Here is a 57,671-nt window from a genome sequence, read left to right on the forward strand (position 1 = left end):
AACCTCAGAACCTCAGAACCTCAGAACCTCAGAACCTCAGAACCTCAGAACCTCAGAACCTCAGAACCTCAGAACCTCAGAACCTCAGAACCTCAACTAATATAATTCCAAATATTTTTCTTCTTTGTCAATTCTATAAAAACAGCTTTAAGGATTGCATGTTCGGGTTTTTGGAGGGCTGGATCTTCTTTCAGAATTTTCATGGCATAATTTCTTCCTAAGGATAAAATATCCCGATCTCTTACAATATCAGCAATTTGTAGATTTAGAACCCCGCTTTGCTGTGTTCCCATCAAATCTCCCGGGCCACGAAGTTTTAGGTCAACTTCTGCAATTTCAAAACCATCATTAGTTTGCACCATTGTTTCCATACGGGTTTTACTGTCGGCGCTCAATTTATGACTGGTCATCAGGATACAATAACTTTGTTCAGCACCACGGCCAACGCGCCCGCGTAACTGATGCAGCTGCGATAATCCAAAACGTTCTGCGCTTTCTATAATCATTACGCTGGCATTCGGTACATTTACACCCACCTCAATTACCGTTGTGGCCACCATAATATTGGTTTTACCTTCAGAAAAGCGTTTCATTTCGGCATCTTTATCTGCAGGTTTCATTTTTCCATGTAAAATCGAAATTGAATACTGAGGCAACGGAAAATCTCTCGAAATACTTTCATAACCGTCCATCAAATCCTTGTAATCCATTTTTTCAGATTCCTGAATCAAGGGATAAACAATATAGATTTGTCTGCCTTTTGCGATTTCATCCCGAAGAAATTTCCAGACTTTCAATCTATTGGTATCATAACGATGCACCGTTTGAATTGGCTTTCTTCCCGGTGGCAGTTCGTCAATTACAGAAATATCCAGATCTCCGTACAGACTCATTGCCAAAGTTCGCGGAATAGGTGTGGCGGTCATTACCAAAACGTGCGGCGGAATATCATTTTTCTTCCATAATTTAGAACGCTGTTCCACGCCAAAACGATGTTGCTCATCAATAACAGATAATCCCAGGTTCTTAAATTTTACTTTATCTTCTAATAAGGCATGCGTGCCAATCAGAATATGCAGACTACCATTTTCGAGCTCTTCATGAATAACTTTTCTTGCTGCAGTTTTGGTCGAGCCTGTTAGTATTTTGATGTTAATATTTAATGTTGCAGCCAATTCAGACAGTCCGATAAAATGCTGGTTTGCCAGAATTTCTGTTGGTGCCATTAAACATGCCTGAAAACCATTATCAATTGCCAGAAGCATACTCATAAAAGCTACAATTGTTTTCCCGGACCCCACATCTCCCTGCAATAACCGGTTCATCTGGGCATTGCTTCCCATGTCTGAACGAATTTCTTTTATTACTCTTTTCTGCGCATTCGTCAGATTAAATGGCAGATGATTTTCATAAAATTCATTAAAAAGTTCTCCCACTTTCGTGAAAGGATGTCCTTTTATTTTATGTTTTCGAATAAGATTTTTTGTAATTAATTGTAATTGGATAAAAAACAATTCTTCAAACTTTAAACGGAATTGTGCTTTTGCCAAAGCATCAGTACTTTTTGGAAAATGAATATTGAACAGAGCAGCTTTTTTAGAAATCAGCTTTAATTCATCAATCAGATACTGCGGAAAAGTTTCTGTAAACAAAGCCTGCGTTTCAATAAACAATTGCTGCATTAATTTATTGATTGTCCGGTTTGAAATACCACGATTTGTCAGCGTTTCTGTCGAAGGATAAACGGGCTGCATTGCAGAACTCAAACTTTTTTCATGTTCGCTTAGCAGTTCAATTTCCGGATGTGCCATACTAAACTGGCTTCCGTACAAAGAACATTTTCCAAAAACCACACAAACTTCATTTAATTTTAAACTCTCGCGAATCCACTTATGTCCCTGAAACCAGTTTAAATCAATCTGCCCTGTATCATCTACAAAAGTGGCTACCAAACGTTTTTTGTTTTTGGCAAACTCAACTGTTTTAATGTTAATTATTTTTCCGATAATCTGGACCTCAGAACCTGTATTCTGAAGCTCGTTTATTTTATAATAACGTGTTCTGTCAATATACCTGTTCGGAAAAAAATTAATCAGATCTCCATATTTATGAATTCCCAATTCCTTACGAAGAAGCTGGCCGCGACTGGGCCCAACACCTTTTAAGTATTCGATTGGAGTTTCCAGGAGATTATTAGACATTAACTTATTTTAGATTTAAAATTGTTGATTTTTAGATTTTAGAAAATAGAACATAGAATAAAGAGATTAGATTTACTCTTTTGTCTTTGGAAAGCGAAGATAGATTTTAATTGGGAAATTTGAAAACGAATTATAATTTAAAAAAGTAGGAAAAATATTTCTTTTTTGTCTTTTTAATTGTATTATTGTGGAATTAATTATTAAAAAAAAACTAACCCACAAACCAGTTACAAAATGAAATTTAAAATTATTTATTTGTTTTTTTTGCTATGTTCTTTGTTGAAAATTTCAAATTTATCAGCACAAAACCAAAACGTCTCTATTTTATCAATTGAAAACTCAGACAAGAGTATTGATTTATTATATGAAAAGAAGAATCCGGGAAGTTATACCTTAACCCTGGAATTTTCAAATGTAAAAAATTGTAATGTAGAAATGTATCAAAAAGTAATAAGCGAAAGTTCAGGATTTATAATGAAACTTGAGCCATTAAGCAAAGATAATAATATTACATACTCGATGCAGTATTATGCAGCTTTAGGCGCAATAAACACTAACATTGATAATCAATTTCGCTACACCCTTCCTTTCAAAAATGGAAAAAAAATACAAATATTTGAAGCAGATTATGCTGGTAAAAAATATTTTGATTTGGAAAAGCCTGCTGATTGGAAATCTTATTCAGTATTTACAAATAAACCGGATACTATCTGTAGTATGAGAAGAGGTATTGTGGTCTTTATAGATAATCAATATGACGACAACTCAATTTTAAATGCACAATATACATCCAGAAGAAATAAAGTTGTGATTGAACATGAAGATGGAACTTTTGCGATGTACAGAGGTTTCAAAAAGGATGGAATCTTTGTCAAATCAGGAGAGGCAGTTAATCCACAAACTGAATTAGGAATAATTGAAAAATATAATAAGGACTCTTATAGACTGGATTTTGATGTGTATTATTTGTATCATAGTGTTTTTAATCCGAAAGAAAAACAATCTTCACTCAGGATTAAAAATACATACCGATATTTGACACCTGTTTTTTACACTCATGAAGGTGAAATGAACCTACAATCTGGTAAACAATATACTGTTTCCTCAAACGTAAATATAGTAGCTCAGTGATTTACTTAACTAATTACTTTAGAAAAGAAAATTTATGATAAAAAAGTGTGTTGTAGAGTGAAACCGTTTGTTTAATTTTTGCCAGAGCTTCAAAAAGAATATCTTTGAATTCTAAATTAATAAAAATGGCAACACATTTAGCACTTTTACGCGGTATCAATGTTTCTGGGCATAATATGATAAAAATGGAAGCATTAAAAACAATGCTCGAAAGTTTAGGTTTTCAGAATATCAGAACCTATTTGCAATCCGGAAATGTTTTTGTTGACACAGAAGAAGAAAGTGCCTCAAAAGTTGGTTTCATGATCAAACAGGAAATTTTTAAAGTTTTTGGTCATGAAGTTCCCGTAATTGTGATTTCTCAAAAAGATTTAGAATTAGCTCTTTCAAACAATCCTTTTCTGAAAGAGAAAGATGTAGACCCTAAAATGCTATATATAGTTTTTGTTGCCAGTATACTGAAAAAAGAAAATATTCATGATCTGAAAATCAGTCAGTTTAAACCAGATGAAGCAGTAATTGACGAAAACAGGATTTTTATTAAATATGCCGTTGGCGCAGGAAAAACAAGACTTGAACTTAAATATATCGAGAAAAAACTAAATGTATTAGGAACAATGCGAAATCTAAATACGGTTACAAATCTGCTTAAAATGTATGAAGAATAACGATTTACAATAAAAATTTATTGCAGAGTCCTGATAATGTCATCTGCTGCAGGAGTATTCATTTTCCTGAGTTCAGCAATCATCAATAATTTTTGTTCTTCACTCATTACTGTTTTTGGTTTATGAAATTGGGTTTCAGAAGCTTCTTTATAAAATAAATCATCTGTCCAATCATTTCGAATTCCGTCAATAACCAGATGAATACGATCTTGCTTTCCTCTGTTGGCAACGGAATGTTCAAAATTGGCATCAATATACCAGCATTCACCTTCATTCATTACCAGTCTTTTGCCATCGAGAATAAACTCAACATCAGGATTGGTAATGATGGGGATATGTAATCGAAAAGAACCATCCTCATAACCCAGACAATGGTCAGAATGTGGTTTGATTTCTGCGCCAACCGCCAGTTGAAGTAATCGTACTGCCGTTTTTTCGAAAAGAAAACCATCTAAAATTTCTTTAAAATAGGTACAGGAATCTAAAATTTCGGTATTAACAATTTTATCATTATCGCTGGATAATGCATAAATCGTATCCGATTTACCATCTTTGGACATTAAGGCAACCGAAGTCCATTTTCCAGTATAATCATTTGTGTTGTAATGGTCTGTCCATTTTTTATTTATGATTTTTGAGAGATCATTTTTAAGTTTTTCGGTGTCAAAAACAATCGGAAATTTGATTGAGCGTATTAGTGTATCCATAATTTAATCTCTTAACCATTTTAACATTGCAGGAAATGTTTCCTTGTTTTCTTTTTCTGCACTTTCTTTACTCAAAGTCAGTATTTAAAATTCCTGAATTCGTGGTTAATCATTTATTTAGGAACCAAATCACAATACCAAAACCCATAATCAAAAGCATCAGAAGCACTGGTATCACAGGCAGTTTCTGATAAATCCTCGTTTTTTGGTTTTTCGTATTTTCGGTAAACGATTTCACCAACTTCAAAATTTATTGGTTCGGAAAAAATCGGACCGTCAAATGTAAAAGTGTGAAATTCACCGTTTTCACCACACAAATCTACATTTTCAGGCAAATCCTTTATAAAATTCTGATCTATAATTCGGCCGACAAAACTTTTATCCAGATAGCGTTCATTTACACAAACCACAATAGTCTTAAACCCTAATTGAAGAAATTCGTCAATTAATTCTTTTGATGGAATTTTCCAGATTGGAAACACACCTTGAAAACCAATTTTTGCCAATTGATCTTCGCGGTACTTTCGCAGATCTTCTAAAAAAATATCTCCAAAAACAGAATGTGTAATTCCTTCTTTTTTAAGCGCTGTTAAGGTCTGCATCATTACAGTTTCATAAACTTCCATTGTTGGCATTTCAGGAACCTGCATAATTTTTAATGGTAAACCAATACTTTTGGCTTGTGCCTTAAGCAATTCGACACGAACGCCGTGCATTGAGATTCGCTGAAACTGTTCATTGACACTTGTCAGTAAATATTCGATTTTGTAATCAGGGTTTTGTAAAATTTTGTACAGTGAAAGAGCAGAATCTTTTCCGCTGCTCCAGTTAAACATGGCTTTGAATGGTTTTGGCACGATTTTTAAATTTGTACAGTAAACATACAAATTTCATTCGATTTGTTTATCAAACCTTTGTAACTTTGGAATTTTGCTGCTAATTTTTTTTCAATGAAATATATTCTTTTTTTTATAACGTGCTTTTCCTTTGCACAACAAACTCAATTTGTTGATTTTAAATCTGTCTCGGGTCAATTAAAATTGAATGCTGCAGAAAAATCGTTGTCCGGTTCCGTAGATTATGCTTTTGAAGTTTTGCAACCCATTGATACAATTAAAATTGATGCCAAAAACATGGAATTCACGCAAGTGAAAGTTGATGGAAAAGAAGTGTTTTTTGTAAATAGCGGCAAGGAATTAAAAATTGTTAATCATTTTCTAAAAGGTAATAACCATTTAACTTTTAATTATTCAGCTAAACCAAAACAAGCTTTATATTTTGTTTCTATTGAAAATTCTGAAGTACAGATCTGGACGCAGGGGCAGGGCAGGTATACCAGCAACTGGTTTCCGAGTTTTGATGATGTAAACGAAAAAATAATTTTTAATATCGGAATTACTTATGATAAAGATTATCAGGTTGTTTCGAATGGAGTTTTGCAAAATAAAACGGAAAAGAATAATGAGATTCACTGGCAATACGGAATGAAAAACCCAATGAGTTCGTATTTATTAATGCTTGCAATTGGCAAATTTGAAAAGAAAGAATTGCAATCAAAGTCTAAGATTCCGTTAGAGTATTACCTGGAGCATAAAGATGCTGATCGTTTTGAACCAACTTATCGCTATTCAAAACGTATTTTTGATTTTCTCGAAAAAGAGATTGGAGTCAAATATCCCTGGGAAATATATAGAGAAATTCCGGTTCGTGATTTTCTTTATGGCGGGATGGAAAACACTACTTCAACACTTTTTACAACCCGTTATGTTGTTGATTCAACCGGTTTTGTAGATAGAAATTACACCAATGTTGATGCGCATGAACTGGCACATCATTGGTTTGGAGATTTAATTACCGCCCAAAGCAGTACACATCACTGGCTTCAGGAAGGTTTTGCTACTTATTATGCTTTGCTTGCCGAAAAAGAGATTTTTGGAGAAGACTATTTTTATTCAAAATTATACGAAACGGCGCAACAGATTAAATTTGCGTCAAGAACAGATTCGATTCCGGTTTTGAATGCAAAAGCGAGTTCGTTAACTTTTTATGAAAAAGGGGCGTGGGCATTGTTTGTTTTGCATGAATCTATTGGAGATAAAGCATTTAAAAAAGCGATAAAAAGTTATCTCAAAAAATATGCGTACCAGACTGTCACTACAGCTAATTTCTTTGATGAAATTAAAAAAGTTTCAAATTTTGATCTGGTTCAGTTTCAGAAAACCTGGTTAGAATCTGCCGTTTTTGATACAGCTGCAGCAAATGCTTTATTGAGTAAAAATAAGGCCATTCAGATTAGACTGGAAGTCGATAAATTAAAAAAAACAGCTTTGTCTGAGAAAAAGGATTTTTTGGTAAAAACTTTGAATTCGAATGTATATTATACTGTGAAAGAAGCTATTGTGAATCAAATTCAAACTGAAAAATACGAATCTAAAAAAGAACTGTTACTGATTGCCTTACATACAAATAATCTGCAGGTTCGTCAGGCAGCATCAGGCACTCTTGACCAGATTCCGGAAGATTTCAGAACGGAATATGAGACTTTATTGAATGATAAATCATATCAGACTCAGGAAATTGCTTTGTATTATTTATGGAAAAGCTTTCCTGATCGAAGAACAGAATATTTAAATAAGTCAAAAAACTGGATTGGTTTCAATGACTATAATCTTCGCACTTTATGGCTCTCATTGGCATTATCTACACCAGATTATACTGATAAACCTGAAGCTCTCATTTCTGAATTAATTACTTTTTCGTCAACAAGATATGAAGCTTCTACGCGACAAAATGCACTGGAGAAACTAATTGCTTTTAAATTAACTAATGATCAGGTTATGAGTAATTTAGTAAATTCTACTACACATCATATGTGGCAGTTTTCAAAATTTGGACGAGATACAATTAGAATTTTATTAAAAAATTCGGAAATGCGTGTGTCGTTTGAAAGAATTTTGCCTAATTTGACCCCCGATGAACAGTTCCAGTTAAATCGCTTATTGAAAGAGTGATTATGAGAATAATCATCATCCCAAAAACAAAAACATACCTACATTAATTTATGAGAGCATTGGTTATTTCCGGCGGTGGCAGCAAAGGGGCATTTGCCGGCGGTGTCGCACAGTATTTAATAGAAGAAAAAAGGCATGAATACGATATGTATTTAGGAACTTCAACAGGAAGTTTATTAATTCCGCATTTAGCTCTTGGCCATATTAAAAAGATTCATTGGGTCTATACAAATGTGACTATGAATAAAATTTTTAATATTTGCCCTTTTGTGGTAAAAGTCAAGGACGGTATTGATATTGTTACCATAAACCACTTCAATGTTATACGTCAGTTTTTTAAAGGAAAAAGGACTTTTGGCGAAAGTAAAGGTTTGCAGAAATATATTAAAAACAATTTTTCGTTATCTGATTTTAATAAACTCAAAAAACTAAAATCGGATGTTATTGTAACGGTTACCAACTTAACAAAAAATGAAGCAGAATATAAGTCTGTAAAAGATTGTACTTATGAAGAGTTCTGCGACTGGACCTGGATTTCCAGTAATTACATTCCGTTTATGAGTTTGGTGACCAAGAATAATTACGAATATGGAGATGGAGGGTTTTCCAGTTTGGTGCCAATTCGTGAAGCCATAAATCGTGGTGCAACCGAAATTGACGTCATTATTCTGGAGACAGAAGTAAACACAAGCAAAATGGTTATTGGTAAAAACCCGTTTTCACTAATGATTGATTTGTTTAGAATTGCCTTAGATCAGGTCGAAAAACATGATATTGCTATAGGAAAACTTATGGCAAACAACAAAAACGTGAAACTTAACTTATATTACACACCCACCAAATTAACTGATAATGCGTTGATTTTTAATAAAGAAGTCATGAAAGAGTGGTGGGAGCAAGGCTATGAATATGCTCAGAACAAATCTGAAGTTATGAGTGACAATAAATAATTTAGTTGTTTAAAAAGATATATTTAAAGGTCGTAAAATATTTATTTTTACGACCTTTTATGATTAAATTATGAAAGCCCCAGTTGTGGTAGTAACAGACTTTTGTGTTTATTTTTATCAAACAGGCGGAGATAAAAATAACCTGTGCCTGCCAGTCCCATCATAAGGCCTGGGGTGTAATGCCCTGTACTTAATCCTGTTGACCATTGGATATTATTATCCTTGTATTTGCTAATGCCTGCATTGCCTACAGCTTCTGCAAGTTGTTGGTATTCGGTACCTCCACAATCAAGAATAATATCAGCATTTCCCGCTATACCATGGCAGATAGAGTAATTGGTATTTGCGAGATTTTCAATCAGATTTTGATAAATAGATTTGGAAGTAGTAGTAAGGGCTGTTTTCAGCTCGTTTGTAAAGACTGTGTTTGGGTGAAGCTCATTGGCCTTTAATCGGGATATTGTAATACCAGGCGCCCCATGGCACCATGCTACGCTGCATATATTTCCTGTTGAGATTGAGGCGACATCATCCCGAAAATCTGGCCAGTTTTGCTGAGAAACATCAAAAGACTGACGTTCATAATTAAAGCCGCCTTCTGCACCTTCTAAAAATGCAGGATTTCCCGTTACCCGATACAATTGCAATAATGCCAGAGCTATTCCTGAAGAACCATGCGAAAAACCGGTCAGATTTTTTTTGGACGGAACTGTTGCCCATGACCAGACGTTATTATTTTTTTCGGCCATATTACATAATAAATGCCCTAAAGCGATGGCTTTGTCAAGAAAGGCTTGTTGCCTGAAAGTTGCGTAACTATCCAAAAGAACGGGGATTGTTCCGGCTGCTCCACTGATAATATCGATTTCATACGACTGAAGAGATCCTGAAGGTATAGAGTCAAGTAAATCAATACCGTCTTTTACCCAATCTTCTCTGTTAATCTCTGTTCCTACTTTTATCAGAGTTACTGCTATTCCTGGTTTTCCTGCATAGAAACCATGATTGGTAGCATTATACATGGTTGATTTAATTTGTTCAATGCTGCCTTCTATCGTTTTTAGTAAAACAGAATCTTTTCTTTCGGTGTACAAAGCTGTCAAAAATAAGGCAATACCAGAAGTTCCGGAATAAACATCCGGACCAAAAGTCTTGATGACAGGTTGATAACTACCATCCAAAGGCTCAAATGAATAGCCTTGCCAGGTACAGGATTTATTATGCCAAATACTGTTTTTCATTAAATGACAGCCAATATCCCAGGCGGTTTCAAGAAAATTATTTTTGTTGGTCTGGTTCATGGTGTTTTTTTAATTGAATAATATTTTTGATCCTTTATTTAGATATGTTGCTTTTGGGTTTATCCCTTTTTGAATAAATGCAGCTGTAATTTCATTAAGAACCGCATTTGGGTCTAATTTTTTTGATGCTGTTTTTATCAAAGTTTCAGCAATAATTGTCGCTCTGTTCATTCCGAAACTTTCATGCTCATTGGGACTTTCGGCTATACCGACACCATTTGCATATGTGTAGGTAAAAAGTGGAACATCTTTCTGAAGATAGATTTTCATTTCTTCACAAATTTCGGGTAAAATCATATTTAGTATAGAAAGCATAGAATCTTCTATGTATAAAACAGAGGCGTCGCGACGAAAATAAAGATTAGGATGATTAAGGCATTTAAAAAGAAAAGGAATATTATAATAATTTAGTTTTGTTGTAACAGCATTAATAAGGGCCGGAGCGCCTTCGCTAATACAATTCCAGTAAACTCTTGTTAGTTTTTGAGGTAAGTTGAAATATTGATTGCTAAAAACATAATAAAATGTAGGCTGTCTGTTTTTGTCTTCCTTTGGAAATAATACAGTAATAGTTTGTCCTATTTCTGGTATTGAACCTGTGGAAATATCTAATAAGGCAGATGCGGGAACGATTCTGTTTTCAGTTTCTTTTGTTATTTCAAAATACCCGTTGGGATAAATACTTTTTATAATCCAGTTTTGCTCTTTTTTATTTTTACTATGATTGTTTTGAGAAAGCAATTCTGTAAAAGTATCATCCGGAGTAAAATCAAATTGTCTGTTGTCAGTTCCAGATTGATAACTTTCCTTTAAGGCGTAACATTCAGAATATAATATGCCTGTAAGATAAGATAATTTATTTTCAGAAGTAACCGCATACTGTTTGTTTCTAAACGTTATAAAGGTGTCTGAAATGTCTAACTGGCCAATAAGCCGCGTAAGTTCCTTAATGATGATTTTATCCTGGAACATAATCATAAACTTTTATATTAAACAATTCATTTAATGCAACAATCGGATCAGTCATAATATTAAAAGCAAGCTGAATACAGCGCATATTATTTGCTTCAATTTTTGAATTATACGTAATTCCTTCGATGCTGGTCTGAATAATTCTTGCCGCAGTAAATTGCATAACCTTAATCAAAAACTCATTATATTCTATTTCCGGATATTTCTGAATAGACATATATTCATACAGAAAAGTTCGGGCAGAGGTTTGGGTATTTTTAATATCAAATGGCTGCATATAATGTGGCAGATTGTAGTTGGCAGGATCATTATTGTCAAATCCAAGCAGCCATACCGTTATGTACGACTGAAGTAAGCCCGCCACATCCCAGGCAGGATCTCCAATGTCTGCCAGTTCCCAGTCGATAAGTTTCTGTTTAATTCCATAATTATCCTGAGTAATCAAAAAATTAACCCATTTAATGTCACCATGAATAAAATGAGTTGACTTCCAGGTTATTGAAAGATCGATGAGTGTATTTTGTAATACCTGATTTTCTTTTATGAGACGAATAATATTTGTACTCGCTTCATTATTTAAAAAAAACTCCTGCGCTTCATATTTATTAAGTTGAAATATCCACGGCAATAGTTTTGGAAATGCTGAAGTATTAGTTTGGCTATCTGGAACTATATGAAATCCCGATAGTATAGAAGCTTGCTGAAGAGCAAGGTTTAAGTCAAAATTTTTGGATTGCATGTAATGCTCATGCAGATTTGCTGAATTGTGCAGAAGTTCAGTTACAATTATATTGTTCTCATCATCGTAATCTAAAAGTTCCGGAACATAATTTTTAAAGGAAACAAAAGAAGAATCATTTTTGAATAAGTTATACGCGCTTATTTCACGCTGAAATAAAGTGTTGGCTATACTATTATTTTCAGTTTGTTTTATAAATAAAGAGTTGTCAGGCTCAATTAATACTTTCATGATATTGTTTCTGGTTTTGACCGGATGTATCATAAAATGGCCTTTTACAACCGCTTCTTCGTTGATAAGCTGTCTCTTATGCAGATATTGGTATACGGTTTCTGGAGCTAATTGCATGATATTACATTTTAAAAAGTTAAAAATATAATCGCAGGATTTTTTATCATCCTGCGATTATTACAATACAATATTATCTGCAGATATAAGGTATACCAGTTGTTGGTAAACACGAAATTCCGGTTGGGAAACATTGTGGGAATGCTATTGTAGGTAAAGTTGCCGGCTGATTTACAGAAGTATTTCCAGCTGCCGCCTGATAAGCACAAACAATCGGTATTCCTGTAATACAAGAAGTTATCGGAATTGTTGGGAAATTAGCTGTGTTAGCCTGCAAATTTGCTGTATTTCCTCCAGCTGCCGCAGCCGCCTGATAAGCACAAACAATCGGTATTCCTGTAATACAAGAAGTTATCGGAATCGTTGGGAAATTGGCTGTATTTGCCTGCAAGTTAGCTGCATTTCCTCCGGCTGCCTGAGCTTGCAATGCACAGACAATTGGTACTCCTGTAATGCAAGAAAACACAGGAATCGTTGGGAAATTAGCTGTATTTGCCTGCAGATTTGCTGCAGTTCCTCCGGCTGCCTGAGCCTGCAATGCACAGACAATAGGCACTCCTGTAATACATGAAAACACAGGAATTGTCGGGAAATTAGCTGTATTGGCCTGCAAATTTGCTGCATTTCCTCCAGCCGCCTGAGCCTGTAATGCACAGACAATTGGTACTCCTGTAATACAAGAGAATACAGGTATTGTCGGGAAATTAGCTGCATCTGCCTGTACGTTTGCCGTATTTCCTGCAGCTGCCTGAAGTGCACAAACAATCGGTACTCCTGTAATACAAGAGAATACAGGTATTGTTGGGAAATTGGCTGCATCTCCTTGTAAATTTGCTGTATTGCCTCCAGCTGCTGCTGCCTGATAGGCGCAAACAATTGGGATTCCTGTAAAACAAGAAGTTAACGGTATTGTTGGAAAATTAGCAGCTCCGGCCTGATTGTTTAAGTAATTGCTGTAAATATCTCCTTTTAATAAAGAAGAGCCAGAATGATCATCGCATTGGCAAGGCGCATTTAACGATCCACTTGCGTGAAGTGTTAACAGGCTTACAAATTGACTATCATCAATATCACTTTCAATACCAGCAAGCAATAGAGGAACTGTAAAGGTGTGGCTATAGTTAAAACATTTCCATCCAAGGAATGGAACATCAATGCATGGATTCAGGCCCAGGTCAAAACTAAAAACACCACTGGCTTCATTGAAGTTAGTGATGCTCACCGCAATTTTGAATTTGCTAAATGGCTGCCATGTAAAGCTGGTATTGGTATTAAAGCTAAAGCTTTTATTTACGCTTCCAAAAGGAGTTTTTAATCCTATTGTTATTGTAACCTGACCTTTTACAGCACTGGCAGAGATACATGCACTACAACCCAGGAATGAGGGTGTACACCACTCTGAAGCAGCAAGGCTATCGTACCCTTCGTACACAGCCCCGTTTTCTACGTTTGAAATTTTAGACATAATTTAATGGTTGATTAGATACCTACTCTTTTTCAGGGTTTTTCGGTTTTCTTCCCTATGTTTTGGTGGGGTTGCTTATCGTTATAATGTTGATTGACAATGTTTTTTAGCGATGTCATGTAAGCACATGTTGGTTTTTATTGCCGTAAATCATTTTATTTGATAAGCTGAATAATTAATAATGCTAGCTTTTATTGATTATCCGGAAATAAAATTACCTGACTAATAAGCCTTTTGAGGAAGAAATGACATGAGCAGGAGTTTATATGTCATGAAAGAAGAAAAATAAGACATAAAAAAAAATACTCTTCCAAATAATGGAAGAGTATAATGTTGTTTTTAATTTAACTAATTGTTAATTAGTTATTTATGTCTTAATGAGAGGTGTTGTTATCAGAGAATAAATTTCCTACCACAATTCAGCCACCTCATTTTTAATATAGCCTAAAGCAGCATTGCTTGGAGATTGTTTTTCTAACAAATCGTTTAAAATTACTTCTCGTAATTTGTCCGCACTGTCGACCTTTTCACTCATAGCGGCTTTACGAATCATTTGAATCGTTGAGTTTTTGGCAGTTGTAATGATTGTCCAGCATTCATCAGACATATATATTTGCTGCGTAAGATTATGTTCAAATTCCTGTTCGATTTGATCAATTACAAAATTCTCATAATCATGTTTTTCAGTAGAAATAGGGGTAATCCTAATTAGTAGTTTCGTAAGATTAATACGTTCCAAAAATAAAGTCATACGCTCGTAAGCCTGTAAACGTATTGGAAGAGATTCTTTATGAGCTTGTTTATTTAATAAAAAAGCCCTTTTTCTGTCATTGTTTTTGATATGTAATTCAAAAAAACTATAAGCCACAAATCCGGTAACAATGGCTGGTAAAGTATAACTTGCTAATTCTATAATTCTTGTAAAATCCATTTTGTAATTTTTCAACAAAAATATACTTTTTGATGAGAATTCCACTTTAAATTTATTGTAATAATAAAAGGGAAGTTTACTTTTGTACGCAATATATAAAACGGCCGAAAGCAAGAATAAATGGATTCATATATTATAATTTTACTTTGTCTGGCGGCTTTTGCTGCAGGATTTATTGATGCTATTGTTGGCGGTGGCGGATTGATACAAACGCCAATGGGTTTAATTCTTTTGCCAAATCTTCCGGTTTCGACCGTAATTGGAACTTTAAAAATTCCGGCTTTTAGCGGTACAGCATTTGCTGCTTTTCAGTATCTCAAAAAAGTGGTTATTGAGTGGAAATTACTTTTGATCATGATGTGCCTGGCAGTTCCTTCTGCATTTTTAGGTTCAACCATTCTGACTTTGGTTAGTAACGATTTTATGAAACCGCTTTTACTGGTTGTTTTGTCCCTGTTGTTTGTTTATACATATGCAAAGAAAAACTTCGGACAGCATGTTGCCAAAAACCATTCGGCAACAACACAAATTATATATGCGGTTGTGATAAGTATCATTGTCGGTTTTTATGATGGATTCATAGGTCCGGGAACAGGAAGTTTTTTTGTGGTTGCTTTTATTGCGCTTTTGGGTTTTGATTTTCTTCACGCTTCCGCGAATGCTAAAATGGTAAACTTAGCAACCAATTTCGGTTCGATTTGTTTGTTTATGATCAAAGGAAAAATCATTTGGACAATTGCAATTCCTATGGCCGTTAGTAATGGACTTGGTGGATGGCTTGGCGCGAAATTAGCGATTAATAAAGGAAATGGTTTTATTAGGATTTTCTTTTTGGTTGTAGTTATCGGAACTTTGATCAGGTTTGCCTATGATGTGTTTTTTAAGAGGTTCTAAGATTCTATCCCGAAGCTTCGGGACTGAGTTTTTTATTTGAATTTATAGTCTTAACAGTTTGGATCTTAGCAACTTTCTTTAAAAGAAGCCAATTGTTTCAGACTAGCCCCGATAGAGGCGGTATCCTCGAAGTGAAACGGAGAGATATAGCCGAAAGCGGGAATTTTGTTTGATAAAATGCCTATTGTTTGGCTTCAAAAAAACTCAGTCCCGAAGCTTCGGGATAGAATCTTAGCATCTTAGAACCTTTCTTTTACACCTTAGGAACTTTCTTTTTTAATTGCTATTTTTGCATAAAAGGAGAAAACTTCATGCATAAATATATTGACCAGCTCAACGAAGCGCAAAGAGAACCTGTTTTACAAAAAGACGGGCCAATGATTATTATTGCTGGTGCAGGTTCTGGAAAAACCCGTGTATTAACTATTAGGATTGCTTATTTGATGCATCAGGGTGTTGATGCGTTTAATATTTTGTCGCTGACTTTTACCAACAAGGCGGCAAGGGAAATGAAACACAGGATTTCTGATATTGTTGGACCAACAGAAGCAAAAAATCTCTGGATGGGAACTTTTCACTCGATTTTTGCTCGAATTCTTCGTTCAGAATCTGAGCATTTGGGTTATCCGTCCAACTTTACAATTTACGATTCTCAGGATTCTGCAAGATTGATTTCTTCAATCATAAAAGAAATGCAATTGGATCGTGATATCTATAAACCAAAGCAGGTTTTGGGCAGAATTTCGAGTTACAAGAACAGTTTAATAACAGTAAAAGCATATTTTAATAACCCGGAACTGGTTGAAGCCGATGCGATGGCAAAAAAGCCAAGATTGGGAGATATTTATCAGCAATATGTTGAGAGATGTTTTAAGGCAGGTGCAATGGATTTTGATGATTTATTGTTGAAAACTAATGAGTTACTGACCCGTTTTCCTGAAGTATTAGCCAAATACCAAAACCGTTTTCGCTATATTCTGGTAGATGAGTACCAGGATACAAATCACTCTCAGTATTTAATTGTCAGGGCTTTATCAGATAAATTTCAAAATATTTGCGTGGTAGGAGATGATGCGCAGAGTATTTATGCTTTCCGCGGGGCGAACATTAATAATATTCTGAATTTTCAAAAAGATTATGAAGGTGTAAAAACATTTCGATTAGAACAAAATTACCGTTCAACCCGAAATATTGTTGAAGCCGCAAATACGATTATTGACAAGAATAAAACCAAGCTGGATAAAATTGTCTGGACGGCCAATGATTTTGGTCCGAAGATCAAAATTCACCGAAGTCTGACCGATGCAGAAGAAGGTCGTTTTGTGGCCAGTACCATTTTTGAGCAAAAAATGCAAAATCAGCTTCACAATGGTTCTTTTGCGATTTTATACCGTACAAATGCACAATCACGTGCCATGGAGGATGCGTTGAGAAAACGTGACATTCCATACAGGATTTATGGCGGATTATCTTTTTATCAGCGTAAAGAAATTAAGGATGTGTTATGCTATCTGCGTTTGGTAATTAATCCAAAGGATGAGGAAGCATTAATTCGTGTAATCAATTATCCTGCACGCGGTATTGGAGATACAACGGTTGAAAAACTGACAATTGCAGCCAATCATTACAAACGCTCGATTTGGGAAGTAATGGTGAATATTGACAAGATCGACTTAAAATTAAACTCAGGAACCAAACAAAAACTGAATGATTTTGTAACCATGATTCAGAGTTTTCAGGTTATTGAGCAAAATCAGGATGCTTTTTACATTACAGATTACGTAGCTAAAAAAACCGGATTGGTTCAGGAATTAAAGAAAGATGCAACTCCGGAAGGAATGGCAAAAATTCAGAATATAGAAGAACTTTTAAACGGTATAAAAGATTTTACCGAAGGTCAGAGAGAAATAGACGGAGCAAGAGGTGCTTTGTCTGAATTTATGGAGGATGTCGCGCTGGCAACAGATTTGGATAAAGATACAGCAGACGAAGATCGTGTCGCATTAATGACAATTCACTTAGCAAAAGGACTTGAATTTCCTCATGTTTTTGTTGTTGGTATGGAAGAAGATCTGTTTCCAAGTGCCATGAGTATGAGTACCAGAAGCGAGTTAGAAGAAGAAAGACGTTTGTTTTACGTAGCTTTGACCCGTGCTGAACATCAGGCGTATCTAACGTATGCGCAATCAAGATATCGATGGGGGAAACTAACAGATAGTGAACCATCGAGATTTATTGAAGAAATCGATCCGCAGTATTTAGAATACTTAACGCCTGCTGAAAGTAATTATCGCTATAAACCAATGATTGATAGTGACATTTTTGGCGATATTGATAAATCTAAGTTGCGATTGGCAAAACCGGTAGGAGGAACTCCGCCAAAGCACATTACAGATAATGAGCCAAAACCTGATTTGAATATTCGTAAATTAAAACCAGTTGCAGGAACTAATCCAAATGCAAGTGCACCAAATTTATTTGACAGTAAACTAACTATCGGAAATGTGGTTATGCACGAACGTTTTGGAAAAGGTGAAGTCATTAATTTAGAAGGCGTTGGCGCAGATAAAAAAGCAGAAATAAAATTTGAAGTAGGCGGAATTAAAAAACTTCTGCTAAGATTTGCTAAATTAGATGTAATCGGTTAAAATTATTAGTTTCAAAGTTTCAGGTTCAAGTTTCCTGCTTTGAACATAATTTAACCACAAAGTATTTTTTTTGGTGGTTTTTAATTGTCTTTATTAAGTTCGCAATGCTTTTGTAGCGAACTTTGCGTAAACCCTTTGCGAACCTTGCGGTTAAGAAAGATTACACAAAATTTATACTTGTTACGTGAAACAAAATTAAACTTTAAAACAAAACTTTAAATGGCTGAATTTATAAAAATATATCCCGACAAACCCAGTGAAGCTGCAATTGCAAAAGTGGTGAAAGTACTTCAAAATGGCGGATTGGTCATTTATCCAACAGATACTGTTTACGGGTTGGGTTGTGATATTACCAATTCCAGGGCTTTAGAAAAAATTGCAAAAATTAAGGGTGTTAAATTAGAGAAAGCTAATTTCTCGTTTATTTGTCATGATTTAAGTAATCTGTCAGATTATGTAAGACAAATTGATACTGCTACTTTTAAAATTTTAAAAAGGGCTTTACCAGGACCTTACACCTTTATTTTACCAGGCAATAATAATTTGCCGAAAGAGTTTAAAAAGAAAACAACTGTTGGTATCCGTGTTCCGGATAATAATATTATTCTCGAAATTGTACGTCAGTTAGGGAATCCGGTTGTATCTACTTCCATTCGTGATGAAGATGATGTAATTGAATATACAACAGATCCTGAATTGATTTTTGAAAAATGGCAAAATCTTGTAGATCTGGTAATTGATGGTGGTTATGGAGACAATGTTGGTTCAACAATTATTGATTTATCAGAACATGAACCTATTATTGTGAGAGAAGGAAAGGGCGATATTGAAATTTTGTAAAAAAAAACTGAAATCGTGTAAAAAGCTAGAAAAAAATAATTAACTTTAGATTAGTTAAAATTTAGTTAGTTAATTGAAAATAATCTATTCTTGATTTTGCATTTAATTGGTTATTAAAAAAAGTCAAGAATACATAAAAGCAGGTCATTAGACCTGCTTTTTCTGTTTTATAAAGTTATTTTAACCTTAAATTATTTTTGTTGTTTTTTCATTTCTTTTTCAATCATATCATAAAATTGATCGATTTTTGGCATAACAACAATACGGGTTCTTCTGTTACGAGCTTTGTTTTCTGCAGAATCGTTTGCAACTAACGGAACATATGAGCTTCTACCAGCTGCGATTAATTTTGCAGGGTTAACACCAAGATCATTTGTCAATACACGTACAATAGAAGTAGAACGTTTAACACTCAAATCCCAATTGTCTAATATTACACCATTGCTTTTGTATGGTACGTCATCAGTATGACCTTCAACCATACACTCGAAATCTGGTTTGTCGTTTACTACTTTTGCAACTTTTGCTAAAACAGATTTTGCTTTGTCACTTACTTCATAGCTACCGCTTTTGAATAATAATTTATCTGCGATTGAAATAAATACAACTCCTTTTTCAACATTGATTTCGATATCCGGATCGTTGATTCCAACTGCACCTTTTAAACTTGTAACTAAAGCTAATGTTACACTGTCTTTTTTAGTTAAGGCATCTTGAAGTCTGGAGATTTTTAAATCTTTTTCTTTTAAGCTTTCTAAAGATTTCTCAAGGTTTTCTGCTCCTTTTGTAGTTAATACAGTTAAATCTTTAGAACTGTTTATTAAGTCTTGATTGTGTGCTTTATAACTTTCAGCTGTAGCTGCTAATCCTGCTTTCTCTTCTAAGCAAGAATTTAATTTAACTGTGCAAGAATTTAATAAGTCCTGAATCTCTTTGTTTTTAGCTTCCAAGGCAGCATATTCCTTTTTAGAAACACACGAAGTCAAAGCCATTAATACTGATAGTGCAATTACTATTTTTCTCATAATTTAAATTTAATTTTAGACGTTATTTACAAATTTAGTTTTTAATATTTTGAATACTGTTAAAGATTTCTTTAAATAAAGTCAATTTCTTTATGTAATACAAGTAAACGATACTTTTTACGGTATAGTATTGCTGAATTTGAAAATCTTTTCTTTTTTTTAAATACTTTAAAGATATGCAATAAAACGAAAAATGGGCTTTTAAAATGGCAAAAGTATGCCTGAATTTCCCTTGTGTCAGAAAACGGATACCGGCAATTCCGTCTAAAACCATACGAAAGAAAATGGTGAAAAAAAGACCTTTTTTTGGTACGTTTTTTACAAGCATTAATAAAGAATTCCTAAAATTTAGATATGTTTTTTTAGGGTTGCCCTGATTCAAGGTTGCTCCTCCAACATGATAAACAGTTGATTGTGAGTTGTATTTTATAATATAGCCTTCATTGAGCGCGCGCCAGCATAAATCAATCTCTTCCTGATGGGCAAAAAATGTTTCATCAAAACCTCCCAGTTCATGATACACTTCTTTTCTAATAAAAAAACAAGCCCCTGATGCCCAGGATAGTTCACAATTATCATTATATTGTCCATTATCTTTTTCGACAGTATCAAAAATTCGTCCACGACAATACGGATACCCATATTTATCTATAAATCCCCCGGCAGCACCAGCGTATTCAAAATATTCCTTGTTTTTAAAATCAAGAATTTTTGGCTGAATGATAGCAGTTTGTTTCTCATTATTAAATGTTTCAATTATAGGTTTTAGCCAATCTTCTGTCACTTCGATGTCAGAATTTACTAAAGCATAAATTTCTGCATCTACATGCTGTAAGGCATCATTATAGCCTTTTGCAAAACCATGATTGCCATTATTTCTGATAATCTTCACTGAGGGAAAATTATTCTCGACGAAAAGAACAGAATCGTCTGTTGATGCATTATCTGCAACATAAATAGTGGCTTCTGCAGAAAATTGAATTACAGAAGGCAAAAATTGTTCTAACAATTTTACTCCGTTCCAATTTAAAATGACGACTGCTATTTTATCCAAGAGTATTTTTTTATTTATTTATAATTCCATTTTATAATCCGGTAAGGATTGTAAAAACTCGTATTTTTCATTTTCAAAATCCATCTGACAATAGTAATGACTCAGACCATTGGTAACATTCAAAAACCGTGCCTTCATTGTCATATTATAACGTGCAATCTGATCAAAAGTCGCCTGCGAAATTTTAACCTCAGGGGCCTTACATTCAACTAATATATGTATAGAACCATCAGGGTTAAAGACAACAATATCGTATCTTTTTCGTAATTTATTGATGGTTAGTACTTTCTCTACATTTATTAGAGATTTTGGATATTTTTTTTCATTTATTAAATAATGAACAACATGTTGACGAACCCATTCTTCGGGAGTCAGGATGATAAATTTTTTCCGTATTTCATCAAAAATAGACACTTTATTTTCGCTATTTTTGAATCGGAAAGGATATGTCGGAAAATTTAATTTTAGCATAAAACAAAAATAGAAAATAGTTTTAGGTTTCTCCCGAAGTCTCGGGATAAAGTTTCAAGTTATTGAAATGTGAATCTGAAATAGTAAACTTGAAACAAAAAAACAGATGGATGAAGTTGTAAAGATTGTAAATGATATAAAAGCCGGAAATATAAAACCGATTTACTTTTTAATGGGAGAAGAGCCTTATTATATAGATAAATTATCAGAATATATTGAGCAGAATGTACTTAGTGAAGAAGAAAAAGGATTCAACCAGACAGTTTTGTACGGAAGAGATGTTACTGTTGAAGATATTGTTTCAACGGCCAAGCGCTATCCTATGATGGCTGACCGTCAGGTTGTTATCGTAAAAGAAGCACAAGATTTGTCCAGAACGATAGATAAAATTGAATCTTATGTTAATAATCCGATGGACACAACGGTTTTGGTTTTTTGTTATAAATATAAGACACTGGATAAACGTAAAAAAGTTACTAAATTATTAGCTCAGAACGGAATTGTTTATGAAAGCAAAAAACTATATGAGAATCAGGTTGGTGACTGGATAAAGCGGGTTCTTGCAGGTAAAAAATATACTATAGACCCAAAAGCAAATGCAATGCTAGTTGAATTTTTGGGAACAGATTTGAGTAAAATCAACAATGAACTCGAAAAGCTACAGATTATTTTACCTCAGGGAACTATGATTACACCCCAGCATATCGAGGAAAATATTGGTTTCAGTAAAGACTATAATGTTTTTGAATTAAGAAAAGCAATTGGAGAACGCAATCAGTTAAAAGCTTATAAAATCGCAGAAAATTTTGCTCATAATCCTAAAGAATATCCGCTTGTTATGACAACCGGATTAGTTTTTGGATTTTTTGTCCAACTCTTAAAATACCACGGACTAAAAGATAAGAACCCCAAAAACGTTGCCGCAGCGATTGGCGTAAATCCTTATTTTTTAAAGGAATATGATTTGGCTGTAAAAAATTATCCAATGCGAAAAGTAAGTCAGATTGTTGGTGCATTACGAGATATCGATGTAAAAAGTAAAGGTGTTGGAGCCAATGCTTTGCCTCAGTCAGACTTGTTAAAAGAAATGCTGTACAAAATATTTAATTAAGCCGTTATAATTCACGATATTTGCGTTTCAAAAAAAATAAATCACAGTAAAAAATAATTATTACAATTATGGGAATGAATAAAAATACCGTTTTAGGATGGGCAACTTTTATAATGGTACTGATGGGATTGTTGCTAATTGGTCTTGGTGCTTTTAGATACAGAGATGTTTCTGGTTGGGGATTTGCTGCGGCAGGTGTTGGTTTTTTTGCCAATGCGTGGGTTTTTAATGCTTTGAAAGGAAGAGTTTAATCTGTTTAATTAATAACAATTGCAGAATTCAATTTCGATTTATAATTTTATAAAAATAAATTAATACAATACTAAAAAATGTCAGACGATAAGAAAGTAATTTTCTCAATGCAGAAATTGAGCAAAACCTATCAGGGAGCAGACAAACCTGTCCTTAAGAATATTTATCTAAGTTTCTTTTACGGAGCTAAAATTGGTATTTTGGGACTTAACGGTTCAGGAAAATCTTCACTTTTAAAGATTATAGCAGGAGTTGATAAAAACTATCAGGGAGATGTTGTTTTTCAGCCGGGATATACTGTTGGATATTTAGAGCAGGAGCCAATTCTTGATGATTCTAAAACAGTTATAGAAATTGTTCGTGAAGGAGCTGCAGAAACTATGGCGGTTCTGGAAGAATACAACCAGATTAATGACTTATTTGGTCTTCCGGAGAACTATGAAGATCAGGATAAGATGGATAAATTGATGGATCGTCAGGCAGCTTTGCAAGATAAAATTGATGCTCTTGGTGCCTGGGAAATCGATACTAAGTTAGAAATTGCAATGGATGCTCTACGTACTCCAGAAGGAGATACGCCAATTAAAAACCTTTCAGGAGGTGAGCGTCGTCGTGTAGCTTTATGCCGATTACTATTACAACAGCCAGATGTATTGCTTCTGGATGAGCCAACTAACCACCTTGATGCTGAGTCAGTTCTATGGTTAGAGCAGCATTTAGCACAATATGCAGGAACTGTAATTGCGGTAACGCACGATAGATATTTCCTTGATAATGTAGCAGGATGGATTTTAGAGTTGGATAGAGGAGAAGGTATTCCATGGAAAGGGAATTATTCTTCCTGGTTAGACCAAAAATCAACCCGTATGGCTCAGGAGGAAAAAGTAGCTTCTAAACGCAGAAAAACTTTAGAACGTGAGTTAGAATGGGTTCGTCAGGGAGCAAAAGGCCGTCAGACCAAACAAAAAGCCCGTTTACAGAATTATGACAAATTATTAAACGAAGATCAAAAACAACTGGATGAAAATCTGGAAATCTATATCCCGAACGGTCCACGTTTAGGAACAAATGTCATCGAAGCTAAAAATGTTGCCAAAGCTTTTGGAGACAAATTATTATATGATAATTTGAATTTCACTTTGCCACAAGCGGGAATTGTTGGAATTATCGGGCCTAACGGTGCTGGTAAATCTACTATTTTTAAAATGATTATGGGTGAACAAGCTACTGACAGTGGAGAATTTTCAGTTGGTGAAACAGTGAAAATTGCGTATGTAGATCAGTCACACTCTAATATTGATCCAAACAAATCTATTTGGGAAAACTTTGCAGATGGTCAGGAATTGATTATGATGGGAGGAAAACAAGTAAACTCCAGAGCTTACCTTTCACGTTTTAACTTTGGAGGTGGTGAGCAAAATAAAAAAGTATCAATGTTGTCAGGTGGTGAGCGTAACCGTTTGCACTTAGCAATGACTTTAAAAGAAGAAGGAAACGTACTTTTACTGGATGAGCCTACGAATGACCTTGACGTTAACACACTTCGTGCACTTGAGGAAGGTTTAGAGAATTTTGCAGGTTGTGCCGTAATTATTTCGCACGACAGATGGTTCTTAGACAGAATCTGTACACACATTTTAGCTTTTGAAGGAGATTCTGAAGTTTATTTCTTCGAAGGAAGTTTCTCTGATTATGAAGAAAACAAAAAGAAACGCCTTGGTGGTGATTTAACTCCAAAACGTTTGAAATACAGAAAGTTGATTAGATAAATCTAAGTAAATTTTCAAAATTAAAAAATCTCAGATTCCAATTGTAATAAATTTGAATTTGGGATTTTTTTTATGTTCAATCTTGTCATCCCGAGGAACGAGGGATCACATTAGAAACTCGACAAAGATTGCCGATTTAGATTGCAGAATCCGAGTGTGATCCCTCGTTCTTCGGGATGACAAAAGCGATAATTGGAATTTGAATTTTGTAAATTGGAATTTAAAGAAACTTCGCCTTCAACTCCGGAGTAGGAATCATGCAGCTTTCTTTTTTGCCATACCATTTATAACGGTTTTTAGCAATATAATCGTAAATATAATTTCGAAGTTTTTCGGGAAAAATTCTACAAACAGAAACTAAGCTGTAAATTCCGCCTAGATCTTCAGCAACCTCAATGACTGCAGAAGATTTGTAATAATAAGCAACACCAGGATTATACAAAATAATACTGTCGATTTTAGTTTGATCAACAGCAATAAAATTACAAATTTCTTTTCCTAAATCTGATTGCAGAGCAGCAAAACGAAAAATATCTTTTTTATCATGTTTTATAATAAATTGCACTGCGCCATTGCATAAATTGCAGACACCATCGAAAAGGATTATTTTTTTGTTTTTGGGAAGGTTTTGCACTTTAGATTATTTTGAGTCAAAGCTTTGTCAAAGTTTTAAACTTTGACAAAGCTAATCCTAGTTTTAAAAATGAAATCAAATGAAATGTTTTTTTAGCTTTCTTGAGTATTAATTTATTCTATTGGAATGGGTTTTTCAATAAATTTTTCAGATTAAAAATGGCGCTCATAAATCATTTTTAAATAATTTTTTTAAAAAATCTACCTTCCTAATACTATTTTATAAAATAATTTCTTAAATCGCCTTATTTTAATTTTCAATCAAAATTTGACATTAAAAATACGACAAAAAATGAAATTTTACTTTTTTACCGCTTCAACCAATTCCAATTCATCTAAACTTACCTTCGAAGTAAAAATGCCATAATTTACTGTGGCTTTATTTTTTTCGATAGTATCAATACTTCCAACAGATTTTCCGTCCAGCATTCGTACTCTGTCACCAACTTTCAAAATTGGTTTTGGTTTTTCAACAACCGGTTTGAGTTTTTTCTCTTTTTTCTCTTTTCGAATTTCTTCTACTTTTACAGAAACTTCAGCAATAACTTCTTTTTTCTTTTCAATTATAGCTTTGGTTTCTTTTGGAGTTGCTTTTTTACGCTTAGAATTTTCGATTTCTATGATTTTCAAAAATTCGCCAATCAATTCTTTCTTGTTTTTATTATTGAAATATTTCTCCGAAATGTCTTCAATTTTTTGTCCAATGTAAATTGTCTTTTGGTTGCTGTCATACAATTCCTGATAGCTTTCCAGTTTTTGCTTAATTTTTACATTGATGTTTTCCATTTTTTTACTTTCCTCACGCGCTCTGGTTTCTTCCTCCTTTAGATTGATGGAAGTTTTTTCTAATTTTGAGCGTTCTTTCTGGAGAGTTGCAATCGTTTTGTCAAAACGAACTTTTCCTACTTCAATTTTCTTTTTCGCACGATTTATTAATCCAAAAGGAATTCCGTTTTTCAGCGCCACTTCAAAAGTAAATGAACTTCCGGCCTGACCCAGAGCCAATTTGTACATGGGTTCCAATGACTTTTCGTCAAACATCATATTCGCATTTGTTGCAAAAGGCAATTCGTTTGCCAGAATTTTTAAGTTTGAATAATGTGTGGTGATAATCCCGAAAGCTTCACGATGGTAAAATTCTTCAAGAAAAATTTCTGCCAGGGCACCACCCAATTCAGGATCAGAACCTGTACCAAATTCGTCAATCAAAAACATGGTTTTCTTGTTACATTTCTTCAGGAAATAATTCATGTTTTTTAATCGGTAACTATAAGTACTTAAGTGATTTTCAATAGATTGATTGTCTCCAATATCCGTTAAAATTCTGTCAAACAAGAAAGTTTCGCTTCGTTCATGCACCGGAATTAACATCCCGGACTGAAGCATTAATTGCAGTAAACCAACTGTTTTAAGCGAAATTGTTTTTCCTCCCGCATTTGGTCCTGAAATTACAATAATTCTGTTATCTTGTTTTAATTCAATAGTTTGCGGATGCGTTACTTCGTTTTTTTGTTTGTTATTTAAATATAAAATAGGATGATAGGCTTCTCTAAAGAATAATCTTCTTTCTTCTGTAATCGTTGGCAGGATTCCATTAATTCTATTAGCATATTTTGCTTTTCCGGCGACAACATCAATATCACTTAAAAAATCCTGATACTCAATTAATAATGGTAAAAAAGGACGTATTGCATTTGACAATTGTTTTAGAATACGGGTAATTTCTTCTTTTTCTTCATATTCAAGATTGGCTAATTCTCTGGAATATTGTAATGTCGCCTCAGGTTCGATATAAGCGATACTTCCGGTTTTGGAACTTCCTAAAATTGAGCCTTTTACCTTTCGGCGATACATCGCTAAAACGGCTAAAACTCTACGATTTTGAACAAAACTTTCTTTAATATCATCTAAATATCCAAGGCTGTTATTGTGGGAAAGCGCTACTCCAAAGCTTTGGTTCATTTTACCACGAACAATATTCATGTTTTGACGAATGCTCAAAAGAGCAGGAGAGGCATTGTCTTTTATTTCGCCATATTTGTCAACGATAGCGTCAATAAGTGTGACAATATCTTTAGTATATTCAACTCGTGAAGCCCGGGCATTTAAGTTCGGATAATAATCATCAAATTTTTTCAGGAAATTCAAAAGAAAATTTGAAGTTGACGAAAGTGTAGCAATTTTTCTAAAACTACCCACTTCAAGAAAACTGTCTTCGATTGCTAAGAATTTGATTTCATTCGTAATAGCGTCAAAACCGTGATTCGGGATTGCATTATTATTCTGGAATGAAGAAACATACTCTGATGTCTGCATCAAAGCCTGCATCAAAGTTTCTTTATCTTTAAAAGGAGTTATATTTAAGGCTTTTTCTTTTCCAATATCAGTATTACATCCTGCTGAAATGGTTTCAAGAACCGTTGGAAATTGTAAATCCTGTAATGTTTTTTCTGTAATGCTAATCATTTATTTTTTATAACAAAGTATACACAAAAGTACAAAAACTATGTCATTGAATTCTACAAACTTTATCTCAAAATTTTATTGACCGGCGAATATGATTTAAATAGAAAATTTCCGAATTTAGCTAAAAAAAGATATGGAAGTTAAAATGCATGATTCGTGGAAGCCGGTTTTGAATGAAGAATTTGAGAAACCCTATTTTAATGAATTAATTGCTTTTGTAAAATCTGAATATGCGACTAAAGTATGCTATCCAAAAGGAAATCAGATTTTTTCTGCTTTTGACCATTGTCATTTCGACGAGGTAAAAGTTGTTATTATTGGCCAGGACCCTTATCATGGACCTAATCAGGCAAATGGTTTGTGTTTTTCTGTAAATGACGGAATTCCATTTCCTCCGTCCTTATATAATATTTTTAAAGAAATTGACACTGATCTTGGCAAACCGATTCCGAAAACTGGTAATTTGGAGCGTTGGGCAGATCAGGGGGTTTTTCTTTTAAATGCTACCTTGACTGTACGACAATCTGAAGCCGGAAGTCATCAGGGAAAAGGCTGGGAAAAATTTACTGATGCTGTAATAAAACAGATTTCTGCCGAAAAAGAAAATGTTGTGTTTTTGCTTTGGGGCGGTTTTGCGCAGAAGAAAGCGGCATTAATAGATGCTTCAAAACATCATATTTTAAAATCGGGGCATCCTTCACCATTAAGTGCTAATAGAGGATTTTGGTTTGGAAATAAACATTTTAGTAAGACAAATGCTTTTTTGAAATCAAAAGGGCTTAAAGAAATTGAGTGGTAAAACACGATTTCACGAATTTTTACAAATTTCTAATTTGGGATTTTCCACAATCCAGTCATTTCGACGAATGAGAAATCTCCGCAAGTAACCCCGTAAAGAGAATCTAATCTTTGTCGAGCGTCTCGTGGAGATTTCTCCTTCATCGAAATGACAATGTAGTTCTTATTTTTCTACGGGTTTTTTAACAATCTCGTCTAAAACAGCTTTGTCTTCGTAATTGATTACTTTCAAAGTAATTTCCTGATTTTTTACCGTTTTTCCTTCAATGATATAAAGTTTTCCTTTTTTATAGGATACGTTACTTTGATCAAAATCAACATCCCCGTAAGTCAATGTGTTTTTAATATCTGTAGTATCAATCCATTTTTCATTTAAAGTCTGAATAGCTTTATCTGAATATTTAAAAGGTTTTGTTCTAAGGTTGTTTAAAACCCTTGCGTTTGGAAAGTAATTACATCGAGTATCTTTTCCGCTAAAAATAGCTGCTACAACAAAACATCCCATTACGAGACCAATTAAATAATAAGCAAAACGATGTACGAACTTCATGAAATAAAATTTTTGCAAAGGTACATTAAAGTTCTTTTAAAATACAAGTAAATTAATATCGTTATCAGGTAAATCAAACCATTCACCAATTGCTTTGTTGGTAAGTATTCCGTGGTATAAATAAATTCCGTTTTTTAAACCCTTATTGCATCTTATTGCACTTTCTAAGCCACCGTCTTCTGAAATTTGATGAAGATAAGGCGTTAAAATGTTACTGATTGATAATGAGGCAGTTTTTGAATATCTTGATGGAATGTTTGGAACGCAATAATGCAAAACATTATTTTTTATAAAGGTTGGTTTTTCATGCGTGGTGACTTCAGAAGTTTCAAAACAGCCACCAGTATCAATACTTACATCGACTATTACAGCACCTTTTTTCATATGTTCTACCATAGTTTCAGTTACTATAATAGGACAGCGCTCTTTACCGCGCATAGCACCAATAGCTACATCACAGCGTCTCAAAGCTTTTAATAATGCTTTCTGCTGAACTGTAGAAGTAAAGATTCTTTGATTTAAATTGTTTTGTAAACGGCGTAATTTGGTAATTGAATTATCAAATACTTTTACGTTTGCACCTAATCCAATTGCGGTTTTAGCAGCAAATTCGCCAACTGTTCCTGCTCCTAAAATAACTACATCAGTAGGAGGGACACCTGTGATATTACCGAATAGAAGCCCTTTTCCGAATTCGTCTGTAATCATTAACTCGGCAGCAATAAGTATAGATGCCGTTCCAGCAATTTCGCTTAAAGACTTTACAGCCGGATAGGAACCATCTTCATCCTTAATATATTCAAACGCAAGTGCTGTGATTTTTTTCTGGGCTAAAGCTTCGAAATATGCTTTCTTTTTTGTTTTTAACTGAATTGCAGAAATAATAACCGTTTCGGGATTAATCATTTCTATTTCTGCTAAAGTTGGCGGTTCTACTTTTAATAAAAAAGGACAGCCAAAAACTTTTTTAGTATCTTTTGTAACTTCTGCACCGGCATCACTGTATTCTTTGTCAGAATAACTCGAACTTTCTCCAGCCCCTGATTCGATCATTACGCGGTGACCTTCATAAGTTAATGAGTTAACTGCGTCGGGAGTCAGGCAAATACGACGTTCCTGATAACTCGTTTCCTTAGGAATTCCTATGAAAAGTTCTCTTTTAAAACGGCCAACTTCAAGTTTTTCTTCCTGTGGAAGCAATTGTTGTTTCGTAAATGGAGTTAAGGTTATTGACATGGGATAATTACAAATTTAAAGATGCAAATTACGTAAAAAGTTTTAGAATTAGTATTAATTTTCTTCTCTTAAAACGAGACAAATCAGAATAATATTTTCTTTATTTTTATATTAGCTCTTTCGTAAATGACATTTTCTAATATTCATTGCATGTATATTGTTTCATGTAGGTTCACAAATTTTTCACAGATAACACAAGAGTTAAAAATATATTGGAATCTTTATAAAAATTCGTGCATGGCTGTGAATTTAAACCAGTTCTAAACTTCTCTTTCCGTCTGCTAATAATTCAATTTTAATTGTCGAAGTTTCTTCAGGAAGTAAATTCGCAATTTTTTCAGACCATTCGATAAAACACCAGTTTCCAGAGTACAAATAATCATCAACTCCCATATCAAGTGCTTCGGTTTCTTTATTTAATCTGTAGAAATCAAAGTGATAAACAATTTGATTATCAACTGTATAATATTCATTAACCAAAGAAAAAGTCGGACTGCTTGTTGCGTCCTGAACTCCTAAACTTTTACATAATTGCTTAATTAAAGTAGTTTTTCCTACGCCCATTTCTCCGTTAAAAAGAATGATTTTTTTTGGATTTGAAGCTATTATTTTCTCTGCTGTTTCTTGAATTTGATCTAAAGAAAAAATGATGTTCATTGTTAAATTTATTTTGCGATTATTTCCGCGATAAGCGAAATATTTTTGCCACGAATTTCACAAATTTCCGCGAATTATTTTTTAATTAAAGAAAGATAAATTTGTAAAAATTCGTGGCAACCTTCTTTATTTAGGATTAAAAACCAGGAATGGAATAATCATTTCTTCTAATGAAATACCCCCGTGCTGATAGGTGTTTTTGTAATAACTTACATAATGATTGTAGTTGTTTACATAAGCTAAAAAATAATCATTTTTGGCAAAAATAAACGAACTACTCATATTAATTGCCGGTAAACCAATTGCTTTTGGTTCTTTTACTACATAAACATCTTTTTGCTCATATGTTAAACTGCGCCCGGTTTTGTAACGCAAATTCAGACTTGTATTTTTATCTCCTACAACTTTCGACGGGTTTTTTACATTGATAGTTCCGTGGTCAGTTGTCAGGATTAATTTAAAGCCTAAAAGCTGTGCTTGTTGAATAATTTCCAATAGCGGAGAATTTTTAAACCAGCTCAAAGTCAATGAACGATATGCTTTATCATCAGAAGCTAGTTCTTTGACCACTTCCATTTCTGTTTTGGCATGCGAAAGCATATCTACGAAATTGTAAACAACTGTTACCAAATCATTTCCTTTTAATGCTTTGAAGTTTTCGGCTAGTTTTTTACCTCCAGCATAATTGGTGATTTTAAAATAGTCTTCCTTAATATTGAGTCCTAAACGCTTTAATTGTGCTGATAAAAATTCGGCTTCATAAAGGTTTTTCCCGCCATCTTCAACATCATTTTTCCAGTATTCCGGATGCTTTTTTTCCATATCCAAAGGCATTAAACCTGAGAATATTGCATTTCTTGCATATTGTGTAGCTGTTGGCAGGATAGAGAAATAAGGAACTTCTTTTTCTAATTTATAATAATTGGAAATTACCGTTTCAAAAGATTTCCATTGATCATAGCGTAAATTATCAATTACAACAAATAAAATTGGTTTGTCTTTCTTTTTAATTTCCGGCACAACGAGTTCTTTAAATAAATCATGCGACTGAATAGGTTTATCTGCTTTTGGAGCAAACCAGTCTTCATAATTGCGTTCAATATATTTTCCGAACTGCGAGTTTGCTTCAACCTTTTGAGATTCAAGTATTTCGATCATGGCCTGATCGTTGATATCCTCCAGTTTTAATTCCCAGAAAAGTAATTTTTTATATAACTCAACCCAATCCTCATACGAATTAACCATTGCCAATTCCATTGAGATTTTCCTGAATTCTTTCTGATAATCCAATGTTGTTTTCTCTGTTATAAGCCTTGAATCGTCGAGATTTTTTTTCAGACTCAACAATATCTGATTGGGATTGACAGGTTTTATTAAATAATCAGCAATTTTAGACCCTATGGCTTCTTCCATTATATATTCTTCCTCACTTTTGGTGATCATAATCATGGGAATGGCTGATTTTTTTTCTTTCATTTCAGAAAGCGTTTCCAGACCGCTCATTCCGGGCATGTTTTCATCCAGAAAAACAATGTCATAATTATCTTCTTCAAATAAAGCAATTGCGTCTAAACCATTATTAGATGTGGTTACCTGGTAGTTTTTCTTTTCAAGAAATAATATATGTGGTTTTAAAAGATCAATTTCATCATCGACCCAAAGTATTTTTATCTTATCCATAAACGAATTTTAATTTTGATGCAATTTACAAGGTATAGAACTTAAAAAGTATTAAAAATAGTATAAAATTCAGAATAAAGAATTGCGTTTTTTTATTTAAATATTTTTAAAATGAAATTTCTTTAATTCCTTAATTAGTATTAAAACTTAATTTTTTTAAGTTAAAATCAGAAAACTGTTTATAGTTATTTACTTATATTTGTTGACTTAAAAATAACCAAATAGTGACTCACATTAATAAGTTAAAAATATTCAATGATCCCATTTATGGGTTTATATCCATCCCAGACGAGCTTATTTACGATTTAATCCAGCATCCGTATTTTCAGCGTCTGCGTCGTATTTCTCAAATGGGGCTGTCTTATTTGGTATATCCGGGTGCAAACCACACTCGTTTTCATCACGCTTTAGGATGCATGCATTTGATGCAGAAAGCGGTTGAAACTCTTCGTTTTAAAGGAGTTGCAATTTCTTCGGAAGAAGAAAATGCATTATATATAGCCATTTTGCTCCATGATATTGGTCACGGGCCATTTTCGCATGCAATGGAAAAAAGTATAGTCGAAGATGTCAATCACGAAGCTATTTCATTATTATTTATGAATAGGTTAAATGATGAATTTGGCGGAAGATTAAGTTTGGCAATTCAGGTTTTCAAAGGTGAATATCACAGGAAGTTTATGCTGCAACTGATTTCAAGTCAGTTGGATATGGATCGAATGGATTATTTAAAACGGGATAGTTTTTATACTGGGGTTGCAGAAGGAAATGTAAATTCTGAACGACTGATCCAGATGATGAATGTCGTTGACGGAGTTTTGGTTATCGAAGAAAAAGGGATTTATTCGGTTGAAAAATTCCTGCTTTCGAGACGATTGATGTACTGGCAGGCTTATTTGCATAAAACCAGTCTGGTTGCTGAATTAATTTTAATGAAAGCATTAAAAAGAGCCAAAGAATTGACGCTGAAAGGAGTTCATTTGCCATGCAGCGGACCTCTTCAGTATTTTATGCAAAATAAAATTACATTAGAAAATTTTGATGCTGATAAGCTGGATTTGTTTTCTCAATTGGATGATTTTGATATTATAAGTGCCTTAAAAGCATGGCAACGCCAGGATGATTTCATACTTTCTACTTTAAGTAAGATGATTATTAACAGAGATTTACTCAAAATTAAATTAAGCGCAGAAAAAATTCCGATTGAAGAATCACAATCATTAAAAGAGGAATTTGCAGAACAGCATCATATATCTGCTGTAGATGCCGGTTATTTTATTTTTAGAGGAAAAATAAAGAACCAAGCCTATAGCAAGGAAGCTGAACCTATACGAATTTTGAAAAAAGACAAAACAATTGAGGATGTTGTAGAAGCTTCTGATCAGCTGAATTTGAAATCATTATCTAAATTGGTTACAAAATATTATATCTGTTTTCCAAAACAACTTATCTAAAATTAACATTTAAAATCTATTTTTTATATTTTTGTCGCAATGAAATTTACAGCAGAACAAATAGCAGGAATTTTAGAAGGAGAAGTTGTTGGGAATCCCAATGCAGAAGTTTCTCGTTTATCTAAGATTGAAGAAGGTGAGGAGGGATCTCTTACTTTTTTGGCTAATCCTAAATATATCAACTATATATATACCACAAAAGCATCAGTTACTATTGTCAACGACAGCTTTATACCAGAATCTGAAATCACTACTACATTAATAAAAGTTGAAGATGCCTATGCTTCTTTTTCTAAACTTTTGCAGTTTTATAATCAGGTAAAATTGAATAAAAACGGAATAGAACCGCAGTCTTTTATGAGTGAGGGAACCAAATATGGAGAGAATCTTTATCTGGGAAGCTTTAGTTATATCGGACAAAATGTGGTTTTGGGCGATAATGTAAAAATTTATCCAAACAGTTTTATTGGTGACAATGTTGTGATTGGTGATAATGTGTATATTTTTGCAGGCGCTAAAATATACTCTGAGACTATTATTGGCAATTTTTGTACGATACATTCGGGCAGCATAATTGGTGCAGATGGTTTTGGTTTTGTGCCAAATGAAGAAGGTGTATATAGCAAAATACCACAAATTGGTAATGTTGTTATAGAGGATAATGTAGATATTGGTGCCAATACTACAATAGACAGAGCAACTCTGGGATCTACGATAATTAGACAAGGAGTGAAATTAGACAATCAGATACAGATTGCGCACAATGTAGAAATTGGTAAAAATACCGTTATAGCGGCACAATCGGGTGTTGCTGGTTCTACAAAAATTGGCGAAAACTGTTTGATTGGAGGACAGGTTGGTATAGCAGGCCACTTAATTATAGGAAACAATGTGAGGCTTCAGGCTCAATCGGGAGTAGGAAAAAACATTAAGGATAATGAAACCCTTCAGGGAACGCCTTCACTTGGGTATACAGATTTTAATAAATCTTACGTTCATTTTAAGAACTTACCTAAAATTGTGGCCGAACTGGAAGAATTAAAAAAACAAGTAATAAACCCAAAAAATGGAAATAATGGTTAAACAGAAGACCATCAAGAATGAAATTTCACTAACAGGAGTTGGACTACATACCGGAAAAGAAGTTACAATGACTTTTAAGCCTGCTCCGATTAATAATGGTTTCACTTTTGTAAGAGTTGATTTGCAAGGTCAACCAATTATTGAAGCTGACGCTAATTATGTTGTTAATACCCAAAGAGGTACAAATCTTGAGAAATTAGGAGTAAAAATTCAGACTCCTGAACATGTTTTAGCTGCAGTAGTTGGTTGCGATTTGGATAATATCATTATTGAATTGAATGCCTCTGAACTACCAATTATGGATGGTTCATCAAAATATTTTGTTGAAGCAATAGAAAAAGCAGGAATCGAAGAGCAAGATGCTACTCGTAATGTTTATGTTGTAAAAGAAGTTATTTCATTTACTGACGAAGCAACAGGAAGTGAAATTCTTGTTATGCCAAGTGATGACTATCAGGTAACTACAATGGTGGATTTTGGTACTAAAGTTCTGGGTACTCAAAATGCTACACTTAAAAGCATTTCTGATTTTAAAGCCGAAATAGCAAGTTCAAGAACTTTTAGTTTTTTGCATGAATTAGAATCACTGTTAGAAAACGGACTTATTAAAGGCGGAGATTTAAACAACGCAATTGTTTATGTAGATAAAGAAATTTCTGCATCTACAATGGAAAATTTAAAGAAAGCATTTGGTAAGGATGAAATCTCTGTAAAGCCTAATGGCGTTTTGGATAATTTAACCTTGCATTATCCAAACGAGGCTGCAAGACACAAATTGCTTGATGTAATTGGTGATTTGTCTCTTATTGGAGTTCGTATCCAGGGAAAAATTATTGCAAATAAACCAGGTCACTTTGTAAATACACAATTTGCAAAAAAACTGGCAAAAATTATTAAAATAGAGCAAAGAAATCATGTTCCTGTTTATGATTTAAATCAAGAACCCTTGATGGATATTCATAAAATTATGGCAATGCTTCCTCACAGACCTCCATTTTTATTGATTGACAGAATTATTGAAATGTCTGATCGTCATGTCGTTGGTTTGAAGAATGTGACTATGAATGAAAATTTTTTCGTAGGACATTTTCCAGAAGCTCCGGTAATGCCAGGCGTTTTAATTGTAGAAGCAATGGCACAAACAGGAGGGATTTTGGTTTTAAGTACTGTTCCGGATCCGGAAAACTATTTGACTTATTTTATGAAAATAGATAATGTTAAATTTAAACATAAAGTATTGCCAGGTGACACGCTAATTTTTAAATGTGAATTGATTTCTCCAATCAGAAGAGGAATCTGTCATATGCAGGCAAATGCTTATGCAAATGGGAAATTAGTTACTGAGGCAGAGTTAATGGCGCAAATTGTAAAAAAACAATAATAGTTTAATCAAAATTATTGTTTACGTTTGTTGCCCAAATCAGACTATTTTTAATTAAAAATATAAAACATACAGATGAATCAACCATTAGCATATGTTCATCCTGGCGCTAAAATCGCTAAAAATGTTGTAATTGAACCTTTTACAACGATTCATAATAATGTTATTATTGGTGATGGTACCTGGATTGGTTCAAATGTAACCATCATGGAAGGTGCCCGTATTGGAAAAAATTGTAATATTTTTCCTGGGGCTGTAATTTCAGCTGTTCCACAAGATTTAAAATTCGGAGGTGAAGATTCTTTGGCTATTATTGGTGACAATTGTACAATTAGAGAATGTGTAACTATTAACAGGGGGACTGTAGCTTCAGGGCAAACTATTCTGGGAAATAATTGTCTTGTAATGGCTTATGCGCATATTGCACACGATTGCGAAATTGGCAATAATGCTATAATAGTAAACGGAGTTGCATTGGCAGGTCACGTGGTTGTTGGTAATCACGCTGTAATTGGAGGTTTAGCCGCTATTCATCAATTTATACATATTGGAGACCATGCTATGATTTCTGGTGGATCTTTGGTTAGAAAAGATGTTCCTCCATATACAAAAGCTGCAAAAGAACCATTATCTTATGTTGGAATAAATTCTGTAGGGTTAAGAAGAAGAGGCTTTAGCACTGATAAAATCAGAGAGATTCAGGAAATTTATAGAATTCTATACCAAAAAAATTACAATACAACACAAGCTTTAAGTATAATTGAAGCAGAAATGGAAGCTACTCCTGAGAGAGATGAAATTTTGGATTTTATCAGAAATTCATCAAGAGGAATCATGAAAGGTTATTCAGGAAATTATTAATTTTATAGTTTAGATTTCAATTTAGATTTCTAGACCACAATAAATAAACAATATAAATGTAGATTTGATTCTTTAAAGAATTTAAATCTACATTCTAAAATTTAAAATAAAAAACAAATGGCATCTACATCAGATATTAGAAACGGATTATGTATTAAGTTTAATCACGACATTTATAAAATTATCGAATTTCTTCACGTTAAGCCAGGAAAAGGACCTGCTTTCGTTAGAACTAAACTACGAAGTTTAACAACCGGAAAAGTATTGGATAATACTTTTTCTGCAGGACATAAAATTGACGATGTACGTGTAGAAACACATACTTATCAGTTTTTGTATGCTGAAGGAGATGAATTTCATTTTATGAATGCTGAAACTTTTGAACAAATCTCTTTGAACAAAAGTATCTTAGATGCTCCTGGGTTATTAAAAGAAGGAACAAATGTTATGGTTCAGGTAAATACTGAAACAGACTTGCCTTTATCAGTTGATATGCCGGCTTCTATCATTTTAGAGGTTACATATGCTGAGCCGGGTGTAAAAGGAAATACTGCTACAAATGCAACTAAATCTGCTACAGTAGAAACTGGTGCAACAGTAAACGTTCCGTTATTCATCAACGAAGGTGATAAAATTAAAATTGATACTGCTTCAGGTTCTTACATGGAGCGTGTAAAAGAATAGTTTATCATTTAGATAATTTGTCAATGAGTCAATTAGAAAATTGATGCAAAGAAGAAATTTACAAGTTTCATATTTTCTGATTGACACATTTTTTAATTGACACATTTTCTGATTGACAAATTTTCTAATTTAAAAATATGAAATTTCCAAAAGTTCACTCTTTACAAGAAATTGCAAATTTGCTTCAATGCGAATTTATAGGTGACCAAAACTTTCCGGTTTTAGGCATGAACGAGATACATGTTGTTGAGCCCGGAGATATAGTTTTTGTTGACCATCCAAAATATTATGATAAAGCTTTACAATCGGCTGCGACTATTGTCTTAATCAATAAGAAAGTAGAATGCCCGGAAGGTAAAGCTCTTTTAATTTCTGATGATCCTTTTAGAGATTTTAATACTTTAACTAAGCACTTCAAACCTTTTCAATTTGCTAATGTTGCTGTTTCAGCTTCTGCTGTTATTGGTGAAGGAACTGTGATTCAGCCCAATTCATTTATTGGTAACCACGTACAAATCGGAAAAAACTGTCTGATTCACTCCAACGTATCTATTTACGATCATACTATTATTGGTGATAACGTAATTATTCACGCCGGAACTATTTTGGGAGCTGATGCTTTTTATTATAAAAAGCGTGCAGAAGGTTTTGATCAGTTGATTTCAGGAGGAAGGGTTGTAATTGAAAACAATGTTGGTATTGGGGCACTTTGTACTATTGACAAAGGTGTTACCGGTGATACAAAGATTGGTGAAGGTACTAAAATTGATAATCAGGTTCATGTTGGTCATGACTCTGTAATTGGTAAAAAATGCCTGATTGCTTCTCAGACCGGGATTGCCGGCTGTGTGATCATAGAAGATGAAGTAACCATCTGGGGACAAGTTGGCACAACAAGTGGCATCACAATAGGAGCGAAGGCTGTTATTATGGGACAAACAGGAGTGACAAAATCTGTCGAAGGAGGAAAATCTTATTTTGGGACTCCAATCGAAGAATCAAGAGAAAAATTAAAGCAGTTAGCCAATATTAAAAAGATTCCTGAAATTCTAAATAAATTGAAGTAATATGTCGATAAAAGAATTTGTTCAAAAATTTTATAAGTCGGATGCCTTGATTGATAGTGAAATCATGAAAACCTATTTGCATCCCGAAGTATTAGTGGATTGGAATAGCAGCAAAGGATTTATTCAGTTGGATTATAATTCTTTATTGGATATGGCCAATGAACTTAGCCGTGCTTATGTTCGTTCAAAAGTTAGAATTAGCCATATTATCAGCGAAGATGATTTAGTATCAATACGTTACTCTCATTATGTTAAAACTATAGAAAACCCCAGAGAAGAAATGCTATTGGCTCATTTCTCTACTATTTGGCAAATTAAAGACGATAAATTATATCGCGGTTATCAGATGAGTCAATTTTCTTAATTTTTTTGATGACAAAAAGGTTAAAATACATTACAAAACCTTATTTTTGCAACACAATTTTAAAAACTACATAAAATATATATCATGAGTGTTTTAGTTAATAAAGATTCCAAAATAATTGTTCAGGGATTTACAGGTAGCGAAGGAACTTTCCACGCTTCTCAAATGATTGAGTACGGTACTAATGTTGTAGGTGGTGTAACTCCTGGAAAAGGAGGTACAAGCCATTTAGATCGTCCGGTTTTTAATACAGTAAAAGATGCTGTAGATCAGGCTGGAGCTGATACATCTATCATTTTTGTTCCGCCGGCTTTTGCTGCCGATGCAATTATGGAAGCTGCTGATGCTGGAATTAAAGTAATTATTGCTATTACAGAAGGAATTCCTGTAGCAGATATGATTAAAGCAAATAATTATGTTAAAGAAAGAAATTCAAGATTAATCGGGCCAAACTGCCCTGGAATTATTACTCCGGGTGAAGCTAAGGTTGGTATTATGCCAGGTTTTGTTTTCAAAAAAGGAACAGTTGGTATCGTTTCTAAATCAGGAACTTTAACTTACGAAGCTGCTGACCAGGTTGTAAAACAAGGTTTAGGAATTACTACAGCTATTGGTATTGGTGGAGATCCAATTATTGGAACTACAACGAAAGAAGCTGTTGAATTATTAATGAATGATCCTGAAACTGAAATTATTATCATGATTGGTGAAATTGGTGGTCAATTAGAAGCAGATGCTGCTAAATGGGTTAAAGCTGATGGTAACCGTAAACCTGTTGTTGGGTTTATCGCCGGAGAAACTGCTCCTGCTGGTAGAACAATGGGTCATGCTGGTGCTATTGTTGGTGGTTCTGATGATACAGCTGCTGCTAAAAAACAAATTATGAGAGACAACGGAATTCACGTTGTTGATTCACCAGCCGAAATTGGTAAAAAAGTAAAAGAAATACTTGGATAATCTCCAATTATCAAAATAACAAATTCCAAAAAAAAGTCTCAATATTTGTTGAGACTTTTTTACATTTTTAAAATGTTTGGAATATAATTAAAAATTTAGCAACTTAGATTTTTAGCCCCGAAGATTCGGGATAGTAGCTTAAAAAGAAAAATATGTACAAAGAATTAAAAAAGTTTAAAGTAAGCAACAGTTTTACTTTTACTGCAGAAGATAGTTTAGAACAAGTTTGTAATGCACCGGAATCTGGCGCAGGAATTTTTGTTGTTTATGCAGTTGAAGGCAATGAAAAAGAATTAATCATGGTAGGTTCAACAGGAACTGTACAAAATGATGGAACCTTAAAAAGTAAAAATGGCGGTCTTTACGATAAAATAGTAAATGGACATCAGTTTGCAAAAACTGGAAGAAAATATTCATGGCCGGCACAAATGAAACTGGAAAATATTTCAGCTCTGGAAGTGGTTTGGTATGAAACCTTTAATGCTGATTCAAAAGGTATCCCGACAACTGTTGAAGGACAGGTTCTGCAAAATTTTCTTGATGAGAATGCAAAATTACCAAGATGGAATGTAGCTTTCTAAAAGCAGTAAGTATAAAATTTGAAGCCTGACTATATTAGTCAGGCTTTTTTATTGAAATATATTTTTCTCTAATATTTGATATTTCTGTATCAAATGTTAAAATTATCTAAAAAAATAATTGTTGTAAAATCTGACAATTTAAAAAAAGCCTAATTTTTATTTTATCACCAAAAATTTGGCTAATCATAACGCCATCAATAAAAAGAGACAATTTCCTGATATTAGGAAACTGTCTCTTTTTTGTAAATAAATTGTTTTTAAATTTTTGCTTTTATATATTTATCGCACAATGTAGAAGAATAATGTTAAAAAAATATTTTCTGTACATTAACAAAAAAGCTATTTTCAAAAACTACTATCCCAAAATCAAATTATGAAAACTAAAATTTCACACACCACTTTTGATGATAATATACTTTGGGGAAAACTGAAGGAAGGTGATGAAAAATCATTTTCTATTTTGTTCGAAAGGTATTACAGTGATTTAGTAAGTTATGGAAATTCACTTTCTCCCTTTGAAGAGAAAGTACAAGATTGTATACAAGATGTTTTTACAGATATTTGGGTTTATAGAAACGGTTTGCAAAGTTCGGTTGTAGTAAAAGCCTATTTGTTATCAAGTGTTCGTAAACGAATTGCGCGCTTAAACGAAAGAGACCATATTTTCCGCAAAGCCGCAAGTACTGACTCTGTTGCTTTTTTATTAAAATTTTCGGTAGAATATGATCTTATTGATGATGATTATGCAACAAAAGAAAAAGTTTCTCATCTTAATAAACTTTTAAACGATTTACCTGCAAGGCAAAAAGAAGCATTGTATCTGAGATATCATCAAGGGTTAACGGTAGAACAAATTGCTGATATGCTCGATGTAAATTATCAGTCTGCAAGTAACTTGTTATACCGCGGTTTACTTACGCTTCGTAAAGAATGGAAGGGTACTTTTCCCTTAATCGCACTATTATCTTCAAGTACTTTTTAGTTTTATTTAAAAAAAAATAAAAAAAATCATAATTTGGTGAGTATATAATAAGAGTGCTGTCCTCTATGTTTTTGTAACCTCATTTCATACATGCAAAAACGTAATAAATATACCGAGATTGAAGATTTTTTATCTGATGAATCGTTCCAGTTATGGATTTTATCAAAAGTAGATGAAGACAATTGGGAAGAGTGGACATTAGAGAGTCAACAACGTGCAAAACTGGTTGAAGATGCCAGGTTGTTATTGCTTGCAATGAAAGTACCAGATTCTGGATTATCCTTATCTGATATTCATAGTGCACTGCAAAAAACGTGGATAAAAATTGAAAATAAAGAAAATCAAATTGACCTGTTTAAAAATAACAATTTAAGATTTCTGAGAAAATATTTTCTTTATGGTGTTGCAGCTACATTATTTTTTTGCGTAATGTCAGTTTGGTTTTATAGAAATGAGATCACTTCAACTCACGAAGTTGTTACCTATAACGAACTTATTGATACCAATAGTGAAGGCTTAGTAGAACAAACTAATAATTCTGATAAACCACAAATTATTACTTTGTCTGATGGGAGTTCTGTTTTGTTACAGCCAAATAGTAAATTAAGTTATCCTAAAATCTTTACCGGAAACGAAAGAAAGGTGTATTTGTCCGGCGAAGGTTTCTTTGAAATTAGTAAAAATCCTAAAAAACCTTTTTACGTTTATGCAAACGAAATTGTCACAAAAGTTGTCGGAACCAGCTTTAGGGTTAAGGCTTATTCTGATCAGCCTAATGTGGAAGTTCTTGTTCGCACCGGTAAAGTTAAGGTAAGATCTAATGAACTTGTTTCATCATCGGAGCAAGAGGTAGTACTATTGCCAAATCAGGCATTGCGATTCTTGCGCAGTGACTTAGTTTTTAAGAAAATTACAAACATTACCCAGGATGAAGCACTGGTAAAAAGTGTTGGAAATATTGAACAATTAAGTTTTGAATTTAATGATATTCCTGTTTCTCAGATCTTTGAGACGATCGAACAGGCTTATTTGATAGATATTGATTATCCGGAAGAAAAATTAAAAGAATGTCATCTTACCACTTCTCTTAGCGATCAGCCACTAACTGAAAAGTTAAAAATTGTCTGTAGAAGCATTGGTAATAATACCAATTTTGAGATGAATGGAAACCAGATTAGCATAACATCAGAAGGATGTAATTAATACAGTTTTTTTTTGAATTAGTTATGAAATTGTATCTGTTGTTTTAACTGTATCTTTTTCGGTGTAAAATCGCATAAGAGAATAGATAAACATAATGTATTTCTTTAAAAAAATAAAAATTAAAACCCCTAAATAAAGTATTTCAAAAATTAAAATAACCGCCTATGTGAATTTAGAATGCAAAAAAAAGTGCCGAAATGCTGTAACATTCCGACACTCAATAAAGTTGAATTTCTTTCTGTAAAAAGTAATTCAATCGTTTCTTAAAATACGCTCTAAACAGTATTAATCAAAACAAACCAAAATTATGAAAAAACCAGTTGTTAAACAACGATTACTCCATCGAATCATGAAAATAACACTATTTCAGTTTGTCTTAGCGCTTGTATTTTCAAGTGTTGCTATGGCTAACGATATAAATGGACAAAAGAAATTAGATACCAAAGTAACAATTACAGTTGAAAATTTGACTTTGGACAATACATTATCTAAACTTTCAAAATCTGCTCATGTAAAGTTTTCTTATAATTCAAGAATAACTCAATTGAACCAGAAAATAAGCATAGAGGCCAATAATGAAACATTATCGGATATTTTGTCCAGAATTCTGGAACCGTTAAATATCACTTATACAGAAATTAGTAATCAGATTGTATTGCAAAAAAGCAATAAAAATCTTTTTACAGGGGTTGAAACACAAAACACATTATTCGATGTTTTAGCTCAGGGACCAATCATCAAAGGAAAAGTAACAGATCCTAGTGGTGTTCCTCTTCCTGGTGCAACTGTTTTGGCAAAAGGAACAAAAATTGCTGTTTTGACAGATTTTGACGGTAATTTCTCTATCAATATGCCTGCAAATAGTACAGCATTGGTGATTTCTTATGTAGGTATGGAAACTAAGGAAATCGGAATTGAAAATACTGCTCCGACAGTAATTCTAAATGAAGCGGGGCAAAACTTAAAAGAAGTTATAGTAACTACAGGTTACGAAAAAACATCTAAAAGAACTTTTACGGGAGCAATTAGTAAAATTTCAGGTGCCGAATTAAAAGTTGATGGTGTAGTAGATGTGAGCAGAATGATTGAAGGAAAAGCAGCAGGGGTTACGGTTCAAAACGTTACCGGAACTTTTGGTACTGCTCCAAAAATAACTGTTCGTGGATCTTCTTCAATTTTTGGAGATACAAAACCATTATGGGTAATTGATGGTGTGGTTCAGGAAGATATTATCAACATGTCATTTGCAGATTTGGCTTCAGGAAATTCATCAACATTGTTAAGTTCTTCTGTAGCAGGTTTAAATGCAAATGATATTCAAAGTATTGAAATTCTTAAAGATGCATCTGCAACTTCTATTTATGGTTCAAGATCTTTAAATGGAGTTGTGGTTGTTACTACAAAACAAGGACGTAGAGATTCACCCCTAAAAGTGACTTATTCTGTAGAGAATACCGTAAGAGCTGTGCCTAGTTATACACAATATGATATCCTAAATTCTCAGGAATCTATGAGTGTTTTTCAGGAAATGAAAGCAAAAGGTTATCTAGACTTAAGTTCTTCATACACTGGCAGATTTGGTGGAGTATATAATATTCTTGCAAAAGAAATTAATCGTTACGATACATCAAATGGTCAGTTTGGCGTTAAAAATGAGCAGCCGTACATCAATAATTTTCTAAAAAAATATGAATTAGCAAACACAGACTGGTTTAATGTTTTGTTTAGACCTTCAATTACGCAAACTCACTCTTTGAGCTTTTCCGGTGGTGGAAAAAACAACACTTTTTATGCTTCTTTAGGATACTATGGAGATCCGGGATGGACTATTGCTGATAATGTTAAACAATTGTCATCTAACATAAAAGGAACTTTTTATGTAAATGACAGATTAAACGTAACTTTATCTACATTAGGATCTATACGTAATCAAGGGGCTCCGGGAGCTTATGAAAGCAAACAAGATGTTGTATACGGTCGTACTACAAGGGATTTTGATATTAATCCATTTAATTATGTTTTAAATACAAGCAGAACTTTAAGACCTTATGATGAAAATGGTAATTTTGAATACTACCAAAACAACTGGGCTCCAATGAATATTGTTAACGAATTACAAAACAATACATTAGATATAAAAGTAAATGACATTCGTTTCCAGATGGACGTTGATTATAAAATCAACAAGAACTTAACTTATAATCTTACTGGTTCTGCACGTTATGCTAATACTTCAAGAGAGCACAAAGTTATGGAAGGATCAAATGTTGTAGGTGCTTATAATGCTGGTGTAGGGGATAATGTGAATACTAAAATACAAGATGATAACGTATTCTTGTATCAGGACCCAAATGATCCGACTGCTCCAAAAGTATCTGTATTGCCAAGTGGTGGATTCTTAAGAAAATTCACTAATGATATGACTTCATATAATATCAGAAATAGTATTACTTATAGAAATACAATTAAAGATAAACATGAACTTGAAGGTTTCTTTGGTACAGAACTTAGATCAGTAGATAGAAAAAATGACAATTTTACTGCTGTCGGAATTCAATATGACAAAGGTCTTACTTCTTTTATTGACCCGAGAATGATTGAAAAAATTGTAAACGGAGGAGATTCTTATTATGAATTTGGTGAAGAAAGAGAAAGAACAGTAGGTTTCTTTGGAAAAGTAGGTTACACTTACGATCGTCGTTATACAGGGTCTATCACAGGACGTTATGACGGATCTAATAGACAAGGAAACAGCGGATCAGGAAGATGGCTTCCAACATACACTTTTAGTGGAAAATGGAACGTGGCTGAAGAAAAATTCATGAAAGATGTTGAATCTATAAATACTCTGGCGCTAAGAGCTTCATACGGACTTACTGCAACTGCTGGTCCGGCGACAAATTCATTAGCTATTTATAAAAGTTATATCACAGATCGTTTTAATCTTTCAGACAGAGAAAATGCAATAAACATTGAAGATTTACAAAATAGTGATTTGACCTGGGAGAAACAATTTGAAACTAATATTGGTGTTGATTTAGGAATGTTTAATAACAGAGTACAGTTGACTGCAGACGTTTACAGCCGTAAAGCATTTGATTTAGTTGATTATGTAATTACTTCTGGTGTAGGTGGAGAAGACGTAAAACAAGGTAATAATGCCGATATGGAGACAAAAGGTATTGAGCTTGGTTTTACAACACAAAATATTTCAACAGATAATTTTAAATGGTCAACAACATTAAACATGTCAGTTTATGATCAGAAAATTACAAAATTAGCCAATAGACCATCAGCGTTTGATTTAGTAGATTCAAATGGAGGAAATGCAGTTGGACACCCTAGAAATTCTATTTACTCTTACCAGTTTACAGGATTGAATAATCAGGGTTTACCAACTTTTAACTTGCAGGATGGAGCTAGTAGTAATATTACAGGAGCTGATTTTCAGGATACAAATGATGTTACCAAATATTTGAAATATGAAGGATCTATTGAACCAAATAAATCTATTGGTTTAGCGAATACATTCACTTATAAAAGCTGGTCATTATATGTTTTTGTAGTAGGTTCAGGAGGAAATAAAGTTCGTTTAAATCCGGTTTATAGTAATGAATACAATGACTTAACTGTGTTTACAAAAGAATATACAAACAGATGGATTAATCCGGGAGACGAAAATTATACAAACGTTCCTGTAATTGCAGATAGATTATTAAACAGAAATTATGGAACTAATGATTTAGCAATTGCATACAATACCTATAATTTTTCTGATGTAAGAGTTGCAGATGGTGATTTTGTAAGATTGAAAAATGTTTCACTTAGCTGGGAATTTCCAAAAGATTACAAAAGAAAATTAGGTCTTAGCACATTTACGCTAAAAGGATCAGCAGTAAACCCTTGGTTGATTTATTCAGACAAAGCTTTGCACGGACAAGATCCGGAATTCCGTAATACGGGAGGGGTAGCTTTGCCTATTACATCACAATATACTTTTGCTATAAATATTTCATTTTAATAAATTGATTATGAAAAATATAAAAATAACTTTATCGCTATTGATATTGATCACGCTCACAAGTTGTGATGATTTTTTATCAGAAGTACCAGATAACAGAACTCAAATAGATACACCGGAAAAAATATCAGAATTATTAGTAACTGCCTATCCTGACAGAACTTATGCAGTAATTGCAGAAACGATGTCTGACAATGTTTTTGACAGTGAAATGGCGGCATCTAATATAGATAACAGCCAGAGTTTTAACTGGGAAATGCAAACTCAGTTTGGTATTGATACCGAAGGAGATTTCTGGAATTCATGCTACAGAGCCATTGCAGCTGCCAATCAGGCATTGGTTGCAATTGACGAACTTGGAAACCCTTCCAGTTTAAATCCGCAAAAAGGAGAAGCATTATTTGCAAGAGCATATTCGCACTTTATGCTGGTTTCATTCTGGTCACAACGTTATAATCCTGCAACTGCGGCAACAGATTTGGGTATACCATACGTAACAAAACCAGAAACAGCATTGCTGGCACAATACAAACGTAATAGTGTCAAAGAAGTGTTTGATTTTATTGAGCAGGATATTACAGAAGGGATGAAGTATGTAACAAGTAATTATAAAGAACCAAAATACCACTTTAATGTACAAGCTGCGAAAGCTTTTGCCAGCCGTTTTTATTTAGTAAAAGGAGATTGGGATAAAGTATTGGAATATTCAAAAGATCTGGGTTCAGAACCAACAAACCTTAGAGATTATGAGGCTTTTAATGCTGCACCATCTGCTGAAAAAGAAATTGTGTATTCAAGAGTCGAGAATCCAACAAACCTGTTGGTGGCTTATCCAAACTCTATAGCAGGAAGAGGGTATGTAAACAGATTTTATCTTTCTGCCAACAGAGCAGACGAAATTTTAGGTTCTGATACGTATCTTTTTGGAAAACCGTGGTTAATCTATACATCACAGTTTTATGAAAATAATGTTTTGATGCCTAAGTTTTACGAATACTTCAAATACACAAACGTAACTGCAGGTATTGGTGAGCCTTATACAGGAACTGTTCTGTTGAGTAATGATGAGTTTTTCTTAAACAGAATCGAAGCTCATGTAATGAAAAATCAATTGTCGGAAGCAAGGGCTGAATTGCAATACTTTTTAGGAACAAGAATTGAAGATTATGATCCTTCAACAGATATCTTAACTGAAGAATATATTGTAGACACATACCCGGCTGTTGCAAACGAGTTCACTCCGTTTTATGCTTTGACACCGCTGCAAACTTCTTATATCAAAGCTATTACAGAAGCAAGAAGAAGAGATTTTATTCAGGAAGGAATGAGATGGTTTGATATCAAACGTTTTGATCTTGTAGTAACACATAACACAGTACAATTCGGACAAGTAGTCAGAAATAATGTTTTAACTAAAGGTGATAAGCGAAGAGCATTGCAAATACCGCAAAGAGCATCAGATAATGGTATCGAAAAAAATCCTAGATAAAAATTTAATTTTAAATAGTATGAAAATATTAAAAATACAAAGATTTATTGCAATAATTACCGGAGCAGTATTATTTGCAGCCTGTGCTCATGAAGATCAGCCTACAGAAAGTCAGTTAGATTATTCAGTACCTAATAAAACTCCTTTAGATCAATGGATTACGAGTAGTTTTTTAGATCCGTACAATATCAAAGTATATTATGAGTGGAACCAGAATTTGGTAGACAACAACCGTTTCCTGTTTCCGCCAACGGTAGATAAAGTACAGCCTGCACTAGAGATCGTAAAAAGAATTTGGATTGATAGTTATTCTACTATCGGAGGAGCTGATTTTGTTAAGAAAATTTCACCAAGAGAATTTGTTTTAGTTGGAGGAACAAACCTTAACACAACAGGTACACAAATATTAGGTTTGGCAGAAGGAGGACAAAGGGTTACGCTTTTTCAGGTAGATTATCTGAACAAAAACAGCAGGCCAGATGTGACCGAATTTATTCATACTATTCAGCATGAGTATGTTCATATCCTGAACCAGACAAAACCATTTGATGTACAGGCCTGGTCAAAATTAACACCATCGGGATATACTTCTAGCTGGTATATTTATTCACTTGCAACTTCAAGAGAATTAGGGTTTATTACAAGTTATGCAAGATTAAATGTTTATGAAGATTTTGCAGAAACAGCTTCAACAATATTAACGTATTCAGAAGCAGAATATGCCGCATTTTTGGCGAGTGTGGTAAGCCCGACAGCCAAAGCTAATCTGATTAAAAAAGAAGCTATTGTTGTTCAGTATTATAAAGATGCTTTCGGTATAGATTTTTATGCTTTAAGAGATGAAGCACAAAAAAATACAGATGAAGTTATTGAACTATAAAAACATCCTGAACATTAATTATAAAAATTAATATTATGAAAGTAAAAAATATATTTAAGTACCTTATTATTGTTTTTACAGCAATATTATGGGCTTCTTGTAACAACACAGAAGTTGATGATAAATTTGACAGTACACCAACAGAGCGTTTAAATGCACAGAAAAAGGAATTGCAAGACCTTGTACTTTCGTCAGATAAAGGGTGGAAATTAGTTTATTATACTGATAGTACACAATTAGGCGGTTTTACACATTTATTTAAATTTTTTCCAGACGGAAAAGTAGATATGGCATCAGATTATGATGCCGATACAAGTATTCACAGAAGTCAATATGATGTACAGTTGGGTAGTGCAGTAAGTTTGGTTTTTACTACTGCCAACAGAATTCATTTATTATCTCAATCGGATAATTTTCCAACTCCGGCACTTCTTGGAAAAGGGTATCTTGGTGATTTTCAGTTTTTTTATTATGGACAGGAAAATGGAGAGATTATTTTCAGAACAAACAGAAACTTTCAGGAAATACGATTTGTAAAAGCAACCGCACAGGATTGGACAGACTTAGCCGGAAACACTCCGATTATTGAACATATTACGGGCGACATGACAAGCCCATTATTCAGGCTGTTAGAAATAAATGATGGTGCAGCAGTACATCAATATGAATTTGATTTTAATTCTGATGCAAGATTTGGTGTAGCCACCTCTTTGGATTCTGATGATAGTCACAACTTGGCTTTATCATACACCCCGACCGGAGCAGTGGTAAAACCGGCATTAGTTGTAAAAGGTCAAAAATTATCAAACTTTGTTTATCAGGCCGCTACAAATGACTTTGTTGCTACAGGAACAGGTGGAGTAAGTGCAACTATTAAATTTACAAATGCACCGCCAAGAATCACAGATGATTACAAGAAATTATTAGATGGAGAGTCACAAATGGTTTTTGGTTATATAGCCGCAAACTTATATACAGCTTCGACAACTTCAGATTATTTTAGATATCTGATTGACAAAGCAAATGCTACATTACCGGCCAATCAAAAAATTTCCAGAATTCAGATTTACTTCAATTCACCTTTTGGAACTTATATACAATACCGTTTTAATGGAGGAAAACCAAGTCTTTATCACACAGTAACAACTAGTGAAAATACTGCCAATAAAACAATAGTGCTAACTGATGATTATTGGGATAATGGTACAGCCGTAATAGCGCCTCCTGCATTTTTAGCAGAAATTGACGCAGAGTTTACAAATGCTGCAGGATTGTATGTGAAAAAAGAAGATTTTAAAATCACTTACTCTAATACCGTTTATACTTTTACAAGTGCTTCAAGCAGTTTTAGAATGACAACATATCAATTGTAATATTTAATTCAAGTAAGGCAGTTCTTAACTTGAGCTGCTTTAGCTGAATTTTTAAAATAGATTATCTCTTTTTTTTAAACAAATAAATTATGGATACCATCAAAAAACACATAACACCAGCCTTTATAACAATTTTTATTTGGGGAATTGGGCTCTTACTAGTTAATGAATATTACTATGAGTATCTTAGATATTATCAGTATATTTTTATACCCATAATGATTTCATTCATGATTTTTAATCTTGTAAAACAAAGAAGAGAAGATAAAGTTGATGGTACACAGAATTTTAAATTCTCAATTTACAATATATTAGTTACACTATTTATAATGGGAGTTTTATTTTTTCTCATAAACTCAAATTGACTATCAGCATTTAAAAGTTTTAGTTTTTAATTTTTATTTTGAAGGGGACAGCTCAATTTGAGCTGTTTTTTTTCTCTTACTCTTCAAAATTAATAGTATTAGTCTGAATCTCAACGGACATAAAATGATTGAGCAAATGAATATTAATACATTTATTATTATGTTGAAATCAATTTTAAATTCAAGAGGAGTAGAAGTACTTAGCAAAGAAGAACAAAAAAACATTTTAGGAAAAGGAACACCAGTACATCCGGTTTGTGAAGATGGTAACTGGGCTCCGATTGGTGCTAATCCGGCAAATTATCCGAATTTTCCATGTGCAGATATTTATGAACCTGTACCATGTTTTCCAACATTTTTGGCAGACGGAACAATTATCGAATGCTAAAAAAGAAATAATAATTAATAAAACCGTTTTAGATTCTAAAACGGTTTTTATTTTTAATTTAAAAAAATCAATATTGTTATGGAGAAGCCATTTTTTCCAATCACAAATTTTATTAAACGCCCAAATACTCTATATTTGTATTTCAAAAAATAAAAACGAATACCTAAATATGAAATTACTAGAAGGAAAAGTTGCAATCATTACTGGCGCCAGCCGCGGAATTGGAAAAGGAATCGCTGAAGTTTTTGCTAAGCACGGAGCAAATGTAGCATTTACATACAGCTCATCTGTTGCATCGGCTGAAGCTCTTGAAGCTGAACTTAACAGTCTGGGTGTAAAAGCAAAAGGATACCAATCAAATGCAGCTGATTTTAATGAAGCTCAAACTTTTGTTGACGCTGTTTTGGCTGATTTTGGAACTGTTGATATTTTAATCAACAATGCCGGAATTACAAAAGACAACTTGTTGATGCGTATGTCTGAAGCAGATTTTGATCAGGTAATCGATGTTAATTTGAAATCTGTTTTTAATATGACAAAAGCAATTCAAAAAACTTTCCTTAAGCAACGTGCAGGTTCAATTATCAATATTAGTTCTGTAGTAGGAGTATCAGGAAATGCGGGACAAACTAATTATGCAGCTTCTAAAGCAGGGGCAATTGGTTTTACAAAATCTGTAGCACTTGAGTTGGGTTCAAGAAATATTCGTTGTAATGCAATCGCTCCAGGATTTATCGAAACAGAAATGACTGCAAAATTAGGTGAAGATGTAGTAAAAGGATGGAGAGAAGGTATTCCTTTAAAAAGAGGAGGAACTCCGGAAGATGTTGCAAACGCGTGTTTATTCCTGGCTTCTGACCTAAGCGGATATGTTACAGGACAAGTTCTGAATGTTTGCGGAGGAATGCTTACCTAATATTGTTAATTGTTAATGGTTTGTTGTTTATTGTTCTGCAAACAAAAACTATAAACTAAAAAGTATAAACTAAAAATATATATGACTAAAAACACGATTTTATTATTATTACTTTCAATAGTAATATCAGGTGGTTTGTCGTATTTTCAATATTTTTTCAAAGCCAAAAGTAAATCCAATGTGATTGTGCTTTTGGCTTTTTTACGTTTTTTAGTCATTTTTAGTTTATTGGTTTTATTGATAAATCCGATTGTAACAAAAAATTCCCTTGAAATAACCAAAACTCCTCTCGCAATTGCAGTAGATAATTCAAGTTCTATAACAGCTTTAAAATCAGATAAAAAAGTTCTTGAATTATATAAAGAATTAACTTCAAATGCTGCACTTCGCGAAAAATTTGATATTCAGTCCTATCAGTTTGATGCCGATTTAAAATCTTCACAAGAATTTGATTTTAAAGGAAAGCAAACCAATCTTGACGCTGTCGCAAAGAACTTAAAAAGCATCAACAGAAATACCATTTTTCCGACTGTTATTATTACCGACGGAAATCAGACAACAGGAAACGACTACGTATATCGCTTTGATCCTGTAAATAAAGTATATCCTTTGATTGTAGGAGATACAACCACTTTTTTTGATTTAAAAATCAATCAGCTGAATGTAAACAAGTATGCATTTCACAAAAACAAATTCCCTGTAGAAGTTTTTCTGCAATATGCAGGAGATAAAAATATAACGGCCGATTTTTCTATTATACAGGGAAATTCAGTTGTAGCAAAAGAAAAAGTATCTTTTTCATCTTCAAAAAAAACAGCCTCTTTAAATTTGCTTTTACCGGCAGACAAAGTGGGCTTACAGATTTTTAAAGCAAACATTTCTTCTCCTGCAAAAGAGAAAAACAGCTACAATAATATCAAGAATTTTGCTGTCGAAGTCATCGATCAAAAGTCAACTATTGCAATAGTTTCATCAATAAACCATCCGGATATTGCGGCGCTCAAACGTGCTGTGGAATCTAATGCACAACGTAAAGTAATATTGGTTAAACCGAATGAAATCAACTTATTACAAGATGTTTCTGTTCTGGTTTTATACCAGCCAAACACAGCATTTAAGCCAGTTTTTGATCATAACAAATTAGCCGGTACAAACACCTTTATTATTACCGGAAAAAATACCGATTTTAATTTTCTTAACCAGCAGCAGAATAATCTGGTTTTTAAAATGAGCGGACAGACAGAAGATTATTTAAACGAATTTCAATCACAATTTAATTTGTTTGCCATTGATAATATCGGTTTTGAAAATTTTCCTCCATTGCAAAATTTATTCGGAACAGTTTCTACTAACGGAAATGTATCTGTTTTACTTTCTTCAAAAATTAGAAACGTTTCGACAAATGCACCTTTGCTGGCTTTCGCCGAAAATCAAAACAAAAGAACCGCTTTTCTTCTTGGAGAAAACAGCTGGAAATGGCGTTTGCAAAGCCATATAGACAATCAGTCTTTTGAAAAATATGATGTTTTTATTGATAAGATTATTCAATATTTAGCGACATCAGCTTCAAAAAAATCATTGGTTGTCACACATGAAAGTTTTTATAATTCCGGAGAAGCAATTGTAATCAATGCTCAATATTTTAATAAAAATTACGAGTTCGACGAGAAAGCAAGACTTACTATTAGTGTTACCAATACTGAAACCAAGCAGACCAAAAACTATGACTTATTAAAAGGAAACAATTCTTTTTCTGTAAATTTGGATGGACTATCTGCAGGGAAATATAATTTTTCGGTAAAAGAATTAAATACAAACACCAGTTATTCAGGTCATTTTGAAATTTTAGATTTCGATATTGAGAAGCAATTTGTAAATCCTGACGTTGTAAAACTAAAGCAATTAGCATTGCAAACCAATGGAAAAGCCTTTTTTGAAAATCAGACAGATCTGTTAATCAATACTCTTTTAGAAAACAAAGAATACAAATCAATAGAGAAAAATATTTCGACTAAAACCCCAATAATTGACTGGGTTTGGTTATTGGTTTTAATAGCATTGTTATTGACAACCGAATGGTTTGTTAGAAAATATAATGGGTTGTTGTAAAAGAAATTAAAGAAATACATAACCACATAGCCAACGGTTTCAACCGTTGGGAGAGAATAGTGAGGAACAAATTTTTTGCCATCTCAATTAACCTGAAACTTGAAACAAAAAATAACAAACAATTATGGATTTCAGGCTAAAAGTATTTTACACCGTTGCAACAAGGCTCAACTTTACAAAAGCAGCAACAGAACTGTATATCTCGCAGCCGGCAGTTTCTAAACACATTCAGGAACTTGAAGAAACCTATAAAACGAAACTATTCGAACGGAATGGTTCTAAAATAGCTTTGACTCCAGCCGGAGAAATTCTCCTAAAACATACTAAAAGTATATTTAAAATCTACAGGGAAATAGATTTTGACTTAAGCAGTTTTATAGATAATCGCCAGGGATTATTACGGTTAGGATCAAGCACGACAATTTCTCAATATATTATTTCTCCAGTATTGGCACGTTTTCACCAGAAACAGCAAGATATAAAAGTAAACTTGCTGAATGGAAATACGGAGCAGATCGAAAATGCCTTGATCAATAAAGAAATCGAAATCGGAATTGTAGAAGGACAGACTAAAAATCAATCCATAAAATATATTCCGTTTCTGAAGGATGAACTGGTTTTGGTTTGCAACAGCAAAAATGCTTTAGCAAAACAAAATGAAATCTCGCTGGACGATTTAAAATCGATGAAATTTATAACTCGCGAACGTGGCTCAGGAACACTTGAAGTTATAGAATATGCATTAAAACAAGTTAATGTAAAAATCAGTGACCTTCAAATCGAAATGCAGTTGGGAAGTACAGAAAGTATAAAATCTTATTTGCTAAATTCTGATTGTTTTGCCTTCATGTCAATACATGCGGTCAATAAAGAACTTCAAAACAACGAGCTTATTGTTCTAGATGTAGAAAATTTATCAATAGAAAGATATTTTTATATCATTACTTTAGTTGGTAAATCTGATCCATTGTCAGAACTTTTTATTCAAAACATATACTCTTTCTATAACTTAAAGTTATAGTCAATTGTAATATACAATTGGCGATTTCAATATAATCGACAGACCTTTGTGAGGTAATAATTAAGTTCGATATTTTGAAAACGCATTCACAAACAGCAACACATTTAGTAGAAGTCAACATTTACTTTCAGCAGGCAATTTACGCTTTGGCGATTGTCTTATGTCTGTTTTCTATTATTTCGCCACCAATTGCGTTGTTGTTAGGAGTTGTAATTGTAAATTTTTTCGGAAACCCTTTTTTAACGTTCAATCATAAAGCCATTACATTTTTATTGCAATTTTCAGTAATAGGCTTAGGTTTCGGGATGAATGCATCAAATGCGGTTACAGCAGGAAAAGAAGGGTTTCTGCTAACTATTTTCTCTATTTTAAGCACTTTAGTTTTAGGTTTTCTCCTCGGAAAATGGCTTAAGATAGATCGCAAAACTTCACATCTTATATCATCGGGAACAGCAATTTGCGGTGGGAGCGCCATTGCAGCAGTAGCTCCTGTAATAAAATCAAGCGAAAACCAGACCTCAATTGCATTAGGAGTAATTTTTATATTAAATTCGATTGCCTTATTTGTATTTCCGTTTATAGGACATCAGCTCGATTTATCGCAAAAAGAATTTGGCTTATGGTGCGCTATAGCCATTCATGACACCAGTTCTGTTGTTGGGGCGGCCAATAAATATGGCCCGGAAGCGTTGCAAATAGCGACAACAGTAAAACTGGCGAGAGCTTTATGGATTATTCCTATTTCGCTTTTAACAGCAGTAATTTTCAAAAATAAAAATTCAAAAATAAAAATCCCGTACTTTATAGGATTGTTTATCCTTGCCATGCTTTTGAATTCTTATGTACCGCAAGTATCTTTTTTTGCACCTCATATCGTCAATATTGCCAAAACAGGATTAACTGTAACCTTGTTTCTTATTGGTGCAACTTTAAATATAAACACTTTAAAATCAGTAGGAGTGAAGCCATTACTGCAAGGTGTTTTCCTTTGGGTTTTTATCGCAGGAATGGCTTTGGCTTCAATACTTTATTTGGGTTAATTTTCTAAGTGCTTATTTTATATTTAAAAATTTGACAACTGGCTTGCCAACAGCCTTATACCATTTTCCGCTAAATGAAAAACGTTTTTCAATCACAAAGTTAAACTGCTTTTTTGTTTTTGCCATTGCAGCAAGCTCTTCGGGTAGATCAACTTCATAATCATCCTCTGTGCCTTTTGCCTTTTTATACGAGCCGGTTGTAGTGATTACAAAATCACGAAAAAACTTTTTATTATTATCTACAGCGACAGTATATGAACTTGACCATTCTGAGCTAATGCTGTTTGAGAGCGAATAATAACCGACTTCCATCAAAGGCTGATATTTACCATCAAATCCGGCAATTAGATATAAAAAACCATTATAAGGCGCACCAGCACCGCCATTGGCGTGCACCAGAGATAAGGCATATTGATCTTCTCCGATCTGAATCAGTTTTAAATGAGGGGATTGGGCAAAAGAACCAAAAGCAGCAATAGCGGGCTGAAAAGATTTCATTTCCCAGACATTTCCGTTTTTTGCAAATTTAGCGATACTAATAAGGCCTCCGGAAAACCTGCTGGTCTGTAACCCGTCGGCATCATACACAGAATGGTTAAATACAAATAATTTAAATTGATTTCCTTTAGAATCAGAATAGCCGATATTTTCAAGGAGTCTGGTCGCAACACCTTCAGTATATGGAAATAATTGATCTCCTTCAACACCATTAGCATCAGTAAAAGGAGATGGTTTACAGGTTTTGCATTTCCAGCTCACAAAAGTATTTTTATCACCAAGATGGTATAATTTTCCGGGAAACAATTTCTGCATGGTTTTCACCCCATCAATCGGATCGGTAATCTTAAGGATTCTTTTGGTGTTTAGAATTGTATCACTAACATTTTTTAGCTCTATATCAGTTTCTTGTGCGAAACAAAAAGCAGATAAGAAAAGAAAAAGAT

49 protein-coding genes (1 of these 49 running past the window's edge) are annotated in these 57,671 nt (G+C 33.5%); 31 read left to right on the forward strand and 18 right to left on the reverse strand.

Annotated features, from left to right (window positions below; all coding sequences use genetic code 11):
- Positions 1 to 92: 92 nt before the first annotated feature.
- Entirely contained in the window at positions 93 to 2,201 is a 2,109-nt protein-coding gene (recG, locus tag JOD96_RS14680) for an ATP-dependent DNA helicase RecG (RefSeq protein WP_209564989.1), read from the reverse strand.
- 234 nt (positions 2,202 to 2,435) lie between these two features.
- On the opposite strand from recG, the gene JOD96_RS14685 reads away from it, so the two are divergent.
- Positions 2,436 to 3,332, forward strand: a complete 897-nt coding sequence (locus JOD96_RS14685) for a hypothetical protein (RefSeq protein ID WP_209564990.1) — start codon at positions 2,436 to 2,438, stop codon at positions 3,330 to 3,332.
- A 125-nt stretch (positions 3,333 to 3,457) separates the two neighbouring features.
- A complete protein-coding gene (locus JOD96_RS14690) occupies positions 3,458 to 4,000 on the forward strand; it encodes a DUF1697 domain-containing protein (RefSeq protein WP_209564991.1) in 543 nt (180 codons plus the stop codon).
- Between the two features lie 17 nt (positions 4,001 to 4,017).
- Here JOD96_RS14690 and JOD96_RS14695 read toward each other — a convergent pair whose 3' ends face one another.
- Positions 4,018 to 4,707, reverse strand: a complete 690-nt coding sequence (locus JOD96_RS14695) for an aspartyl/asparaginyl beta-hydroxylase domain-containing protein (protein WP_209564992.1) — start codon at positions 4,705 to 4,707, stop codon at positions 4,018 to 4,020.
- Positions 4,708 to 4,820: 113 nt separating this feature from the next.
- Complete coding sequence (locus JOD96_RS14700; RefSeq protein WP_209565200.1) at positions 4,821 to 5,543, reverse strand: diphthine--ammonia ligase; 723 nt, start codon at positions 5,541 to 5,543, stop codon at positions 4,821 to 4,823.
- Between the two features lie 114 nt (positions 5,544 to 5,657).
- On the opposite strand from JOD96_RS14700, the gene JOD96_RS14705 reads away from it, so the two are divergent.
- Together JOD96_RS14705 and JOD96_RS14710 are read left to right on the forward strand one after the other, a co-directional pair.
- On the forward strand, positions 5,658 to 7,718 hold the full coding sequence (locus JOD96_RS14705) for a M1 family metallopeptidase (protein WP_209564993.1): 2,061 nt from the start codon (positions 5,658 to 5,660) through the stop codon (positions 7,716 to 7,718).
- A 50-nt stretch (positions 7,719 to 7,768) separates the two neighbouring features.
- Positions 7,769 to 8,668, forward strand: coding sequence for a patatin family protein (locus tag JOD96_RS14710; protein ID WP_209564994.1), 900 nt, complete (start codon positions 7,769 to 7,771; stop codon positions 8,666 to 8,668).
- A gap of 68 nt (positions 8,669 to 8,736) precedes the next feature.
- Here JOD96_RS14710 and JOD96_RS14715 read toward each other — a convergent pair whose 3' ends face one another.
- The 5 genes from JOD96_RS14715 to JOD96_RS14735 all read right to left on the reverse strand — a co-directional run bounded on the left by JOD96_RS14715 (position 8,737) and on the right by JOD96_RS14735 (position 14,424).
- Positions 8,737 to 9,969 carry a lanthionine synthetase LanC family protein gene (locus JOD96_RS14715; protein WP_209564995.1) on the reverse strand — a complete coding sequence of 411 codons (1,233 nt, stop codon included), beginning with the start codon at positions 9,967 to 9,969 and terminating at the stop codon, positions 8,737 to 8,739.
- A 9-nt stretch (positions 9,970 to 9,978) separates the two neighbouring features.
- Positions 9,979 to 10,941, reverse strand: coding sequence for a T3SS effector HopA1 family protein (locus JOD96_RS14720; RefSeq protein ID WP_209564996.1), 963 nt, complete (start codon positions 10,939 to 10,941; stop codon positions 9,979 to 9,981).
- Positions 10,928 to 12,028 (reverse strand): phosphotransferase family protein, encoded by a 1,101-nt coding sequence (locus JOD96_RS14725; protein ID WP_209564997.1) that lies wholly within the window; start codon positions 12,026 to 12,028, stop codon positions 10,928 to 10,930. Before JOD96_RS14725 ends, JOD96_RS14720 begins: the two co-directional genes overlap by 14 nt.
- A 73-nt stretch (positions 12,029 to 12,101) precedes the next feature.
- Entirely contained in the window at positions 12,102 to 13,493 is a 1,392-nt protein-coding gene (locus JOD96_RS14730) for a hypothetical protein (protein ID WP_209564998.1), read from the reverse strand.
- Between the two features lie 409 nt (positions 13,494 to 13,902).
- Positions 13,903 to 14,424: a hypothetical protein gene (locus tag JOD96_RS14735; RefSeq protein ID WP_209564999.1), complete on the reverse strand. Its 522-nt coding sequence runs from the start codon at positions 14,422 to 14,424 to the stop codon at positions 13,903 to 13,905.
- Between the two features lie 120 nt (positions 14,425 to 14,544).
- Between JOD96_RS14735 and JOD96_RS14740 the strand changes: the two genes are divergently transcribed.
- The 3 genes from JOD96_RS14740 to JOD96_RS14750 all read left to right on the forward strand — a co-directional run bounded on the left by JOD96_RS14740 (position 14,545) and on the right by JOD96_RS14750 (position 18,806).
- The gene (locus tag JOD96_RS14740; RefSeq protein WP_209565000.1) at positions 14,545 to 15,318 is read left to right on the forward strand and encodes a sulfite exporter TauE/SafE family protein; all 774 of its coding nucleotides are present in this window, start codon (positions 14,545 to 14,547) and stop codon (positions 15,316 to 15,318) included.
- A 311-nt stretch (positions 15,319 to 15,629) separates the two neighbouring features.
- Positions 15,630 to 17,966, forward strand: a complete 2,337-nt coding sequence (locus tag JOD96_RS14745) for an ATP-dependent helicase (RefSeq protein WP_209565001.1) — start codon at positions 15,630 to 15,632, stop codon at positions 17,964 to 17,966.
- A gap of 219 nt (positions 17,967 to 18,185) precedes the next feature.
- Positions 18,186 to 18,806: an L-threonylcarbamoyladenylate synthase gene (locus JOD96_RS14750; protein ID WP_209565002.1), complete on the forward strand. Its 621-nt coding sequence runs from the start codon at positions 18,186 to 18,188 to the stop codon at positions 18,804 to 18,806.
- Between the two features lie 191 nt (positions 18,807 to 18,997).
- Here JOD96_RS14750 and JOD96_RS14755 read toward each other — a convergent pair whose 3' ends face one another.
- From JOD96_RS14755 to JOD96_RS14765, 3 genes are read right to left on the reverse strand one after another with little or no spacing between them, the layout of a single operon-like run.
- Positions 18,998 to 19,831 (reverse strand): flagellar motor protein MotB, encoded by an 834-nt coding sequence (locus JOD96_RS14755; protein ID WP_209565003.1) that lies wholly within the window; start codon positions 19,829 to 19,831, stop codon positions 18,998 to 19,000.
- A 34-nt stretch (positions 19,832 to 19,865) separates the two neighbouring features.
- Entirely contained in the window at positions 19,866 to 20,885 is a 1,020-nt protein-coding gene (locus JOD96_RS14760) for a glycosyltransferase family 2 protein (protein WP_209565004.1), read from the reverse strand.
- An 18-nt stretch (positions 20,886 to 20,903) separates the two neighbouring features.
- Entirely contained in the window at positions 20,904 to 21,356 is a 453-nt protein-coding gene (locus JOD96_RS14765; protein ID WP_209565005.1) for a type I restriction enzyme HsdR N-terminal domain-containing protein, read from the reverse strand.
- Between the two features lie 106 nt (positions 21,357 to 21,462).
- On the opposite strand from JOD96_RS14765, the gene holA reads away from it, so the two are divergent.
- From holA to ettA, 3 genes are all read left to right on the forward strand, one after another.
- Positions 21,463 to 22,467, forward strand: a complete 1,005-nt coding sequence (holA, locus tag JOD96_RS14770; protein WP_209565006.1) for a DNA polymerase III subunit delta — start codon at positions 21,463 to 21,465, stop codon at positions 22,465 to 22,467.
- 68 nt (positions 22,468 to 22,535) lie between these two features.
- Entirely contained in the window at positions 22,536 to 22,718 is a 183-nt protein-coding gene (locus JOD96_RS14775) for a CAL67264 family membrane protein (RefSeq protein ID WP_071637907.1), read from the forward strand.
- A gap of 78 nt (positions 22,719 to 22,796) precedes the next feature.
- Complete coding sequence (gene ettA, locus JOD96_RS14780; RefSeq protein WP_209565007.1) at positions 22,797 to 24,488, forward strand: energy-dependent translational throttle protein EttA; 1,692 nt, start codon at positions 22,797 to 22,799, stop codon at positions 24,486 to 24,488.
- 220 nt (positions 24,489 to 24,708) lie between these two features.
- Here the strand turns inward: ettA and JOD96_RS14785 are convergent, their stop codons facing one another.
- Entirely contained in the window at positions 24,709 to 25,122 is a 414-nt protein-coding gene (locus tag JOD96_RS14785; RefSeq protein WP_209565008.1) for a thiol-disulfide oxidoreductase DCC family protein, read from the reverse strand.
- 299 nt (positions 25,123 to 25,421) lie between these two features.
- Positions 25,422 to 27,587 carry an endonuclease MutS2 gene (locus JOD96_RS14790; RefSeq protein WP_209565009.1) on the reverse strand — a complete coding sequence of 722 codons (2,166 nt, stop codon included), beginning with the start codon at positions 27,585 to 27,587 and terminating at the stop codon, positions 25,422 to 25,424.
- Positions 27,588 to 27,720: 133 nt separating this feature from the next.
- Between JOD96_RS14790 and JOD96_RS14795 the strand changes: the two genes are divergently transcribed.
- Positions 27,721 to 28,386 (forward strand): uracil-DNA glycosylase, encoded by a 666-nt coding sequence (locus JOD96_RS14795; protein ID WP_209565010.1) that lies wholly within the window; start codon positions 27,721 to 27,723, stop codon positions 28,384 to 28,386.
- Between the two features lie 162 nt (positions 28,387 to 28,548).
- On the opposite strand, the gene JOD96_RS14800 is transcribed toward JOD96_RS14795, so the two are convergent.
- From JOD96_RS14800 to JOD96_RS14815, 4 genes are all read right to left on the reverse strand, one after another.
- Entirely contained in the window at positions 28,549 to 28,935 is a 387-nt protein-coding gene (locus tag JOD96_RS14800) for a DUF4258 domain-containing protein (RefSeq protein ID WP_209565011.1), read from the reverse strand.
- A 36-nt stretch (positions 28,936 to 28,971) separates the two neighbouring features.
- Complete coding sequence (locus JOD96_RS14805; RefSeq protein WP_209565012.1) at positions 28,972 to 30,171, reverse strand: alanine dehydrogenase; 1,200 nt, start codon at positions 30,169 to 30,171, stop codon at positions 28,972 to 28,974.
- Positions 30,172 to 30,420: 249 nt separating this feature from the next.
- Positions 30,421 to 30,828: a tRNA (adenosine(37)-N6)-threonylcarbamoyltransferase complex ATPase subunit type 1 TsaE gene (gene tsaE, locus JOD96_RS14810; RefSeq protein ID WP_209565013.1), complete on the reverse strand. Its 408-nt coding sequence runs from the start codon at positions 30,826 to 30,828 to the stop codon at positions 30,421 to 30,423.
- A 126-nt stretch (positions 30,829 to 30,954) separates the two neighbouring features.
- Complete coding sequence (locus tag JOD96_RS14815; RefSeq protein ID WP_209565014.1) at positions 30,955 to 32,508, reverse strand: bifunctional response regulator/alkaline phosphatase family protein; 1,554 nt, start codon at positions 32,506 to 32,508, stop codon at positions 30,955 to 30,957.
- Positions 32,509 to 32,732: 224 nt separating this feature from the next.
- On the opposite strand from JOD96_RS14815, the gene JOD96_RS14820 reads away from it, so the two are divergent.
- From JOD96_RS14820 to JOD96_RS14915, 20 genes are all read left to right on the forward strand, one after another.
- Positions 32,733 to 33,962 carry an HD domain-containing protein gene (locus JOD96_RS14820; RefSeq protein ID WP_209565015.1) on the forward strand — a complete coding sequence of 410 codons (1,230 nt, stop codon included), beginning with the start codon at positions 32,733 to 32,735 and terminating at the stop codon, positions 33,960 to 33,962.
- Positions 33,963 to 34,001: 39 nt separating this feature from the next.
- Positions 34,002 to 35,045 carry a UDP-3-O-(3-hydroxymyristoyl)glucosamine N-acyltransferase gene (gene lpxD, locus JOD96_RS14825; RefSeq protein WP_209565016.1) on the forward strand — a complete coding sequence of 348 codons (1,044 nt, stop codon included), beginning with the start codon at positions 34,002 to 34,004 and terminating at the stop codon, positions 35,043 to 35,045.
- On the forward strand, positions 35,038 to 36,426 hold the full coding sequence (locus tag JOD96_RS14830; protein ID WP_209565017.1) for a bifunctional UDP-3-O-[3-hydroxymyristoyl] N-acetylglucosamine deacetylase/3-hydroxyacyl-ACP dehydratase: 1,389 nt from the start codon (positions 35,038 to 35,040) through the stop codon (positions 36,424 to 36,426). Before lpxD ends, JOD96_RS14830 begins: the two co-directional genes overlap by 8 nt.
- A gap of 75 nt (positions 36,427 to 36,501) precedes the next feature.
- Positions 36,502 to 37,287, forward strand: a complete 786-nt coding sequence (lpxA, locus tag JOD96_RS14835; RefSeq protein ID WP_089050747.1) for an acyl-ACP--UDP-N-acetylglucosamine O-acyltransferase — start codon at positions 36,502 to 36,504, stop codon at positions 37,285 to 37,287.
- A 117-nt stretch (positions 37,288 to 37,404) separates the two neighbouring features.
- Complete coding sequence (gene efp / locus JOD96_RS14840; RefSeq protein ID WP_209565018.1) at positions 37,405 to 37,971, forward strand: elongation factor P; 567 nt, start codon at positions 37,405 to 37,407, stop codon at positions 37,969 to 37,971.
- A gap of 137 nt (positions 37,972 to 38,108) precedes the next feature.
- The gene (locus tag JOD96_RS14845; protein WP_209565019.1) at positions 38,109 to 39,038 is read left to right on the forward strand and encodes a UDP-3-O-(3-hydroxymyristoyl)glucosamine N-acyltransferase; all 930 of its coding nucleotides are present in this window, start codon (positions 38,109 to 38,111) and stop codon (positions 39,036 to 39,038) included.
- 1 nt (position 39,039) lies between these two features.
- Positions 39,040 to 39,402, forward strand: coding sequence for a nuclear transport factor 2 family protein (locus JOD96_RS14850; RefSeq protein ID WP_209565020.1), 363 nt, complete (start codon positions 39,040 to 39,042; stop codon positions 39,400 to 39,402).
- An 84-nt stretch (positions 39,403 to 39,486) separates the two neighbouring features.
- A complete protein-coding gene (gene sucD / locus JOD96_RS14855) occupies positions 39,487 to 40,359 on the forward strand; it encodes a succinate--CoA ligase subunit alpha (RefSeq protein ID WP_089050750.1) in 873 nt (290 codons plus the stop codon).
- Positions 40,360 to 40,511: 152 nt separating this feature from the next.
- Complete coding sequence (locus JOD96_RS14860; protein ID WP_209565021.1) at positions 40,512 to 40,940, forward strand: hypothetical protein; 429 nt, start codon at positions 40,512 to 40,514, stop codon at positions 40,938 to 40,940.
- 373 nt (positions 40,941 to 41,313) lie between these two features.
- Positions 41,314 to 41,922, forward strand: coding sequence for an RNA polymerase sigma factor (locus JOD96_RS14865; protein ID WP_209565022.1), 609 nt, complete (start codon positions 41,314 to 41,316; stop codon positions 41,920 to 41,922).
- A 90-nt stretch (positions 41,923 to 42,012) separates the two neighbouring features.
- Complete coding sequence (locus JOD96_RS14870) at positions 42,013 to 43,125, forward strand: FecR family protein (protein WP_209565023.1); 1,113 nt, start codon at positions 42,013 to 42,015, stop codon at positions 43,123 to 43,125.
- Positions 43,126 to 43,432: 307 nt separating this feature from the next.
- The gene (locus tag JOD96_RS14875; RefSeq protein WP_209565024.1) at positions 43,433 to 47,146 is read left to right on the forward strand and encodes a SusC/RagA family TonB-linked outer membrane protein; all 3,714 of its coding nucleotides are present in this window, start codon (positions 43,433 to 43,435) and stop codon (positions 47,144 to 47,146) included.
- Positions 47,147 to 47,156: 10 nt separating this feature from the next.
- Positions 47,157 to 48,635: a RagB/SusD family nutrient uptake outer membrane protein gene (locus JOD96_RS14880; RefSeq protein ID WP_209565025.1), complete on the forward strand. Its 1,479-nt coding sequence runs from the start codon at positions 47,157 to 47,159 to the stop codon at positions 48,633 to 48,635.
- Between the two features lie 19 nt (positions 48,636 to 48,654).
- Positions 48,655 to 49,515: a putative zinc-binding metallopeptidase gene (locus tag JOD96_RS14885; protein ID WP_209565026.1), complete on the forward strand. Its 861-nt coding sequence runs from the start codon at positions 48,655 to 48,657 to the stop codon at positions 49,513 to 49,515.
- A gap of 35 nt (positions 49,516 to 49,550) precedes the next feature.
- Entirely contained in the window at positions 49,551 to 50,888 is a 1,338-nt protein-coding gene (locus JOD96_RS14890; protein WP_209565027.1) for a DUF4302 domain-containing protein, read from the forward strand.
- 501 nt (positions 50,889 to 51,389) lie between these two features.
- The gene (locus JOD96_RS14895; protein WP_209565028.1) at positions 51,390 to 51,641 is read left to right on the forward strand and encodes a hypothetical protein; all 252 of its coding nucleotides are present in this window, start codon (positions 51,390 to 51,392) and stop codon (positions 51,639 to 51,641) included.
- A 169-nt stretch (positions 51,642 to 51,810) separates the two neighbouring features.
- Entirely contained in the window at positions 51,811 to 52,557 is a 747-nt protein-coding gene (fabG, locus tag JOD96_RS14900; RefSeq protein WP_116752216.1) for a 3-oxoacyl-[acyl-carrier-protein] reductase, read from the forward strand.
- Positions 52,558 to 52,638: 81 nt separating this feature from the next.
- Entirely contained in the window at positions 52,639 to 54,666 is a 2,028-nt protein-coding gene (locus JOD96_RS14905; protein WP_209565029.1) for a hypothetical protein, read from the forward strand.
- A 124-nt stretch (positions 54,667 to 54,790) separates the two neighbouring features.
- A complete protein-coding gene (locus tag JOD96_RS14910) occupies positions 54,791 to 55,687 on the forward strand; it encodes a LysR family transcriptional regulator (RefSeq protein ID WP_209565030.1) in 897 nt (298 codons plus the stop codon).
- Positions 55,688 to 55,761: 74 nt separating this feature from the next.
- Positions 55,762 to 56,727: a YeiH family protein gene (locus JOD96_RS14915; RefSeq protein WP_209565031.1), complete on the forward strand. Its 966-nt coding sequence runs from the start codon at positions 55,762 to 55,764 to the stop codon at positions 56,725 to 56,727.
- Between the two features lie 12 nt (positions 56,728 to 56,739).
- Here JOD96_RS14915 and JOD96_RS14920 read toward each other — a convergent pair whose 3' ends face one another.
- On the reverse strand, positions 56,740 to 57,671 hold the 3' portion of the coding sequence (locus tag JOD96_RS14920; RefSeq protein ID WP_209565032.1) for a hypothetical protein. Its footprint extends 19 nt past the window's final position; the window shows 932 of its 951 coding nt (coding positions 20-951); its start codon lies off the right edge, out of view — the gene reads right to left on this strand; it ends in the stop codon at positions 56,740 to 56,742.

It is taken from the genome of Flavobacterium sp. 1355, assembly GCF_017833415.1.
Taxonomy (GTDB): Bacteria; Bacteroidota; Bacteroidia; order Flavobacteriales; family Flavobacteriaceae; genus Flavobacterium.

Bases quoted from the DNA above. Each gene is read 5' to 3' on its own strand.
- recG (WP_209564989.1), bottom strand. From the start codon at position 2,201: ATGTCTAATAATCTCCTGGAAACTCCAATCGAATACTTAAAAGGTGTT.
- JOD96_RS14685 (WP_209564990.1), top strand. From the start codon at position 2,436: ATGAAATTTAAAATTATTTATTTGTTTTTTTTGCTATGTTCTTTGTTG.
- JOD96_RS14690 (WP_209564991.1), top strand. From the start codon at position 3,458: ATGGCAACACATTTAGCACTTTTACGCGGTATCAATGTTTCTGGGCAT.
- JOD96_RS14695 (WP_209564992.1), bottom strand. From the start codon at position 4,707: ATGGATACACTAATACGCTCAATCAAATTTCCGATTGTTTTTGACACC.
- JOD96_RS14700 (WP_209565200.1), bottom strand. From the start codon at position 5,543: ATGTTTAACTGGAGCAGCGGAAAAGATTCTGCTCTTTCACTGTACAAA.
- JOD96_RS14705 (WP_209564993.1), top strand. From the start codon at position 5,658: ATGAAATATATTCTTTTTTTTATAACGTGCTTTTCCTTTGCACAACAA.
- JOD96_RS14710 (WP_209564994.1), top strand. From the start codon at position 7,769: ATGAGAGCATTGGTTATTTCCGGCGGTGGCAGCAAAGGGGCATTTGCC.
- JOD96_RS14715 (WP_209564995.1), bottom strand. From the start codon at position 9,969: ATGAACCAGACCAACAAAAATAATTTTCTTGAAACCGCCTGGGATATT.
- JOD96_RS14720 (WP_209564996.1), bottom strand. From the start codon at position 10,941: ATGTTCCAGGATAAAATCATCATTAAGGAACTTACGCGGCTTATTGGC.
- JOD96_RS14725 (WP_209564997.1), bottom strand. From the start codon at position 12,028: ATGCAATTAGCTCCAGAAACCGTATACCAATATCTGCATAAGAGACAG.
- JOD96_RS14730 (WP_209564998.1), bottom strand. From the start codon at position 13,493: ATGTCTAAAATTTCAAACGTAGAAAACGGGGCTGTGTACGAAGGGTAC.
- JOD96_RS14735 (WP_209564999.1), bottom strand. From the start codon at position 14,424: ATGGATTTTACAAGAATTATAGAATTAGCAAGTTATACTTTACCAGCC.
- JOD96_RS14740 (WP_209565000.1), top strand. From the start codon at position 14,545: ATGGATTCATATATTATAATTTTACTTTGTCTGGCGGCTTTTGCTGCA.
- JOD96_RS14745 (WP_209565001.1), top strand. From the start codon at position 15,630: ATGCATAAATATATTGACCAGCTCAACGAAGCGCAAAGAGAACCTGTT.
- JOD96_RS14750 (WP_209565002.1), top strand. From the start codon at position 18,186: ATGGCTGAATTTATAAAAATATATCCCGACAAACCCAGTGAAGCTGCA.
- JOD96_RS14755 (WP_209565003.1), bottom strand. From the start codon at position 19,831: ATGAGAAAAATAGTAATTGCACTATCAGTATTAATGGCTTTGACTTCG.
- JOD96_RS14765 (WP_209565005.1), bottom strand. From the start codon at position 21,356: ATGCTAAAATTAAATTTTCCGACATATCCTTTCCGATTCAAAAATAGC.
- holA (WP_209565006.1), top strand. From the start codon at position 21,463: ATGGATGAAGTTGTAAAGATTGTAAATGATATAAAAGCCGGAAATATA.
- JOD96_RS14775 (WP_071637907.1), top strand. From the start codon at position 22,536: ATGGGAATGAATAAAAATACCGTTTTAGGATGGGCAACTTTTATAATG.
- ettA (WP_209565007.1), top strand. From the start codon at position 22,797: ATGTCAGACGATAAGAAAGTAATTTTCTCAATGCAGAAATTGAGCAAA.
- JOD96_RS14790 (WP_209565009.1), bottom strand. From the start codon at position 27,587: ATGATTAGCATTACAGAAAAAACATTACAGGATTTACAATTTCCAACG.
- JOD96_RS14795 (WP_209565010.1), top strand. From the start codon at position 27,721: ATGGAAGTTAAAATGCATGATTCGTGGAAGCCGGTTTTGAATGAAGAA.
- JOD96_RS14800 (WP_209565011.1), bottom strand. From the start codon at position 28,935: ATGAAGTTCGTACATCGTTTTGCTTATTATTTAATTGGTCTCGTAATG.
- JOD96_RS14805 (WP_209565012.1), bottom strand. From the start codon at position 30,171: ATGTCAATAACCTTAACTCCATTTACGAAACAACAATTGCTTCCACAG.
- tsaE (WP_209565013.1), bottom strand. From the start codon at position 30,828: ATGAACATCATTTTTTCTTTAGATCAAATTCAAGAAACAGCAGAGAAA.
- JOD96_RS14815 (WP_209565014.1), bottom strand. From the start codon at position 32,508: ATGGATAAGATAAAAATACTTTGGGTCGATGATGAAATTGATCTTTTA.
- lpxD (WP_209565016.1), top strand. From the start codon at position 34,002: ATGAAATTTACAGCAGAACAAATAGCAGGAATTTTAGAAGGAGAAGTT.
- JOD96_RS14830 (WP_209565017.1), top strand. From the start codon at position 35,038: ATGGTTAAACAGAAGACCATCAAGAATGAAATTTCACTAACAGGAGTT.
- lpxA (WP_089050747.1), top strand. From the start codon at position 36,502: ATGAATCAACCATTAGCATATGTTCATCCTGGCGCTAAAATCGCTAAA.
- efp (WP_209565018.1), top strand. From the start codon at position 37,405: ATGGCATCTACATCAGATATTAGAAACGGATTATGTATTAAGTTTAAT.
- JOD96_RS14845 (WP_209565019.1), top strand. From the start codon at position 38,109: ATGAAATTTCCAAAAGTTCACTCTTTACAAGAAATTGCAAATTTGCTT.
- JOD96_RS14850 (WP_209565020.1), top strand. From the start codon at position 39,040: ATGTCGATAAAAGAATTTGTTCAAAAATTTTATAAGTCGGATGCCTTG.
- sucD (WP_089050750.1), top strand. From the start codon at position 39,487: ATGAGTGTTTTAGTTAATAAAGATTCCAAAATAATTGTTCAGGGATTT.
- JOD96_RS14860 (WP_209565021.1), top strand. From the start codon at position 40,512: ATGTACAAAGAATTAAAAAAGTTTAAAGTAAGCAACAGTTTTACTTTT.
- JOD96_RS14865 (WP_209565022.1), top strand. From the start codon at position 41,314: ATGAAAACTAAAATTTCACACACCACTTTTGATGATAATATACTTTGG.
- JOD96_RS14870 (WP_209565023.1), top strand. From the start codon at position 42,013: ATGCAAAAACGTAATAAATATACCGAGATTGAAGATTTTTTATCTGAT.
- JOD96_RS14875 (WP_209565024.1), top strand. From the start codon at position 43,433: ATGAAAAAACCAGTTGTTAAACAACGATTACTCCATCGAATCATGAAA.
- JOD96_RS14880 (WP_209565025.1), top strand. From the start codon at position 47,157: ATGAAAAATATAAAAATAACTTTATCGCTATTGATATTGATCACGCTC.
- JOD96_RS14885 (WP_209565026.1), top strand. From the start codon at position 48,655: ATGAAAATATTAAAAATACAAAGATTTATTGCAATAATTACCGGAGCA.
- JOD96_RS14890 (WP_209565027.1), top strand. From the start codon at position 49,551: ATGAAAGTAAAAAATATATTTAAGTACCTTATTATTGTTTTTACAGCA.
- JOD96_RS14895 (WP_209565028.1), top strand. From the start codon at position 51,390: ATGAATATTAATACATTTATTATTATGTTGAAATCAATTTTAAATTCA.
- fabG (WP_116752216.1), top strand. From the start codon at position 51,811: ATGAAATTACTAGAAGGAAAAGTTGCAATCATTACTGGCGCCAGCCGC.
- JOD96_RS14905 (WP_209565029.1), top strand. From the start codon at position 52,639: ATGACTAAAAACACGATTTTATTATTATTACTTTCAATAGTAATATCA.
- JOD96_RS14910 (WP_209565030.1), top strand. From the start codon at position 54,791: ATGGATTTCAGGCTAAAAGTATTTTACACCGTTGCAACAAGGCTCAAC.